At 69.8% G+C, this 56,106-nt stretch carries 49 protein-coding genes and 2 pseudogenes (1 of these 51 only partly in view); 26 read left to right on the top strand and 25 right to left on the bottom strand.

Going from position 1 to position 56,106, the window contains the following annotated elements:
• The 4 genes in view from LPC10_RS20145 to radA are tightly spaced (at most 58 nt apart) and all read left to right on the top strand, a layout consistent with a single transcriptional unit that may run on beyond the window.
• On the top strand, positions 1-617 hold the end of the coding sequence (locus tag LPC10_RS20145; RefSeq protein ID WP_231344040.1) for a replicative DNA helicase. It extends 925 nt beyond the left edge of the window; only the last 617 of its 1,542 coding nucleotides appear in the window; its start codon lies off the left edge, out of view; its stop codon occupies positions 615-617.
• A gap of 58 nt (positions 618-675) precedes the next feature.
• On the top strand, positions 676-1,488 hold the full coding sequence (locus LPC10_RS20140; protein WP_231344039.1) for a DUF29 family protein: 813 nt from the start codon (positions 676-678) through the stop codon (positions 1,486-1,488).
• Between the two features lie 2 nt (positions 1,489-1,490).
• The gene (gene alr, locus LPC10_RS20135) at positions 1,491-2,603 is read left to right on the top strand and encodes an alanine racemase (RefSeq protein ID WP_231347097.1); all 1,113 of its coding nucleotides are present in this window, start codon (positions 1,491-1,493) and stop codon (positions 2,601-2,603) included.
• 46 nt (positions 2,604-2,649) lie between these two features.
• On the top strand, positions 2,650-4,080 hold the full coding sequence (gene radA / locus LPC10_RS20130; protein WP_231344038.1) for a DNA repair protein RadA: 1,431 nt from the start codon (positions 2,650-2,652) through the stop codon (positions 4,078-4,080).
• 58 nt (positions 4,081-4,138) lie between these two features.
• Here radA and LPC10_RS20125 read toward each other — a convergent pair whose 3' ends face one another.
• Both LPC10_RS20125 and LPC10_RS20120 read right to left on the bottom strand, forming a co-directional pair.
• Positions 4,139-4,759, bottom strand: a complete 621-nt coding sequence (locus LPC10_RS20125) for an SCO family protein (protein WP_231344037.1) — start codon at positions 4,757-4,759, stop codon at positions 4,139-4,141.
• Entirely contained in the window at positions 4,752-5,870 is a 1,119-nt protein-coding gene (locus tag LPC10_RS20120; protein WP_231344036.1) for an MBL fold metallo-hydrolase, read from the bottom strand. The genes LPC10_RS20125 and LPC10_RS20120 overlap by 8 nt, the downstream gene beginning before the upstream one ends.
• Before the next feature lie 409 nt (positions 5,871-6,279).
• On the opposite strand from LPC10_RS20120, the gene LPC10_RS20115 reads away from it, so the two are divergent.
• From LPC10_RS20115 to LPC10_RS20085, 7 genes and pseudogenes are all read left to right on the top strand, one after another.
• Positions 6,280-6,876 (top strand): CvpA family protein, encoded by a 597-nt coding sequence (locus LPC10_RS20115; RefSeq protein WP_108941682.1) that lies wholly within the window; start codon positions 6,280-6,282, stop codon positions 6,874-6,876.
• A gap of 233 nt (positions 6,877-7,109) precedes the next feature.
• Positions 7,110-8,585, top strand: a complete 1,476-nt coding sequence (gene purF / locus LPC10_RS20110; RefSeq protein WP_231344035.1) for an amidophosphoribosyltransferase — start codon at positions 7,110-7,112, stop codon at positions 8,583-8,585.
• Positions 8,586-8,589: 4 nt separating this feature from the next.
• A complete protein-coding gene (locus tag LPC10_RS20105) occupies positions 8,590-9,333 on the top strand; it encodes an SDR family NAD(P)-dependent oxidoreductase (protein ID WP_231344033.1) in 744 nt (247 codons plus the stop codon).
• Positions 9,334-9,417: 84 nt separating this feature from the next.
• The gene (locus tag LPC10_RS20100) at positions 9,418-9,825 is read left to right on the top strand and encodes a dihydrofolate reductase (protein WP_231344032.1); all 408 of its coding nucleotides are present in this window, start codon (positions 9,418-9,420) and stop codon (positions 9,823-9,825) included.
• Positions 9,826-9,940: 115 nt separating this feature from the next.
• Positions 9,941-10,720 (top strand): bifunctional demethylmenaquinone methyltransferase/2-methoxy-6-polyprenyl-1,4-benzoquinol methylase UbiE, encoded by a 780-nt coding sequence (ubiE, locus tag LPC10_RS20095; RefSeq protein ID WP_231344030.1) that lies wholly within the window; start codon positions 9,941-9,943, stop codon positions 10,718-10,720.
• A gap of 136 nt (positions 10,721-10,856) precedes the next feature.
• Positions 10,857-12,419 carry a 2-polyprenylphenol 6-hydroxylase gene (gene ubiB, locus LPC10_RS20090; protein WP_231344029.1) on the top strand — a complete coding sequence of 521 codons (1,563 nt, stop codon included), beginning with the start codon at positions 10,857-10,859 and terminating at the stop codon, positions 12,417-12,419.
• 42 nt (positions 12,420-12,461) lie between these two features.
• Positions 12,462-12,690: pseudogene (locus LPC10_RS20085) on the top strand (hypothetical protein).
• Between the two features lie 10 nt (positions 12,691-12,700).
• Here LPC10_RS20085 and LPC10_RS20080 read toward each other — a convergent pair.
• A complete protein-coding gene (locus LPC10_RS20080; RefSeq protein ID WP_370644557.1) occupies positions 12,701-13,498 on the bottom strand; it encodes a restriction endonuclease in 798 nt (265 codons plus the stop codon).
• Between the two features lie 9 nt (positions 13,499-13,507).
• Positions 13,508-13,570, bottom strand: a pseudogene (locus LPC10_RS25730) (hypothetical protein); the annotation flags it as partial.
• 473 nt (positions 13,571-14,043) lie between these two features.
• On the opposite strand from LPC10_RS25730, the gene coaBC reads away from it, so the two are divergent.
• The gene (gene coaBC, locus LPC10_RS20075) at positions 14,044-15,324 is read left to right on the top strand and encodes a bifunctional phosphopantothenoylcysteine decarboxylase/phosphopantothenate--cysteine ligase CoaBC (protein ID WP_231344028.1); all 1,281 of its coding nucleotides are present in this window, start codon (positions 14,044-14,046) and stop codon (positions 15,322-15,324) included.
• 174 nt (positions 15,325-15,498) lie between these two features.
• The gene (locus tag LPC10_RS20070; protein WP_231344027.1) at positions 15,499-15,810 is read left to right on the top strand and encodes a hypothetical protein; all 312 of its coding nucleotides are present in this window, start codon (positions 15,499-15,501) and stop codon (positions 15,808-15,810) included.
• Positions 15,811-15,824: 14 nt separating this feature from the next.
• Here LPC10_RS20070 and LPC10_RS20065 read toward each other — a convergent pair whose 3' ends face one another.
• Positions 15,825-16,829, bottom strand: coding sequence for a GNAT family N-acetyltransferase (locus LPC10_RS20065; RefSeq protein WP_231344026.1), 1,005 nt, complete (start codon positions 16,827-16,829; stop codon positions 15,825-15,827).
• Positions 16,830-17,245: 416 nt separating this feature from the next.
• Here LPC10_RS20065 and speB point away from each other — a divergent pair, with 416 nt between their 5' ends.
• Positions 17,246-18,178: an agmatinase gene (gene speB, locus LPC10_RS20060; RefSeq protein ID WP_231347096.1), complete on the top strand. Its 933-nt coding sequence runs from the start codon at positions 17,246-17,248 to the stop codon at positions 18,176-18,178.
• A gap of 126 nt (positions 18,179-18,304) precedes the next feature.
• On the opposite strand, the gene LPC10_RS20055 is transcribed toward speB, so the two are convergent.
• The 3 genes from LPC10_RS20055 to LPC10_RS20045 all read right to left on the bottom strand — a co-directional run bounded on the left by LPC10_RS20055 (position 18,305) and on the right by LPC10_RS20045 (position 24,406).
• On the bottom strand, positions 18,305-19,501 hold the full coding sequence (locus LPC10_RS20055; RefSeq protein ID WP_231344025.1) for an HD-GYP domain-containing protein: 1,197 nt from the start codon (positions 19,499-19,501) through the stop codon (positions 18,305-18,307).
• 521 nt (positions 19,502-20,022) lie between these two features.
• Positions 20,023-23,178: an efflux RND transporter permease subunit gene (locus LPC10_RS20050; RefSeq protein WP_231344024.1), complete on the bottom strand. Its 3,156-nt coding sequence runs from the start codon at positions 23,176-23,178 to the stop codon at positions 20,023-20,025.
• Between the two features lie 10 nt (positions 23,179-23,188).
• Positions 23,189-24,406 carry an efflux RND transporter periplasmic adaptor subunit gene (locus LPC10_RS20045; protein WP_231344023.1) on the bottom strand — a complete coding sequence of 406 codons (1,218 nt, stop codon included), beginning with the start codon at positions 24,404-24,406 and terminating at the stop codon, positions 23,189-23,191.
• Positions 24,407-24,653: 247 nt separating this feature from the next.
• Here LPC10_RS20045 and LPC10_RS20040 point away from each other — a divergent pair, with 247 nt between their 5' ends.
• Positions 24,654-24,836, top strand: a complete 183-nt coding sequence (locus LPC10_RS20040) for a hypothetical protein (protein WP_231344022.1) — start codon at positions 24,654-24,656, stop codon at positions 24,834-24,836.
• Positions 24,837-25,040: 204 nt separating this feature from the next.
• On the opposite strand, the gene LPC10_RS20035 is transcribed toward LPC10_RS20040, so the two are convergent.
• The 3 genes from LPC10_RS20035 to LPC10_RS20025 form a co-directional block, all read right to left on the bottom strand.
• Positions 25,041-26,318, bottom strand: a complete 1,278-nt coding sequence (locus tag LPC10_RS20035; protein ID WP_231344021.1) for a diguanylate cyclase — start codon at positions 26,316-26,318, stop codon at positions 25,041-25,043.
• Between the two features lie 195 nt (positions 26,319-26,513).
• Complete coding sequence (gene hspQ / locus LPC10_RS20030) at positions 26,514-26,852, bottom strand: heat shock protein HspQ (RefSeq protein WP_231344020.1); 339 nt, start codon at positions 26,850-26,852, stop codon at positions 26,514-26,516.
• A 59-nt stretch (positions 26,853-26,911) separates the two neighbouring features.
• Positions 26,912-27,961: a CoA ester lyase gene (locus tag LPC10_RS20025; protein ID WP_231344019.1), complete on the bottom strand. Its 1,050-nt coding sequence runs from the start codon at positions 27,959-27,961 to the stop codon at positions 26,912-26,914.
• A 471-nt stretch (positions 27,962-28,432) separates the two neighbouring features.
• Between LPC10_RS20025 and LPC10_RS20020 the strand changes: the two genes are divergently transcribed.
• The gene (locus LPC10_RS20020) at positions 28,433-29,731 is read left to right on the top strand and encodes a patatin-like phospholipase family protein (protein ID WP_231344018.1); all 1,299 of its coding nucleotides are present in this window, start codon (positions 28,433-28,435) and stop codon (positions 29,729-29,731) included.
• A 90-nt stretch (positions 29,732-29,821) separates the two neighbouring features.
• On the opposite strand, the gene LPC10_RS20015 is transcribed toward LPC10_RS20020, so the two are convergent.
• Both LPC10_RS20015 and LPC10_RS20010 read right to left on the bottom strand, forming a co-directional pair.
• On the bottom strand, positions 29,822-30,355 hold the full coding sequence (locus LPC10_RS20015) for a winged helix-turn-helix domain-containing protein (RefSeq protein WP_231344017.1): 534 nt from the start codon (positions 30,353-30,355) through the stop codon (positions 29,822-29,824).
• A gap of 464 nt (positions 30,356-30,819) precedes the next feature.
• Positions 30,820-31,917 carry a replication protein RepA gene (locus LPC10_RS20010; RefSeq protein ID WP_231344016.1) on the bottom strand — a complete coding sequence of 366 codons (1,098 nt, stop codon included), beginning with the start codon at positions 31,915-31,917 and terminating at the stop codon, positions 30,820-30,822.
• A gap of 761 nt (positions 31,918-32,678) precedes the next feature.
• On the opposite strand from LPC10_RS20010, the gene mazG reads away from it, so the two are divergent.
• On the top strand, positions 32,679-33,521 hold the full coding sequence (mazG, locus tag LPC10_RS20005; protein ID WP_231344015.1) for a nucleoside triphosphate pyrophosphohydrolase: 843 nt from the start codon (positions 32,679-32,681) through the stop codon (positions 33,519-33,521).
• 120 nt (positions 33,522-33,641) lie between these two features.
• Here the strand turns inward: mazG and LPC10_RS20000 are convergent, their stop codons facing one another.
• The 5 genes from LPC10_RS20000 to LPC10_RS19980 form a co-directional block, all read right to left on the bottom strand.
• Entirely contained in the window at positions 33,642-33,809 is a 168-nt protein-coding gene (locus LPC10_RS20000) for a hypothetical protein (protein ID WP_231344014.1), read from the bottom strand.
• A 112-nt stretch (positions 33,810-33,921) separates the two neighbouring features.
• Positions 33,922-34,344 (bottom strand): DoxX family protein, encoded by a 423-nt coding sequence (locus LPC10_RS19995; RefSeq protein WP_231344013.1) that lies wholly within the window; start codon positions 34,342-34,344, stop codon positions 33,922-33,924.
• A 10-nt stretch (positions 34,345-34,354) separates the two neighbouring features.
• On the bottom strand, positions 34,355-34,540 hold the full coding sequence (locus LPC10_RS19990) for a hypothetical protein (RefSeq protein WP_108943043.1): 186 nt from the start codon (positions 34,538-34,540) through the stop codon (positions 34,355-34,357).
• Between the two features lie 69 nt (positions 34,541-34,609).
• On the bottom strand, positions 34,610-35,956 hold the full coding sequence (gene rimO / locus LPC10_RS19985) for a 30S ribosomal protein S12 methylthiotransferase RimO (RefSeq protein ID WP_231344012.1): 1,347 nt from the start codon (positions 35,954-35,956) through the stop codon (positions 34,610-34,612).
• Positions 35,957-36,075: 119 nt separating this feature from the next.
• Positions 36,076-36,249: a type II toxin-antitoxin system mRNA interferase toxin, RelE/StbE family gene (locus LPC10_RS19980; protein WP_231347095.1), complete on the bottom strand. Its 174-nt coding sequence runs from the start codon at positions 36,247-36,249 to the stop codon at positions 36,076-36,078.
• Positions 36,250-36,494: 245 nt separating this feature from the next.
• Between LPC10_RS19980 and pabB the strand changes: the two genes are divergently transcribed.
• Genes pabB through LPC10_RS19965 form a run of 3 tightly spaced genes read left to right on the top strand, consistent with a single transcriptional unit; the run spans position 36,495 to position 39,386 of the window.
• Complete coding sequence (pabB, locus tag LPC10_RS19975; protein WP_231344011.1) at positions 36,495-37,916, top strand: aminodeoxychorismate synthase component I; 1,422 nt, start codon at positions 36,495-36,497, stop codon at positions 37,914-37,916.
• Positions 37,913-38,542, top strand: coding sequence for an aminodeoxychorismate/anthranilate synthase component II (locus LPC10_RS19970; protein WP_231344010.1), 630 nt, complete (start codon positions 37,913-37,915; stop codon positions 38,540-38,542). The genes pabB and LPC10_RS19970 overlap by 4 nt, the downstream gene beginning before the upstream one ends.
• The gene (locus tag LPC10_RS19965; protein WP_231344009.1) at positions 38,529-39,386 is read left to right on the top strand and encodes an aminotransferase class IV; all 858 of its coding nucleotides are present in this window, start codon (positions 38,529-38,531) and stop codon (positions 39,384-39,386) included. Before LPC10_RS19970 ends, LPC10_RS19965 begins: the two co-directional genes overlap by 14 nt.
• 18 nt (positions 39,387-39,404) lie before the next feature.
• Here LPC10_RS19965 and pncA read toward each other — a convergent pair whose 3' ends face one another.
• The 4 genes from pncA to LPC10_RS19945 form a co-directional block, all read right to left on the bottom strand.
• Positions 39,405-40,031 (bottom strand): bifunctional nicotinamidase/pyrazinamidase, encoded by a 627-nt coding sequence (gene pncA / locus LPC10_RS19960; RefSeq protein WP_231344008.1) that lies wholly within the window; start codon positions 40,029-40,031, stop codon positions 39,405-39,407.
• 83 nt (positions 40,032-40,114) lie between these two features.
• Positions 40,115-41,086: a quinone oxidoreductase gene (locus LPC10_RS19955; protein WP_231344007.1), complete on the bottom strand. Its 972-nt coding sequence runs from the start codon at positions 41,084-41,086 to the stop codon at positions 40,115-40,117.
• Positions 41,087-41,265: 179 nt separating this feature from the next.
• The gene (locus LPC10_RS19950; protein WP_108941653.1) at positions 41,266-41,493 is read right to left on the bottom strand and encodes a hypothetical protein; all 228 of its coding nucleotides are present in this window, start codon (positions 41,491-41,493) and stop codon (positions 41,266-41,268) included.
• Complete coding sequence (locus tag LPC10_RS19945) at positions 41,490-41,681, bottom strand: hypothetical protein (RefSeq protein WP_231344006.1); 192 nt, start codon at positions 41,679-41,681, stop codon at positions 41,490-41,492. Before LPC10_RS19945 ends, LPC10_RS19950 begins: the two co-directional genes overlap by 4 nt.
• 257 nt (positions 41,682-41,938) lie before the next feature.
• Between LPC10_RS19945 and LPC10_RS19940 the strand changes: the two genes are divergently transcribed.
• The gene (locus LPC10_RS19940; RefSeq protein WP_231344005.1) at positions 41,939-43,189 is read left to right on the top strand and encodes an FAD-dependent monooxygenase; all 1,251 of its coding nucleotides are present in this window, start codon (positions 41,939-41,941) and stop codon (positions 43,187-43,189) included.
• A 46-nt stretch (positions 43,190-43,235) separates the two neighbouring features.
• On the opposite strand, the gene LPC10_RS19935 is transcribed toward LPC10_RS19940, so the two are convergent.
• Positions 43,236-43,688, bottom strand: coding sequence for a DUF488 family protein (locus LPC10_RS19935; RefSeq protein ID WP_231344004.1), 453 nt, complete (start codon positions 43,686-43,688; stop codon positions 43,236-43,238).
• Positions 43,689-43,886: 198 nt separating this feature from the next.
• Here LPC10_RS19935 and LPC10_RS19930 point away from each other — a divergent pair, with 198 nt between their 5' ends.
• The 4 genes from LPC10_RS19930 (at position 43,887) to LPC10_RS19915 (ending at position 49,279) form a co-directional block, all read left to right on the top strand.
• Positions 43,887-44,738 carry a GH25 family lysozyme gene (locus tag LPC10_RS19930; protein ID WP_133089292.1) on the top strand — a complete coding sequence of 284 codons (852 nt, stop codon included), beginning with the start codon at positions 43,887-43,889 and terminating at the stop codon, positions 44,736-44,738.
• Between the two features lie 278 nt (positions 44,739-45,016).
• Positions 45,017-45,778: a Crp/Fnr family transcriptional regulator gene (locus LPC10_RS19925; RefSeq protein WP_108941648.1), complete on the top strand. Its 762-nt coding sequence runs from the start codon at positions 45,017-45,019 to the stop codon at positions 45,776-45,778.
• A 207-nt stretch (positions 45,779-45,985) separates the two neighbouring features.
• The gene (locus LPC10_RS19920) at positions 45,986-48,769 is read left to right on the top strand and encodes a PAS domain S-box protein (RefSeq protein ID WP_231344003.1); all 2,784 of its coding nucleotides are present in this window, start codon (positions 45,986-45,988) and stop codon (positions 48,767-48,769) included.
• Positions 48,770-48,886: 117 nt separating this feature from the next.
• On the top strand, positions 48,887-49,279 hold the full coding sequence (locus LPC10_RS19915) for a response regulator (RefSeq protein WP_231344002.1): 393 nt from the start codon (positions 48,887-48,889) through the stop codon (positions 49,277-49,279).
• Positions 49,280-49,289: 10 nt separating this feature from the next.
• Here LPC10_RS19915 and LPC10_RS19910 read toward each other — a convergent pair whose 3' ends face one another.
• Positions 49,290-52,436, bottom strand: coding sequence for an efflux RND transporter permease subunit (locus LPC10_RS19910; protein ID WP_231344001.1), 3,147 nt, complete (start codon positions 52,434-52,436; stop codon positions 49,290-49,292).
• Positions 52,437-52,576: 140 nt separating this feature from the next.
• On the opposite strand from LPC10_RS19910, the gene LPC10_RS19905 reads away from it, so the two are divergent.
• Complete coding sequence (locus LPC10_RS19905) at positions 52,577-53,785, top strand: efflux RND transporter periplasmic adaptor subunit (protein WP_231344000.1); 1,209 nt, start codon at positions 52,577-52,579, stop codon at positions 53,783-53,785.
• A 119-nt stretch (positions 53,786-53,904) separates the two neighbouring features.
• On the opposite strand, the gene LPC10_RS19900 is transcribed toward LPC10_RS19905, so the two are convergent.
• Positions 53,905-55,950, bottom strand: a complete 2,046-nt coding sequence (locus LPC10_RS19900; protein WP_231343999.1) for a methyl-accepting chemotaxis protein — start codon at positions 55,948-55,950, stop codon at positions 53,905-53,907.
• Positions 55,951-56,106 lie beyond the last annotated feature (156 nt).

The raw sequence follows: 56,106 nt of genomic DNA, 5'->3' as shown, positions 1-56,106 counted from the left end.
ACATGCAGACGATCCCGTTCTACATCGACCAGACCGGCGGCATCTCGATCGCCCAGCTCGCCGCGCGCGCCCGGCGCCTCAAGCGCCAGAAGGGCCTCGACCTCCTCATCATCGACTACCTTCAGCTCCTCTCCGGCTCCGGCAAGAAGAGCGACAACCGCGTGCAGGAGATGACCGAGATCACCACCGGCATGAAGGCTTTGGCCAAGGAGCTGGCGGTGCCGATCATCGGCCTGTCGCAGCTCTCCCGTCAGGTGGAGAACCGCGACGACAAGCGGCCCCAGCTCTCGGACCTGCGCGAATCCGGCTCGATCGAGCAGGACGCCGACGTGGTGATGTTCGTGTTCCGCGAGGAGTATTACGTCGGCAACAAGAAGCCGCGCGAGGGCACGGAGGAGTTCTTCGCCTGGGAAGCCGAGATGCAGCGCGTCCACGGCAAGGCCGAGGTCATCCTGGGCAAGCAGCGCCACGGCCCGACCGGCACGGTGGAGCTGCAGTTCGACGCCAACATCACCCGGTTCTCGAACCTTGCAAGCGACGATCGGTATGGCGAATTGTCCGGGCCAAATTCCGCGATTGGAGCGCCTCAGAAGAAAATCGGTCACCAACCCGAGTGACCGAATGTGCGGCGGAACGTGATATGATCAGTCAGTTTTGACTGATCAGAGAGGCAACGTGGCTCTCGCACCGCAGGCGCGGCCACCCGCGCCGCCGACGCTGAACGAGGTCTTCGAGGCCGAGCAGCAGCTTGTCGGGCTCATCCTGGCCGAGCCCGCCGTCTACGGCCGGATCGCCGCGATCCTACGCGACGACGACTGGACCGAGCGGCTCCATCGCGGTGTCTTCGAAGTCGCAGGCCGCCTCCTCGAAGAGGGCCGGCCTGTCTCGCCTGGCTCGGTGCTACCGCGGGTCAGCGACGTGGCGCCGGATGGAGGTCCAGCCGATCGCTACCTCATAGCGCTTGTCGCAAAAGCTCCGCCTTCAGCCCTTGCCGAGCCCCTCGCGCGTCTCATGGCCGAGGCCTCTCACGCCCGGGCGGGCCCCGATCACCTCGACCGTGACCTCTATGCCTGGGCCTACGAGCAGGCCCAGGCGCTCCGCCGCGGGCAGTTCGCCGCCCTCGACGCGCTCAATCTGGCCGAGGAGATCGAGGATTTGGGCGGCGAGATCTACAACCGGATGGAGAGTGCGCTGCGGATCACGCTGATGCATCTCCTGAAGTGGGATCATCAGCCGGAGAAGCGGACGCGGAGTTGGCATCTCTCGATCCGCAACGGTCGCCTCGACGCCGAGGAGGTACTGGAACGTCATCCGAGCCTCAAGCGCAGGCTTCCCGGCGCCCTTGCCAAAGCCTACCGCCGGGCCCGCATCGACGCCGCTGGCGAGACCGGGCTCGACGAGGATGTCTTCCCCGCCGACTGCCCCTACACCTTCGAGGCGATCATGAACCGGCCGGTGCCCTGGCCGCCGGAGGGCGGGAAGTTCTGACCATCTTAGGAGACGATCCCACGCCGAGCCGTGCCGACCCCTGCGCCCCGGGCCACGGTGCCCGCCTGACGGTCGATCTCGCGGCCATCGTCGCCAACTGGCGGACCCTCGGCGCTCACGCCCCGCAGGCCGAATGCGGCGCCGTGGTGAAGGCCGACGCCTATGGCTGCGGCCTCGCGGCGGTTGCGCCGGCCCTGTGGCGGGCGGGTTGCCGCACGTTCTTCGTGGCGCACCTCTCCGAGGGGATTGCCGCCCGCGCCGCATTGCCGGACGCCGCGCTCTACGTGCTCAACGGCCTGCCGCCCGGCCATGCGGACGCCTTCCGCGCCCACGGCCTGCGCCCCGTCCTCGGCGACCGTGACGAACTCCTCGAATGGGCCGCCGCCACGGACGGCGCGTCGCCAGCCGCGCTCCACGTCGATACCGGCATGAACCGGCTCGGCCTCCCCGTCGCGGAGGCTCTGGCGCTGGCCGGTGATCCGGTGATCGCGCGGGCCGGCATCGACCTCGTGATGAGCCACCTCGTCAGCGCGGAAGCACCGGACGACGCCCTCAACGCGCGGCAAGCCGCCGATTTCGCCCGCATCCGGGCCGCCTTTCCGGGTCTGCGCGCCTCGCTCGCCAATTCCTCGGGCACCTGTCTCGCGGAGACCGCCCGCCACGACCTGCTGCGGCCGGGCTATTCGCTGTTCGGCGGCAACCCGGAGCCTGGACGGGCGAACCCGATGCGGCCGGTGGTGCGATTGGAGGCGACGATCCTGCAGGTCCGCGACGTCGCGGCCGGCGAGACCTGCGGCTACAACGCCCGCTGGCAGGCCTCCGCCCCGCGGCGGCTGGCCACGCTCTCGCTCGGCTACGCCGATGGCTATCCCCGCTCCGCCAGCAACAGCGGCCACGCGCTGGTCGGCGGCGTGCCCTGCCCGATCGCCGGCCTGATCTCGATGGACCTCATCATCCTCGACGTCACCGATGCACCGGAGGCGCGCCGCGGCGGCACCGCCACGCTGATCGGCGATGAGCTCGACATCGATACAGTGGGCCGCGCTGCGGGCACGATCGGCTACGAGATCCTGACGGGGCTGGGTTCCCGTTATGTTCGCTCTTATGTAGAGTGACCGACGCCGACCCGCCGGCCTCCTTCACAGACGCCCTCCTCCCCGAATGGCCAAGATCCAACAGACCTTCGTCTGCCAATCCTGCGGGGCGGTCTACAACCGCTGGCGCGGGCGCTGCGAGGCCTGCAACGGCTGGAACACGATCCAGAAGGAGGTCGCCTCCGCCGGCCCGCAATCGGGCCCGGCCGCGACCCGGCCCTCGCGGGCGCGGGGCCGCGTCTTCTCCCTCGAAGGGCTGACCGGCGAGGCCAAGGAGGCGCCGCGCACGGCGTCGGGCATCAACGAACTCGACCGGGTGACCGGCGGCGGCTTCGTGCGCGGCTCGGTGATCCTGCTCGGCGGAGACCCCGGCATCGGCAAGTCGACCCTGCTGATGCAGGCCTCCGCCGCCATGGCGAAAACCGGTGAGCGCGTCGCCTACATCTCCGGCGAGGAGGCAGTGGGGCAGGTGCGCCTGCGCGCCGAGCGGCTGGGGCTCGCGAAGTACCCGGTGGAACTCGCCGCGCAGACCAATGTCGAGGACATCGTCGAGACGCTGTCGCAGGGGCACCCGCCAGCGCTGACCATCATCGACTCGATCCAGACCATGTGGACCGAGACGGTGGAATCGGCGCCGGGCACCGTGACCCAGGTGCGCTCCTCCGCCCAGGCGCTGATCCGCTTTGCCAAGACCACGGGCACGGCCGTCATCCTCGTCGGCCACGTCACCAAGGACGGGCAGATCGCGGGGCCGCGCGTGGTCGAGCACATGGTCGATGCGGTGGCCTCCTTCGAGGGCGATCAGGGCCACCATTTCCGCATCCTGCGGGCGGTGAAGAACCGCTTCGGGCCGACCGACGAGATCGGCGTGTTCGAGATGACCGATGCCGGGCTTGCCGAGGTGCCCAACCCCTCCGCCCTGTTCCTGGCCGGCCGCGACCACGCCGCGCCGGGCACGGCGGTCTTCGCCGGGATGGAGGGCACGCGGCCGCTGCTCGTCGAAATCCAGGCGCTGGTCGCCCCCTCCTCGCTCGGCATGCCGCGCCGGGCCGTGGTCGGCTGGGACCCCAACCGCCTGTCGATGGTGCTCGCCGTGCTGGAGGCCCATGGCGGCATCCGCCTCGGGGGCCACGACGTCTACCTCAACGTCGCGGGCGGGCTTCGTATCTCCGAGCCCGCGGCCGATCTCGCGGTCGCCGCCGCCCTCGTCTCCTCGCTCTCGGGGTCGGCTCTGCCCTCCGATTCGGTCTATTTCGGTGAGCTCGGCCTGTCGGGGGCGGTGCGGCCGGTCTCGCAGGCGCCCGCCCGGCTGAAGGAGGCCTTGAAGCTCGGCTTCGGCAAGGCGATCACCCCGCAGGGGCGCGGCGAGACCGGCGACCGGGCGCTGCCGACCGACGCCTTGCGCCACATCGCCGACCTCGTCGCCGGCATCGCCTCGGGCGCGCCGCGGCGCGGCGGAGGCCGCCAGCGGGCCGTGCGCTACGAGAAGGAGATGTAGCACCGCCTGGAGCATCGTCTTTGTCCGAAAGCCGGCGGCCGCCCTTCGGGACGATGTTCTATTCCGGTGCGGGCCGCGCGGCGAGATGCGGCCGCAGGATCGTCAGCATCCGCTCGGCCGAAGTGCCGGGCGGGAAGAAGCCGAGATAGGCCCCCGAGCGATCCATCAGATAGATGAAGGCGGAATGCTCGACGGCCCGGCCGCCCTCGGGGCGCGGGCTCGTCTCGAAGTAGACCTTGTAGGCATCGGCGGCACGGCGGATCGCCGCCTCGCTGCCCGTCAGGCCGACCAGACGCGGATGGAAGTTCGGCAAGTATTCCGCCAGCAGCGCGGCCGTGTCGTGCTCGGGGTCGAGCGTGATGAAGATCGGCTGGACGGCGTCGGCGTCCGAGCCGAGCAGCGTGAGCGCCCGGCCGATCTCCATCAGCTCCGTGGGGCAGACATCCGGGCAGGCGGTGTAGCCGAAGGTGACGAGGAGGAGGCGGCCACGGAAATCGGCCTCCGTGCGGGGCCGACCGGCCTGATCGGTCAGCGCGAACGGGCCGCCGACCGGCTCGCGGTTCCACATCAGGACGTCCATCAGTTCGGCGGCCGAGCGGCGCGGCGGGGTCTCGCCGTGCGCGGCCCCGGCCATGCCGAGCAGGCCGAGCAGCACGGCCGCGAGCGCCCGGTTACGCACTGAAGACGAGCCGGCTGCCGGTCGTCGGAACGATGACGTTCTCCGGCATCTGCGCCTGCGCCTCGAGCGCGAAGTTCAGGCCGCTGCAATGCATTGGGATCACCACATCGGGCTTGAGGGCGCGGATCTCGCCGACGACCTGGGTCAGGTACTCCTTCGGCGCGGGGCCGAGATGGAAGCCGCCGACGATGGCGTGCACCTTCTCCACGCCGGAAACCTCCTGTGCCTGCCGCACCGAGTTGACGATGCCGACATGGCCGCAGGACGAGATCACCACGAGGCCCTTGCCCCACACGTTGAAGCAGGTGGCGTGCTCGTGGACGTGCTCATCGGGGATGATCTTCCCCTGCAGTTCGGCGGGCGAATAGTGGCTGGCGTCGCAGCCGAGTCCGTCCTTGATGCCGCGCTCGACGAAGGTGTTGGGCAGGATGCGCTCGATGGAGGAGCGCTTGATCTGCCCCGTGGTGAAGGCGTGGCCGGCGACCACCGTCGGCGTCTCGCACAGCACGGTCGAGATCCGCTGCGCCGTCAGTTCGCGCCGGTCGAGCTGGCCGAAATCGGTGAATTGCCCGGTCGTACCGACCGGGCTCAGGCGGTGACAGAAATTGTCCTCGCCGCCGGCATAGAGCTTCAGGTCGGGCGCGAGCGCGGACCTGTACTTGTCGAGGAAGCCGGTCAGGCCGCCGTAATGGTCGTGATGGCCGTGGCTGACGATCAGCGCATCGACTTTGGTCGGATCGACCTTGAGGATCTCGATATTGTTGAGGAGTGCCTCGGGGCTGTAGCCGAAATCGAGCAGGATCGTGCGAGCCTCCTCCGCCCGCCAGGATTCCGCGAAGAGGGACAAGCCCCACTGATTGTGCAGCACCCGGCGGTAATCGGCGCCGCGGCCGTTGCCCGGCGGCTGGTGCAGCACGCCCTGGACGGTCGCGGGCTTCAGGAACTGGTCGTGGGCCGAGTCGATCAGGACGCGCAGGGATAGCTTGTCGACCGTCGGCACCGCGATCGGTGCGGCGCTGGCGATCTCGATACAGGAAAAACCGGCGGCGGCGCTGGCCGCGAAGACCGCGGATCCCCGCAGGAAGCCGCGCCTGTCGATCGTACCCGCCATCCCCTTCAACCCTCGTTCGTATTTTAAATACTTCGATTATACCCAAAACTGCTCAGAAGAAGTTTTCCATTTTCAACGAATTCGTGAAACATCTTATGCACCAAAGCGGCATCGTCGGCAAAGCTTGCTTTCGCGGCCCGATCCCTGCGAGGCTCGGATCCGAGCCGCAGGGCTGATCCCGAAGGTCAGGCTCCGGCGCCCTGCCCGCGCGGGCCTCACCGGATCGGCTCGGGCGGATGGCTCGCGCCGGGGTGTTCGGGAGCACCCGTACGAACGCGCACGCCCCGAAGGTGACGGCCGAGGTTCGCCGGGGTATATGGTTAAAGACCAGAGCGGATGCGCGGCCCGGGGGAGCCGTCGTCGTCCGGGCAAGGCTGCCCCGTCCCGCCCCAGCGAACCATATCCTGCGATGCCGTTTTCCGTCCTCGACCTCGTGGTGCTCGGCATCGTGCTCGTCTCGGCGCTGCTCGCCGCCGTGCGCGGCGTGACGCGCGAGGTGCTCGCGATCATTGCCTGGGTGGCCGCCGCCGCCGTGGCGTGGTCGCTGCACCCGTTGCTCCTGCCCACCGTCAAGCAGCACATCTCCAGCGACACCGTGGCGCTGGTGGCCTCCATCGCCGCCATCTTCCTCGCCACCCTGATCGTGGTCTCGCTGGTGACGGTGAAGATCTCCGACCTCGTGCTCGATTCGCGCATCGGCGCCGTCGACCGCTCGCTCGGCTTCCTGTTCGGGGCCGGCCGCGGCTTCCTGATCTGCGTGATCGGCTGGGTATTCCTGGCCTGGCTGGTCCAGGGCAAGGTTCCGGATTGGGCGGCCCAGGCCAAGAGCCGGTCGCTTCTGGAAAGCTCGGGCGAGGCGCTGGTGGCGCAACTGCCCGATAATCCGGAGGGCTTCCTCAAGCAGTTCCGCAAGCCGAAGGGTGACGGACCGGCCGAGGAGCCGCCGCCGGAGACCGACCTCCCCGCCCAGCGCCGCAGCGATGCGGGCCCGGCGCCGAAGCGCTGAATCGCGGCGCAAATCCGAAATCTGCGTTGCACCGGCAACGCAGCCGGATTGCGCACGATATGCTGGAATCGGTCTTGGTTGCGACGCGATCCGAGCCTAGGTAACGGTTTCACGACGGTCCCAGCGTCATCCCTCGCGGCAGAGGCTGCGGGCGGAGGCGCCTTCGGCCGTTTCCCGCCGTGCCGGACGTGAGGCGTGCGGTTCGCTCCGCGCCTCCAGGATTCGAGATCGACATGTCAGCTGTCAGCGCGAGCGCCGACGTCCGGGATCTGGACATCGACGGGGACACGCTTCGCGAGGAATGCGGCGTCTTCGGCATCTACGGGCACGACGACGCCTCGGCGATCGTGGCGCTCGGCCTGCACGCCCTGCAGCATCGCGGCCAGGAGGCGGCGGGCATCGTCTCCTACGACGAGGGCGTGTTCCACTCCGAGCGCCGTCAGGGCCTCGTCGGCGACAACTTCTCCGACCGCGGCACGATCGAGCGGCTCGCCGGCCGCTCGGCCATCGGCCACGTGCGCTACTCGACCACCGGCGGCACCATCCTGCGCAACGTCCAGCCGCTGTTTGCCGAACTCGCCAGCGGCGGACTGGCGGTGGCGCATAACGGCAACCTGACCAACGCGCTCTCGATCCGCCGCGACCTCGTGCGCGACGGTGCCATCACGCAATCGACCTCGGACACCGAGGTGATCCTGCACTTGGCGGCCCGCTCGCGCAAACCGCGGATCGTCGAGCGCTTCATCGACGCGCTGCAGCAGATCCAGGGCGCCTACGCCATCGTCGCGCTCACCAACAAGAAGCTCATCGGCGCCCGCGATCCGCTCGGCATCCGCCCGCTGGTGCTCGGCGAACTCGACGGCCGCTACATCCTCGCCTCCGAATCCTGCGCGCTCGACATCATCGGCGCCCGCTTCATCCGCGACGTCGAGAACGGCGAGGTGGTGGTGATCTCGGAAGAGGGCGTCGAGTCGATTCGCTTCGCGGAGGCGCGGCCGATGCGCCCCTGCATCTTCGAGTACATCTACTTCGCCCGCCCCGATTCGGTGGTGAACGGCAAGAGCGTCTACGGCGTGCGCAAGGCCATCGGCCAGGAACTCGCCCGCGAGGCCGCGCCCGAGGCCGACGTGGTGATCCCGGTGCCGGATTCCGGCGTGCCGGCGGCGCTCGGCTTCGCTCAGGAAGCCGGCCTGCCCTTCGAGATGGGCATCATCCGCAACCACTATGTCGGGCGCACCTTCATCCAGCCGACCCAGACCGTGCGCGAACTGGGCGTCCGGATGAAGCACTCGGCCAACCGCGCCGCGGTCGAGGGCAAGCGCATCGTGCTCGTGGACGACAGCCTCGTGCGCGGCACCACCTCGGTGAAGATCGTGCGGATGATGCGCGACGCCGGCGCCCGCGAGGTGCATTTCCGCATCGCCTCGCCGCCGATCACCTATCCCGATTTCTACGGCATCGACACGCCCGAGCGCGAGAAGCTGCTCGCCGCCACCCACGACCTCGAGGGAATGCGCCAATATATCGGCGCGGATTCGCTCGCCTTCCTGTCGATCCCCGGCCTCTACCGGGCGATGGGCGAGACCGAGCGGAATGCCGCCTGCCCTCAATACACCGACCATTGCTTCACCGGCGACTACCCGACCGGCCTGACCGATCTGGCGATTGCCGGGCCGAAGCGCTTCGCGATGCTGGCCGAGGCGGACTGAGCCGATGGCCGAGAAGATCCTCGACGGCCGCGTCGCCGTCGTCACCGGCGCCTCGCGCGGCATCGGCCGCGCCGCCGCGCTGGCGCTGGGGCAAGCCGGCGCCCACGTCGTCGCAGTGGCCCGCACGCAGGGCGGGCTGGAAGAGCTCGACGACGCGATCCGGCAGGCGGGCGGCCACGCGACGCTGGTGCCCCTCGACCTCACCGATTTCGATGCGATCGACCGCCTGGGTGCGGCGCTCCACGAGCGCTGGGGCCGGCTCGACGCCGTGGTCGGCAATGCCGGCATCCTCGGCAACCTGATGCCGGTCAGCCACGTCACGCCGAAGGTCTGGGATCAGGTGATGGCGATCAACGTCACCGCCAACTGGCGCCTCATCCGCTCGTTCGATCCGCTGCTGCAGCGCTCGGATGCGGGCCGCGCGGTCTTCGTTTCCTCGGGCGCGGCGGCGAAGTGCCGGGCCTATTGGGGGCCCTACTCCGTGTCGAAGGCGGCGCTGGAGGCGATGGTGCGCACCTACGCTGCCGAAAACGAGCGCACGGGGGTGCGCGCCATGCTGCTCAATCCGGGCCCCTTGCGCACCCGCATGCGCGCGGCGGCGATGCCGGGCGAGGATCCGGCCACACTCAAGACCCCGGAGGAACTGGCCCCGCATTTCGTTCGCCTCGCCTCGCCCGCATGGAACGAGACGGGCAAACTCTACGATTTCCCGAGCGACCGGGTTCTGGATTTCCAGTCTCCCCGGTAAGGGGGTCCGGGGCCAAGGCCCCGGCGGGTGACGGCGGAGCCTGTCTTCTTAGGCCCGTCCTCTTCGGCTTGTAGGGTTTCAGCCATGATCGACGTCCGCTGCATCTGCGCCATCGGCCAGCGGGGCCAACTCGGCCTCAACGGGCACCTCCCCTGGGAGGGCAACACCGATCCGCTCTTCGTCGAGGACGTGACGCGCTTCTTCGCGTTGACCATGGGCCACGTGCTGATCGCCGGGCCGAAGACCGTGGCCTCGGTGCCGGAATTCGCGTTCAAGGACCGCACCATCGACGTGATCCGCTCGCATGAGGATCCGGAAGCGGTGCTGGCCCGCTATCCCGGCCGGCGCATCTTCGTCGGCGGCGGCATCGCGGTCTGGAACGTCTACGCGCGGTACATCCAGCACTGGGACGTCACGCGGCTCCCCTACGACGGCGAGGCCGACCGCTGGTTCGACCCGGCTTGGCTCGTCGGCGGTCCGCTGCGCGGCTGAGGTCTTCCTCGCACTCTGCATCCCCCCTGCCGCATGGCGGTTCGATCCGGCATTCGCTAAGGAGGCTCGGCCGAAGCCGTGGACGGCTGCGGGGCGAGCGCAGGGTGGGAAGCGGATGAGCGGAACGGACGCGAGGGCCGGCGACACGGACGCCACCGCCGATTTCGGCTACGAGCGCGTGCGCCTCTCCGAGAAGCAGGCCCGGGTCGACGACGTGTTCCGCTCGGTGGCGCGCCGCTACGACCTGATGAACGACCTGATGTCGGGCGGCCTGCACCGGGCCTGGAAGTCGCACCTGATCTCGATGCTGCGCCCGTCGCGCACGCGGCCCTACCACCACCTCGACGTCGCCGGCGGCACCGGCGACATCGCCTTCCGCACACTCGCGGCGGGCGGCCCCGAGACCCACGTCACCGTGCTCGACATCAACGAGGCGATGCTGCGGGTCGGCGCCGAGCGCGCGGGGCACACCTACGACGGCCGCATCGACTTCGTGACCGGCAATGCCGAGACGCTGCCGCTGCCGGCGGGTCACTTCGACAGCTACACCATCGCCTTCGGCATCCGGAACGTGCCGCGCATCGACGTGGCGCTCCGGGAAGCGCATCGGGTGCTCAAGCCCGGCGGGCGCTTCCTGTGCCTGGAATTCTCCCGCGTCGACCTCCCGGTGCTGGAGAAGATCTACGACGCCTACTCCTTCCACGTGATCCCGCGCATCGGCGAGCGGGTGGCGGGCGACCGCGACTCCTACCAGTACCTCGTCGAGTCGATCCGCAAGTTCCCCTCTCCCGACGCCTTCGCCCGGATGATCGAGGCGGCGGGCTTTGCGCATGTCAGCCACCGCCGGCTCTCGGGCGGCATCGTCGCGATCCATTCCGGCTGGAAGATTTCTTGATTCTTTTCCGATCTCAGGCGCTGGCACCCGTCCCCGCTTGTGTCTCGGCAGGATCGGGCCTCGCGGCGCGGGACGCTCTTCGCGTCGGACACTCGGCGCGCCCCCTCTTCGAGCGATCAGCTTGCAGGTTTCGCGGATGCTAGGCGCCGTCTTCCACCTCGCGCGCGGCGCCCATGTCGGCTTCGTGCTCGCCCGCGAGGGCGGGCTCGCCCTGATCGACCCGGCGCAATTGCCGCCGCATCTGCGGCTCGCGCTGAAACTCGGCCGATCCCTGGAGCGGCGCGGCGTCGCCGAGGCGCCGGGTGCCAGCCCGCTGGAGCGCGCGCTGACCCGGCTCGGCCCCTCCTACGTCAAGTTCGGCCAGTTCCTGGCAACCCGACCCGACATCGTCGGCATGGCCGCCGCCCGCGACCTCGAGCGGCTTCAGGATCGGGTGCCGCCCTTCCCGCAGGGCGTGGCGATGCGGGTGGTCGAGACGGAACTCGGCAAGCCGGTCTCGGCCCTGTTCACCGCCTTCAGCGAGCCGGTCGCCGCGGCCTCGATCGCCCAGGTCCACAAGGCGACCGTGCTCGATGCCGACGGCACGCAGCGCACCCTGGCGGTCAAGGTGATGCGGCCGGGCGTGCGCGAGCGCTTCGCCAAGGACCTGCAGGCGATGCGGTTCATGGCCCGCATCGTCAACGCGCTGCTGCCCGATGCCGAGCGGCTGCGCCCGCGCGAAGTCGTCGAGATCCTGGCCCGCTCCGTCACCATGGAGATGGATTTCCGGCTCGAAGCGGCGGCGATGTCGGAACTCGCCCAGAACACCAAGGGCGACGCCGATTTCCGCACGCCACGCCCCGAATGGGCGCTGACGGGACGCGACGTGCTGACCTCCGAGTGGATCGACGGCGTGCGCCTCAACGACCGCGCCGGCATCGTCGCGGCGGGCCACGACCCCAAGGCGCTCGGCCGGGTGGTGATCCAGTCCTTCCTGAGGCAGGCGATCCGCGACGGCTTCTTCCACGCCGACATGCACCCCGGAAACCTGTTCGTCGATCCGCAGGGGCGGCTCGTCGCTGTCGATTTCGGCATCATGGGCCGGCTGGGACACGCCGAGCGACGCTTCCTCGCCGAGATCCTGCTCGGCTTCATCACCCGCGACTACCGCCGCGTCGCCCAGGTGCATTTCGAGGCCGGCTACGTGCCGCGCCACCACTCGGTGGACGATTTCGCGCAGGCGATCCGGGCGATCGGCGAGCCGATCCACCAGCGCCGGGCCGACGAGATTTCCATGGCCAAGGTGCTCACGCTGCTGTTCGACGTGACCGCCCTGTTCGACATGAGCACCCGCACCGAGCTGGTGATGCTGCAAAAAACCATGGTGGTGGTGGAGGGCGTCGCCCGCTCGCTCGATCCGCAGCTCGACATGTGGACCGGCGCCGAGCCGGTGGTGCGCGCGTGGATCACCCGCCATCTCGGCCCCGTCGGCCGGCTGGAGGGCGGGGCGCGGGCCGCGATGACGCTCGCCGAGGTCGTCTCCGACATCCCCGACATCGCGCAACGCATCCGCCGGATCATGATCCGCCTCGACGAAGAGGGGACGCGCGACACCAAGGCGATCGAGCGGCTGGTCAAGCTGGAGCGCCGCCACGCGCTCCTGACCACCCTAGCCCTGTGGGGGATCGCGGTGGGGGCGCTGGTGCTGGCGTTTCGGTGAGGAACCTTCTCACCGGACGCGTTTCCCTTACACTCTCACACCATCACCGACCTGCTCGACAAGGCGATTACCGCCGCCCGGAAGCTGCCGCCCGAAGTGCAGGACGGCATCGCGCGCCTAAGTGCTGAGCTATGCGGGCGAGGAACAAGCCGTCTACCGCTTCACCCCGGAGGAAGAGGCGGAACAAGATGAGGCCAATGCCGCCGAAGCACGCGGCGATTTCGCGACCGACGACGAAGTGCGCGCGATCTGGGCCAAGTACGGGCTTTGACACCACCGTATCAAGCAGCAGGCACAGCCTCGGAATTGCCTGCCTCAGCCTTGCGTGCCCCGCCTTCGGCATAGAACCGGGCCGTCGCACGCAGCCGATCTGTCAGATCGTAGATATGATCCAAACTGTCGATACGGATCCGCTCTTCCTTATCGCCATCGAAAAGACCGATATATTTGACCGATCGATTGAAGTGTAGCCGCGCAAGAGGCTTGCGATTGTTGTTGTCAATCAGAATGCCGCAGTAGCTTCTCTGATCGCGCATGATGACGCGGTCAGCTTTTATGACCTCTCGCACGATAGCGCGAACGATCATGAAGCCCTCGCGCTCTTCATCGGTCGTGACGATCTCAGCATCTTCCACAGCCGGCGGTGCTTCAGCGATATCGAGGGCAACCGTATCAGCGAGCGCATTCGACAAGCGGGATTGAACCGAATCCCGAATAATTTCGCGGAAGGCGGCTTTTACAAGCGGCGTGAGCTGCTCCCTCACCTGCGCTGTGAAGCGGCCGGATTGGACGGGTGCGACGACCATCCGAACGAACTCTTCGGACGGGGAATCCAGCAGGCTCATAATCTCTTTTTTGATAAGAGACGTATACTTAAGTCTATGCGCCGATTGAAGGATAGCATCTTCGTTGAAGCTGCTCCTCGCAAATTTTGTCAGCTCAGCAACAGTTTGCGCATGGATGTCCGACATTTCGAAGGTGAGAAAAGGACGATCATCGAGCTTATTAGGCGCCTCCAAATCTGTATGAAAATGAAATGTCCGACCATTTGTCAAAATCGCAAACTTGGCGGATGTCACTGAAAAATATCTATAAAGCTGAGCCAAATGTACTTTTTCTAATTTCGCTGTGATTGGCTTGCACTCGATCAGTATTCGGATCTCTCCATCAAATTTGATTGCATAATCAACCTTCTCGCCCTTCTTTCCGACGGCATCGGCTGTGAATTCTGGAATTACTTCATTTGGATTAAAAACATCTTAATCGAGTGCAGCTAGAAAAGGCAAGACGACGGATGTTTTCACTGCTTCTTCAGTAGCCATTGCACTGGAATGGGACTTGATTCGCTCGGCAAGCGTCCGCAGCTTTTCCTCAACGCTCACACCACTCTCCCTACCCTGATTCGTTTTTGGATGGTCGCACTACAGCAACCTCAAGTCGATATTACTACTCGCTTAAAAGCCCCGTATCTGAAGGTAATTTTCGTTGCTGGCGTTACAGCCAGGGAATTTTGCAGCCGCTGTTGTAGGCCGACGAAAGGAGTGCATCGGAGCCATGATCGCTGGCTGAAGGAACCTACCTTCCCGCCCTTGACGCGCGTCTCACAAATCCCCGTTCTGCGCCCATGTCCGCTTCATCCGAAAAATCCCTCGCCGGCCGCCGCATCCTCCTGATCGTCGGCGGCGGGATCGCCGCCTACAAGGCGCTCGACCTGATCCGGCGCCTGCGCGAGCGCGGGGCGCAGGTGCGCCCGCTGCTCACCGACTCGGCCCAGGAATTCGTCACCCCGCTGGCGGCGGCCGCGCTCGCCGGGGAGCGGGCGCATACCGATCTGTTCGACCGGGAGAGCGAGGCCGATATCGGCCACATCAAGCTGGCGCGGGATGCGGATGCGATCGTGGTGGCGCCGGCCACCGCCAACCTGATGGCGCGGATGGCGACCGGCCACGCGCCGGACCTCGCCTCGACCGTGCTGCTCGCCACCACCCTGCCGATCCTGATCGCCCCGGCGATGAACGTGCGGATGTGGCTGCACGGGGCCACCCAGCGCAACCTCGCGACGCTGAAGGCCGACGGCGTCGCGGTGGTCGGTCCCAACGAGGGGGCGATGGCCGAGGCCGAGTTCGGCCCCGGCCGGTTGGCCGAGCCGCACGAGATCGCCGACGCCCTCGAAGCCCTGCTGGCGCAGCGCGCCGAGCCCCCCGGCCTCGGCTTCCTGGCCGGGCGCGAGCCGTCCAAAAAACCGCTGGCCGGGCGGCACGTGCTCGTCACCTCGGGGCCGACCCACGAGCCGATCGATCCGGTGCGCTACCTCGCCAACCGCTCCTCGGGCCGCCAGGGCCACGCGGTCGCCGCCGCCGCCGCCCAAGCCGGCGCGCGGGTCACGTTGGTCTCGGGGCCGGTGGCGATCCCCGATCCGGCCGGCGTCACCGTGGTGCGGGTGGAGAGCGCCCGCGAGATGCTCGCCGCGGTCGAGGCGGCGCTGCCGGCCGATCTGGCGATCTTCGCCGCCGCGGTCGGCGACTGGCGCCCGGCCGAGACGCGGGCGGGCAAGATCAAGAAGGACGGCACGACGCCCGCGCCGCTGCAACTGGTCGAGAATCCGGACATCCTCGCCACCATCGCCGGCCGTGCCGAGGGGCGCCCGCCTCTGGTCATCGGCTTCGCCGCCGAGACCGACGCCGTCCTCGACAACGCGCGGACAAAAATCGCGCGCAAGGGCTGCGACTGGATCGTGGCCAACGACGTCTCGGCGGAGGGCGGGGTGATGGGCGGCACCGAGAACACGGTGCATCTCGTGGGGCGCGAGGGGGGCGTCGAGACCTGGCCGAAGCTCGGCAAGGAGGAAGTCGGACGGCGGCTGGTGGCGCGGTTCGCGAAATTGCTGGCAGCCCAGTCGCGCTGAGCCTCACCCGCGGGCGATCAGGCAAGAATGTGCAGGCAACAACGCGCCGATCCCTCGGGGCGCGAAAATGTTCCTCTGCGAGAGACCTTTAAGTTTTCTTCTGCTCAGCTTGCTCTCTTCGGTCCAGTGCCCAGATCGTTGCTCCACGCCACTCACAGCGACAGGAGCGAGATCATGGCCAAGGCCGACCGGCACAGCATGGGCCCCGGCGCGCAGGGCAAGGGCGACGGCAGCGGCGCGATGACCGATCTGCCCGAGGGCATCCTCGGCGAGAACGAGGTGCTGAGCAATCGCGACAAGTCCCGGCACTCCGACGAACGCGGCCTCGACAGCCGCCACGTCCAGACCGAGCAATACCACGACCATGTCGGCGCCCGCCAAAGCGGCGGCCGTGCGGGGGAGGAGGCCAATTCCAGCGGCCCCGCCGGTCCGATGACGAACACCTCGGGCGATACGAGCAGCCTGCGCTCGAAGCAGCGGGGCTGATACGGGCTCCGCGTTCAGACCGAGCGCAGGAACAGGGCGGTCGCGGCGGCGCGGCGGACGACGGTGTTGCGCGCGTAGATCCAGGTCGGGCCGCCCTGAACCACGTTGCGGCTCAGGGCCCGCTTGAAGTCGAAGACGCCGCGGTTGTCGGCCGGATCGACGCCGCCGAAATCGAAGCGGCTGGCGCCCTCCTCACGGGCGCGCTCGATGATCCGCCACACGGCGAAGCTGGCCGCGCCGGTCGCCCGCGCCCGCTCGTTCGAGGCGGTGAAGAAGTCGGTCCAGCGGTCCCGCGCGGTGTGGACGATGCGCACCAGGATCGGCTCCCCGCCCTCGCGGATTTCGAGGAAGAGCAGGTGCGGATCGGACGCCGCGAGGTCGCGATAGGCGCTCGTGTCGAGGTCGTTCGAGAAGCCCTTGCGCTGCTGCAGGGCGGCATACATCCGCACGAAGGTGTCGAAGGCCCGCAGGCGCTCGTCCGGATCCGTCAGGAAGACGGCGGTGAGATCGGGCAGGCCCTCCGCCTTCTTGACCTCCCGGCGCCAGCGCCGGTCGGACGTGGCCAGCAGCGCGGCCGTGCCGGGCGTCAGGTCGATCTCGATCGTGTGATCCTTGGCCGTGACGACGGGCACGAAGCGGTGCGACAGGAGGGCGGTGACCCCTTCCGGATCCTGGGGCCGGTAGCTCTTCACCGCGAGCAGATCCGTCGGGCGCAGGGCGAGATGGTCGAGGAAGGCGGCAAGCACCGCCTCCGCCCGCGACTGACCGCGCGGGGTGAGAACCGGCCCACCCTGAACGAGGATCCGGCGGAGCGGCCCGCTGCGGCGCTCCTGATACTGGATGTAGGCGAGATCCTCACCGTTGTCGCACAGGGCCACCCGCCGGACGCTCCAGCCGAGCCGGCCCTTGTAGGTGCCCCAGCTCCGCGAGGCGTAGATGTTGGCGGCGGGCTGCTGCCAGAGAGCCTCGTCCCAATCCGCGGCCTCCGAACGGTCGATGACCGCGACCTGAGCTGCCATGAACCGTCATCCTCTCTCCGCTCGTCCGGTGCACCCGCCCGCTGCGCCGGTCGTCCGATCCGCCGCACGACCGATCGACCGAGTCGGCGCACCGCGTAAACTTGGCCGTAGCACGAGCCTGGATCGCCAACGCCCTTGAAAGCAGATGTATCCGCGCTCCGGACGACCTCTGCGTAGTCTGCGTCGGCCTGAGCCGGCCATTGGGATCTGGCACCGGGATCGACGGCACGGGCGGGGAGAGGCTTGCGGGCGAGCGCTCCGGACGGCTTGATGCGGCCGCGAGGACGCGGCGGGGGAAGTTCGTCATGGTGGATCGGTGTGCGGACGAGCGGGCGAAGACGCGGGCCAGGACACCGGCCAAGACACCGGCCAAGACGCGGGCGGAGCGCCTGGCACGGTTCCAGCCGGCCTCCGGGATGGTGACGCCGCGCTTCTCCGGTCTCGCGAGCTTCATGCGGCTTCCGGTGCTCGATCCGGCCGAGGCGGCGGATCAGGTCGAGATCGGTCTGATCGGCATCCCCTTCGACGGCGCCACCACGGGCCGGCCCGGCGCGCGGCTCGGGCCGCGGGCGGTGCGCGAGGCCTCCACCGGCACGCGGGCACTCAACCACGCCACGGGCGTGGCGCCCTATGTCCTGGCGCCCTGCGCCGATCTCGGCGACGTGCCGGTGAACCCCGTGGACACCGCCGAGACCGCCCGGCGGATCGAGGCGTTCTACCGGCCGCTCGCCGAAGCGGGGATCGTGCCGCTCACGGTCGGCGGCGACCACTTCATCACCGGTCCGGTGCTGCGGGCGCTCGGCGCCGCCCGGCCCCTCGGGCTGATCCACATCGACGCCCACAGCGACACCGACGACGCCCAGTATGGCGGGTCGCGGCTGACCCACGGCACGCCGTTCCGGCGCGCCGTCGAGGCGGGCGTGCTCGACCCGCGCCGCTGCATCCAGATCGGCCTGCGCGGCAGCATGGACGCGGCCGACGAGCGCGACTGGGCGCTGGCGCAGGGGATGCGCATCCTCACGATGGAGGAGGTCTGCGCCCGCGGCCTGCCGGAAGTGGCCGCGGAAGCCCGCGCCGTGGCGGGCGAGGGCCCGACCTATCTCAGCTTCGACATCGATGCCCTCGATCCCGCCTTCGCGCCCGGCACCGGCACGCCGGAGATCGGCGGCTTCACCACGCGGGAGGCCCTGCACCTGCTGCGGGGGTTGCGCGGCCTCGATCTCGTCGGGGCGGACGTGGTGGAGGTCGCCCCCTCCCTCGACCCTGCCGGCATCACGGCGCTGGCGGGCGCGGGCATCGCCTTCGAGATCCTGTGCCTGCTGGCGGAGCGGGCCGCGGCGCGCGCCTGATCGACGCGAAGACTTCGGATTTCGAAAAGGCGAGCCTTTTCGCGGGTCCAGGGCGGAGCCCTGGAAGAATGCCGGGGTTCCACCCCGGCGCCCCGCCACAGGGGTCGCCCTTTGGAAACCCTGGGATCAGCCCAATACGGAGGGTCCGCCGGCGGCGCCTCCGGCGCGGGCGATGATCGGGCGATAGACCCGCAGCAGGTCGGGATCGAGCTGGCCGGCCTGGGCGTCCATGATCGCGGCGGCCTCGGCGGCGGAGAGGGGCGGGCGGTAGACCCGGCGCTCGGTCAAGGCCGAATGCACGTCGCAGATCGCCACGAGCCGCACGAGGTCACCGATCTGCGCCCCCCTCAGACCCTCCGGGTAGCCGGACCCGTCGAGGCGCTCGTGATGGTAGCGCACGACGTCGAGGATGTCGGACCCGAAGGCGCTCTCCCCGGCCAGCAGGTCGGCGCCGAGCGCGGCGTGGGTGCGCATCACCGCCATCTCTTCGGCCGTGAGCGGGCCCGGCTTGTTGAGGATGGCCTGGGGGATCAGCGCCTTGCCGACATCGTGCAGGAGCGCGGCCTTGGCCAGGCGCTGCCGGTCGGAGCGGGAGAAGCCGAGTTCGGCGGCGAAAGCGGCGGCGAAGCCCGCCACGCTCAAGGAGTGCTGGTAGACCTGGATGTCGTGGCGCCAGACGAGATCGAGCCAGGCGCGGATGCCGATCTCGGAGACCGTGTCGAGCACGATCTGCGTGCCCTCCTCAGCCTCTGCAGGGGTCGGCGGCCGGCCGGCGGCGGCGTTGTCGAACAGATCGGTGACGAGCGCGGTGGCCCGCGCCACCCGCATCTCGGGCGGCCCGCCGGCCGCCGCGGGCACGCCGCGGGCCGTGGCGCGCCCGCCCCTCGCCTTCCCCTGCGCGACGAGGCGTTGAAGCGTCGGGACGATGCCGGCGGATTGGCGCGGATCGATCACCGTCGGCGCACCGAGCAAGGCCGCGGCCGCCGCGTCCTGGGCCGCGTTGCCGCGGGCGAGATAGAGGCAGGGCAGCCCGCTCTCGCGGATGTTCCTGGCGAGCCAGGTCATCCAGGCACGGCTCCGGTCGTCCGCCCGGTCCGCGGAGAGGTCGGTGGCGAGATCGACGACGAAGGCGATGGGCCGGCCGGCCGGCAAGCCTGCGCCGGGCTCGATCACGCGGCAGGGCAGGACGAGGGCGATGCCGCGGGCCAGACGCTCCGCCCGCTCGCGGCGATCCGAGACGAGGACGACGACATCCTCGGGGCGTTCGTCCCGGCGACGTTGGCTCGCGTCCTGGCGTCCGTCTCGGTCTCGCGGTTCCCGCATCGGTCATCCATCGGCCGCAAGGCCCGTGGTGGACGCGAAGCGGTAGCTTGGCCCGGATACATCAAAAGTGTTTCGAAAAGCTTCGCACTCTCCCGGCCATGCAACCCCAGCGTATTCGCACAATTCATAGCCTCGCCGCCGACGTCGGTATAGCCTCCATGAAACTTCACCGCGCCTCGCTTCGGACGCGAGGCCTAAAGCGATACTCTAGGCCCCTGTTTCGGCAGTTTATCTCAAGACGACCCCGTATTCGTCTCGCTGTTCCATCTCGGAGCGTCATTCCGATTGCCGTCCCGGAACGGCCACCCAGCCGGACCAGCACTGATACAATTCGTTCGATCTGTTTGATCCGGTCTCCGCTCGATCGGAGCGGGGAGCGTACCGCTCAGCCCGCGCGGCCCTTGAGGAGGGCACCCATCGCGCGGGCGCGATGGGATCCCGCCGAAACCTAAATCCGCCATCCCGAAGGAATCGACCGGATTTGGTATGAATTTCCGATTCCGCGCCTCGCACGAACGGGATCACTCGGCGGCGGCCGGCCTCCGGTCGAGCCCGCCAAGGTTGGCCGGCAAGCCCGGACGATAGGGCTCCTCCTCCGCTCCGCCCTGCCCCGCCGCCGGCTCGTCCGCCTCGCCGACGAAGCGGCCGAACAGGCGCACGAACAGCCGCGACAGGTCATCGACCAGCAGGAAGATCGCCGGCACGAACACGAGCGACAGGCCGGTCGAGACGATCAGGCCGCCGATCACCGCCACCGCCATCGGCGCGCGGAACTCGCCGCCGATGCCGAGCGCCATCGCCGAGGGCACCATGCCGGCCGCCATGGCGATGGTGGTCATCACGATGGGTCGCGCCCGCTTGCGGCCGGCATCGACGATGGCGGTGACGCGATCGACGCCGCGGGCCATCTCCTCGATGGCGAAATCGACCAGCATGATCGCGTTCTTGGTCACCACGCCCATCAGCATCAGGATGCCGATGACGACGGGCATCGAGATCGGCATGTGGAAGATCAAGAGCCCGAGGATCGCCCCGCCGATGGAGAGCGGCAGCGAGAACAGGATCGTGAGCGGCTGGAGGAAGTTGCCGAACAGCAGAACGAGGACCCCGAACACCATCATCAGCCCGGCGCCCATGGCGAGCGCGAAGCCCTCGAACACCTCGCCCATGATCTCGGCATCGCCCGTCTGGCGGATGGTGACGCCCTCGGGAAGGTTCGTGGCGGCGGGGAGCGCCATCACCTGCTCGATGATCGAGCCGAGCGCGTCCGAGCCCTGGAGGTCGCCCTCGATGGCGACGCGCACGGTGCGGTCGTAGCGATCGATGGCGGTCGGGCCGCGCCCGAGCGTCAGGTCGGCCACGGTGGCGAGCGGCACCGCCGCGCCGGCCTTCACCGGCACCTTCAGGCTCGCGATCTCAGGCAGTTGCCCGCGCAGGCGCTCGGGCAGCATCACCCGGATCGGAATCTGGCGGTCCTTGGCGTTGAACTTGGCGAGGTTGGCGGCGATATCGCCGATGGTGCCGACCCGCACCGTCTCGGCGATGACGTCGGTCGAGACGCCGAGATCGGCGGCCACGCCCGGTCTGGGGGTGATGCGCAGTTCGGTGCGGTCGAGCGGCGCGGTCGAGATCACGTTGACGAGGTGGGGCACGCCCGCCGCCTCGCGCTGGAGCCGGGCGGCGACGTCGGCCACCACCGTCTTGTCGGGCCCCGACACGATCAGCGCGAATTCCCGCTGCCCGCCCTCCTGCAGCGACCAGAAGCGGATGTCGGGCACCTGCCGCAGGACGCTTGAGATCTTGAGATCGACCTGCTTCTGGGTCAGGGCGCGGTCGCTCTTCGGGGTGAGGTTCACGGTCAGGCTCGCCAGCCGCACCTCCTTCTTGCCGGGCAGTTGGCGCCCGCCATCGACGAAGACGGAGCGGACCTCGGGCATCCGGCGGAGGGTCTCGACGAGGCCGTCGGAGAGGCGCTGGGTGTCGTCGAGCCGGGCGCCGGGGGGCAGCTCGACTACGAACATCGTGCGCGCGGCGTCCTCGGCCGGGATGAAGCCCGCGGGCAGGAGCCGGGTCGAGGCGATCGAGCCGGCAAAGCAGGCCAGCCCTAAGATCAGCGTCAGGTACTTGTGCCGCACCGACCACGCCACGAGGCGGGTGTAGGCGCGCATCATCAAACCCTCGCGCGCGTGGTCCGGGCCGTGGTCGCGCAGGAAGTAGGCGGCAAGCAGCGGCGTGATCAGGCGCGCCACCAGCAGCGACACGAACACCGCCGCCGCGATGGTGAGCCCGAACTGCTTGAAGTACTGGCCGGCGATGCCGGGCATGAAGGAGACGGGGGCGAAGATCGCGATGATGGTCGCGGTGATGGCGATCACCGCGAGGCCGATCTCGTCGGCGGCTTCCAGCGCGGCGCGGTAGGCGGATTTGCCCATCCGCATGTGGCGGACGATGTTCTCGATCTCGACGATGGCGTCGTCGACGAGGATGCCGGTCACCAGCGTGATCGCGAGCAGGCTGACCGCGTTGAGGGAGAAGCCGAGCGCGCTCATCACCCAGAAGGTCGGCAGCACCGAGAGCGGCAGCGCCAGAGCCGCGATCAGCGTGGCGCGCCAATCGCGCAGGAACAGGAACACCACGATCACCGCGAGCGCGGCGCCCTCCAGCAGGCCGATCATCGCCGAGTGGTAATTGCCGATGGTGTTGACGACGCTGGTATCGATCAGGTCGAAGCGCACGCCCGGATTCTCGGCGTGCAGCGTCTCGATGCGCCGGGCGACCGCAACCGCGACCTCGGCGTCGCTCGCTCCCATGGCGCGGGAGATGGCGAAGCCCACCACCGGCTCGCCGTTGAAGCGGGCGAAGGTGCGCGGCTCCTCGGCCGCGTCCATCAGGCTCGCCAACGCGTCGAGGCGCACCTTGCGCCCGCCTGGCACGACGATGGAGGTGGCCCCCAGCGTCTCCAGGCTCGACGCGGCGCCGAGCGTGCGGATCGACTGCTCGCCGCCGGCGAGTTCCCCGCGCCCGCCGGCCATGTCGGCGGAGGTGAGGCGCAATTGCCGGTTCACGTCGGCCGCGGTGATGCCGAGCGCGAGCAGCCGGTCGGGCTTGAGGGTCACGCGGATCTCGCGGGCGACGCCGCCGAGCCGCTCGACGCCGCCCACGCCCTTCACCCCCTGGAGCTGGCGGGCGACCACGTCGTCAACGAACCACGACAGGTCTTCGGGCGTCATGGCCGGCGCCGAGGCGCCGTAGATCATGATCGGCAACCCGGCGATCTCGACGCGGCTGATGATCGGCTCGTCGATGGTGCGCGGCAGGTTGATGCGGATCTTGGAGATCGCGTCCTTCACGTCGTTGACGGCGCGGTCCTGGTTCACCTCCAGGCGGAACTCGATCGTGGTGACCGAGGCGCCCTCCGAGATGGTCGAGAGGATGTGCTTGACCCCCTTCACTCCGGCCACCGAATCCTCGACCCATTTCGTGACCTGAGTCTGCAGTTCGGAAGGAGCGGCGCCCGACTGCGTGATCGTCACCGAGACGATCGGGATGTCGATGTTGGGAAACCGCGTGATCGGCAGGGACCGGAAGCTGACGAGGCCGAGCACCATCAGCACGAGGAACAGCACGAGGGAGGGGATCGGCTTGCGGATCGCCCAGGCCGAGACGTTGAGGCGCATGCGATGATCCTCAGCGAGTCCCGGCCGCGGCTTGGGGCACGGCGGGGAGCACGGGCCGCACCCGGTCGCCGTCGCGCAGGAACGAGCCGGCGCGGGCGACCACGGCCTCCCCCGCGGCGATGCCGGAGCGGATTTCGGTAAATCCTTCCGCCGAGAGGCCGGTCTCGACCCGGCGGGCGGAGACGCGGCCGTCCGCGACGGCGAGCACGCCGGCCGAGCCGTCGGCGGCGTAGAGCACGGCGGCGAGCGGCACCGCCACGCCCTCGCGCCGGGCGACCTCGACACGGCCGCGGGCGAAGGCGCCGATATGCAGGGCCGGGTCGGCGTCCAGGCGGATGCGGACCCGGCCGAGGCGGGTCGCCCGGTCGACCTCGGGATAGACCCGGCGCACGGCGCCGGGCGTCACGCGCCCGTCCTCCCATTCGAGGCGGACCGGGGCCTCGACCTTCAACTGCGGCAGGGCGAATTCGGGCACCTCGCCCTCCAGTTCGATCTCGCCGCGGGCAATCAGGCGGAACAGCGGCTCGCCGACCGCACTCGCGGTGGCGCCGACCCGCGCCGTGCGGCGGCTGACGATGCCGGCCTCCGGAGCCCGGATCTCGGTGCGGGCCCGGCGCAGGCCGATCTCGCGCGCTTGCGCCCGCGCCGCGGCGAGATCCGCCTCGGCGAGCGCCAGCCCGGCGCGTGCCGCGTCGAGCCGGCCGTCGGCGCCCTGCGCCGCCGAGACCCGCTGCTCCAGGGTGACGGCGGTGGCGTTGCCGGTCTTCACCAGCGCCTGCGCCCGCTCCAGGGCCTGGCGCGCCTCGGTCTGGACGGCCTGCGCCTGGACGATCTGGCTGCGGGCCTGGATGATCGCGGCCTCGGCCTTCGCGGTGGTCGCGAGGTTGGCGGCCTCCTGCGTCTCGATCATCTCCAGCGAGAGTTTTGCCAGCACCGCGCCGCGCTCGACCCGGTCGCCCTCCTCGACCAGCAGGGCGACGATGCGCAGGCCCTCGACCTCGGGGGCGACGAGGATCTCGTCGCGAGGCACCAGCGTCCCGGTGACCACCGCCCGCTCGACGATCTCCCGCCGCTCGGCCGGGACCACGCTCACCGCGGGCAGCAGTGCGGCCGGATCGGGTACGGAAGAGGTAGGAGGGGCCTCGGTCGCGCGGACGGAAAACGGGCCGGCGAGACAGACAGCGGCGAGCAGAACCGCGACGGAACGAGGCAGGGAGCGGGTCGACATCGCGAATCGCCTTTAGGGCGCGCCGATGCGCCGCAGCCTAATTCCGTGTCGCAACCGGCGATTTCATGGCGCCCGATCGTCGGCGCGCTGCAACATCATACTGTGTTGCCGTACGGGAACGAAGCTTTCATCCGCCGACCCGTCCGAAGACGGTGCTCGAATCAGTCTTTCCTGCGCTCACTCCTGCAACCGGGCTGGTTTCGCTGGGTTGTCCCGTCGAGAGATTTTCGACGACGGACGGTTCACCATGAGCATCTTCCAGATTCGGCAGAAGACCAGCGGCGCCATCCTCTGGACCGGCAGCGCCGACGACGAGCGCACCGCCCTCGACGCCATGGCCCGCGAGGCCGGCTATCCCGATTCCTCCGCCCTCCCCGATACCCTACAGGCGGGCGGCTTCGAGACGGCCAAGCTCGACCTGATCTCCTGACGCCGGTCGGGACCGGTCCGGTCTCTCCTTCAATCGACTGAGAGTGCCTCACAAAACTCCCGATCACCGGCCGTTCTCGCTCTGTAGACGACTGAGCAATGGGAGTTTTGTGAGAGACACTGAATGATCGACGGGGGCGTCCGCGATGCGGGTGCCCCTTCGTCGTCGGGCCGTGATTGAGCCTTGAAGCGGGTCCCGGCGCCCTCAGGCGCAGCAGCCCTCCCCGGAGGCGAGCGGGGATGGCGCCGTGTCCGCCCGGCGGTGCCCGCAGCCGCGTTCCGGCGCGGGCGGCACCAGGCGCCGGAGGTGCAGCCGGTCGCGGCCCTGGCGCTTCGCCTCGTAGAGCGCCGCGTCGGCCGAGGCCGTCAGGGATTCGAGCGACAGGTCCGGCTTGACCGACCCCGCGGTGAACAGGGCGGCGCCGATGCTCACCGTGGCGCCGGCCGGCAGATCCCGCCCGCCCGCGCGGGCCATGCGGGCGCCGATCGCCGCGCCCAGCGCGCGGACCGCCGCCTCGTCCAGCCCCGGCGCCAGGATCACGAACTCGTCCCCGCCGAGCCGCGCCGGGATCGCCTCCCGTGTCGGGCCGGCTTCGAGCACCTCTGTCAGCACCTCGGCCAGCCCCACGAGGAGGCGGTCGCCGACGGCGTGGCCGAAGCTGTCGTTGACCGTCTTGAAGCGGTCGATGTCGAGCAGTAGCAGCGCCCCCGGCCGATGCCGCGCGGCCATGGCGTCGAGCGCCGCCTGCGCCCGGCTCTCGAAGGCGCGGCGGTTGTAGAGGCCGGTGAGGGCGTCGCGCTCGGCCAAGGCCGTCATCGCCTCCTCACGGCGGCGGCGCACGGCGGCGGCCATCAGCAGGGCGAGCAGCACCTCGACGACGATGCCTTCCACCAGCGAGACCTGGATCAGCACGCCCTTGAAGCCGACGATGCTGACGAAGGCGCCGGGCAGCGGCACCATCAGCGCCTTGGCGGCGTAGAAGGCGCCGTGGACGGCGAAGACGAAGCCGAGGCCGTCCGAAGCCGCGGTCCGCTCCTCGAACGGCGCGCCCGCGCGCGACAGCAGGCCGTGAGCGGCCTTCAGCGCGACCGCGGCGACGAGGGTGGAACCCGTGATCGCGAAGACGGGGGTGGGGTCGATTCCCTCGGGCAGGAGCAGGAGCCCGGCCCAGGGCAGCAGCAGGCCCCACCAGAGGGGCGCGACCCGGCGCCCGGTGAAGCGGGCGACGCCGAACAGGAACAGGAGATGGGCCACCACGAGCAGGCCGTTGGCGAACCAGACCCCGACGAGGAAGGAAGTGGCGCGCAGCAGCGACAGCGAACTGCCGAGGACGATGACGGCGAAGCCGGCGCTCCAGAACAGCAGCACCCGGTTGCGCAGGGTCCGCCACTCGAACGCGAGAAAGCCCGCGGCGGCGGCGGCCGCCACGAGGCTCATGAACAGCATGGTGACCACGTCCATCGCGATCAGGACCTCATGCAACGCGAGCGCATCGGGCTGGAGACCGGATCCGGCACGATGCGCTCGTCTCTTGTTCTTGCACCATCTTTCTCCGAAAGGCGGCGGCCACCTTTCGGGACGATGCTCTTACGTTGCTGCACCTGATAGCGGTCGCGGTTGAACAAAGCGTTCCGCGCCGGGACCGTTACGCTTCCGGCCCGACGGGCGGAACGACGGTCAGTTCGCGTGGCCGATCCGCATACGGTAGGCGCCGTCGGCGCTGCGCTCGAACACCTCGGGGATGCCGGCATGGCGCAGGGCCTCGCCGGAGGTGTCGGGCACGAGGTTCTGCTCGGAGACGTAGGCGACGTACTCGCTGTCCGCGTTCTCGGCGAGCAGGTGGTAGAACGGCTGGTCCTTGCGCGGCCGGACCTCCTCGGGAATGGCGAGCCACCATTCCTCGGTGTTGGCGAATTCCGGGTCCACGTCGAACACGACGCCGCGGAACGGGTAGATCCGGTGCCGGACCACCGCCCCGAGGCCGAATTTCGCGGTTCTCATGCTGGTCTGGGTCATGACCGATAGATAGGCCTCGCGCCCCTTCCGTTCCAACGCGAGGCCACCATCCGCGACGATCAGGGCAGATTGTAGACCTTGGCGAGATCCGGATCCTTCTCGGCCACGAGGCGGGCGAGGTCGACGATGACCTTGGCCTGCTTCCAGGTGGCGTCGTCCTGCATCTTGCCGTCGATCATCACCGCGCCGGTGCCGTCGGGCATCGCTTCGACGATGCGAGCGGCGAAGTTCACCTCGGCCGGATCGGGGGCGAACACGGTCTTGGCGAGCGCCACCTGGCTCGGATGCAGGGTCCAGGCGCCGGCGCAGCCCATCAGGAAGGCGTTGCGGAACTGCACCTCGCAGGCCGCCGAATCGGAGAAGTCGCCGAACGGGCCGTAGAACGCCTTGATGCCGTTGGCCATGCAGGCGTCGACCATCCGGGCGATGGTGTAGTGCCACAGATCCTGCTGGGCGGAGGCGCGGGCTTCCTCGCCCTTCGGATCGCTGAGGACGCGGTAATCCGGGTGGCCGCCGCCGACGCGGGTGGTCTTCATGCCGCGCGACGCCGCGAGGTCGGCCGGCCCCAGGCTCATGCCGTGCATGCGAGGGCTCGCGCAGGCGATGGCGTCCACATTGGCCACGCCCTCGGCCGTTTCGAGGATGGCGTGGACGAGGATCGGCTTCTTGACGCCGTGGCGGGCTTCGAGCTGGGCCAGCAACTGGTCGATGTAGTGGATGTCCCAGGGGCCTTCGACTTTGGGCACCATCACCACGTCGAGCTTATCGCCGACTTCCGCCACGAGGGTGAAGAGGTCGTCGAGGATCCAGGGCGAGTTCAGGGCATTGATGCGGGTCCACAGGCCGGTGCCGGAGGCCGCGAAATCGGTGGCCTTGGCCATCGCGACGAAGCCGTTGCGCGCCGCCTCCTTCTGGTCGGCGGGGACCGCGTCCTCCAGGTTGCCGAGCACCACATCGACCGTCTTGGCGAGTTCGGGCACGCGGGCGCGGACCTTCTCGTTGTGGGGCGGCACGAAGTGGATCATCCGCTCGAGCTTGATCGGCAGGTCGCGGAACGGCTCGGGCGCACCGGCGGCGAGCGGCTGGAAGAAGCGGCGCGGCAGTTTCATCGGCTCTCGGTCTCCGGCTTCGCATCGGGCTTGGCGTAGGCCCTCCGCCTCTGTCCTTGGCGTTAGAGCACGGCGCCCCCCGGCGTAAAGCCGACCTTGGTCCTCCCCCCTCACCTGTCCGCGCGCTTCGCCCACTGCGGCGGTTTGTGCGCCCGCGCACGGGGCGTCACGGTTCGAGGCGGCGCATCCGCCGACGGGTGATCCGAAAGCGAAGATTGCGCCGTGATCCGAATCGGAAGAGAATTTCCGACAGTTCAGGCGTTTTCATCAAGACGTTTATCGTCTTCGCGCCCGCGGCCCGGCGGCCAAGACAGTCTTGGGACCCGCGGCAGCGTGACCGCGGAACGCGGGAGACGGCAAAGCTTGTCCGGCGAAGCATTCGGCGCCGGGCCGGCCGGACGGAACGGACCGCCACGACCCGTGTTTTCCGGCCGAGGCGGGCTGTCGAACACCGTCGGGAGACGTGCGTCGATGCCGAAACAGTTCCATCAACCGACCCTGCCGCTCCGCCCGTGGCGGATCGGCCGGCCCCTGACCGGCGTCCTCGTCGCGCTGGCCCTGTCGCAGGGGGCGCTGGCCGCCCCGGCCGCGAAGAAATCGACCGACGAGCGGCCGGACTACACAGCCGCCCAAGCCGCGACCGCACGTCCCGAGGGCCTGCCGGCCTCGGTCAGGATCGCGGGGGACGACGTGCGCGCGTTCCAGTCCCTGATCGACGGGGCGGCGCGCGCTGCCGATCCCTGGCTCGTCCTCTCCGGGGGCGGGGAGAACGGCGCGTTTGCCGCCGGCCTGCTGTCCGGCTGGTCGGAGCGCGGCGACCGCCCCGAATTCGGCGTCGTCACCGGCGTCTCGACCGGCGCGCTGATCGCGCCCTTCGCCTTCGCGGCACCGACCCTCGGCCAGAAGGCCGACGCGGCGCTGCGCGAGAACTACACCGAGATCTCGGCCGCCGACGTGTTCGAGTTCGGCGGAACGCCCGATTCCCTGACCGACACGTGGCCGCTGAAAGAACGGATCGGGCGCGCGGTGACGCCGGCCCTGCTCAAGGCGGTGGCGGCCGAGCACGGCAAGGGCCGCCGCCTGCTGATCGCCACGACGCAGGTCGACAGCGAGCGGCCGGTGCTGTGGGACATGGGCGCGATTGCCCAGCGCAACGCCGAGACCGGCGACCCGCGGGCCCTGAGCCTGTTCCGCGCGATCGTGCTCGCCTCAACGGCGGTGCCCGGCGTCTTCCCGCCGGTGGCGATCCCCGCCGAGGCGAAGGATGGGGCCAAGGACGGCACCAAGACCAAGACGTTTGCGGAGCTGCACGACGACGGCGGGGCGATGGCCCCGTTCTACCTCGCGCCGGCCGCCGCCCTGGACGGGGAGGCGCGGCTGCGCCTGCCGACGCACCGGGTCTACCTGGTCGTCAACAACCGGCTCGAACCGGAATTCCAGATGGCCTCGCGCACCACCCTCTCGGTGCTCGGCCGCACCATGTCGGCGGCGATCAAGGCGCAGACCCGCGCGGCGCTCGCGCTCTCGAAGGGCTTTGCCGAGCGCACCGGCCTGGATCTCCGGATCGCCCTGATCGACGGGCGCTTCGCCAAGACCTCGGAGAAGCCGTTCGACCAGCCTTACATGAAGGCGCTGTTCGCCCACGGCGAGGCCCTGGCCCGCGACGGCAGCGCCTTCGCCCAGGCCCATCCGCCGGCCACGGCTCTCGGACTGGACCTGGACCGGCGGGAGGCCGCGGAATCGACCGGCTCCGTCACGGCCTCGCGCTGAGGACGCCCCCCACGAGAGAAGCGACGCGAAGAGGCGGCTCCCGAAGGAGCCGCCTCTTCGCGTTTCAGGGCCGCGGCGGACGAGAGAACCCTATCCTTCCTCCGCATCGGCCGGGGCGTAGACGGCCTCGCCCAACCGCTTGAGCGGGCCGCCGGGGCCGGAGCGCTTCCAGAGCCGGGTGTTGAGCGCCGCCACCGGATCCTGCCCCGGCAGGGAAAAGCCCTGCTCGGTGATCCGCGCCAGGATCTCGCTGGCATGCAGCGGACGACCCGCCTCCTCCAGGACGGCGAGGGCCGCCTCGATCACCGCCCGGCCGTAGCGGCGGGCGAGCACCGTCTCCGACAGGCCGGCCTCTCCCTTGTCCGGCGCGCTGAAAGCCGGCGCAGGCGGTTTCGCGCGCTCGGCCGCAGGCGGAGGAGCAGAGGCCGGTGCCTGAACCGGCTGCGGAGCGGGTTGCGGAACTGGGGCGGGCGCGTCCCCTCGCTCGTCCGGCGCGGGCGGGCCGCCGAGCCGGCGGCCGAGTTCGAGGTAGAGCAGGAGATCGGCGATCTGCCGCTCGATCGCGTCACGCTGCCGACGCAGCGCCTCCAGCCGCGCCAAAGCCTCAGCTTCCGACAGGACCATCCCGGCGTTCCCGCTCGCTCATTCCCAACAAGGGAAAACATTGGGAATAGAGCATGACATGGCCAGAACAGGAATGCGAGTTCTTTCTATTCCGTGCGGCTTCTTCCCTGGCGAGCCGGCGCGATGAAGCCGGCTTGCGCGGTTTTGGGAAAGCCCCCCGCGTCTGATGCCGAGGTGCCGAGCGGGCGCTTGGCGTCGACGCATCCCGGAACGGCTGATCCCACGGTCCTGCTGCGCCGACAGAAGCGTCGCGGCGTGCTTCGAGGCTGCGCCCCCAGCATCTCGGTCTGAGAAGCCTTCAGCGTGCCGGAACAGGCAGGCCGAACCGTCTCCGAGACGGAATGAACCGGTCTCTCGTCCCTAGGCCGGAAGTCTTGAGCCCCCTCATACGGGATATTCCGTGCAACTACGGGAGGCTGAGGAGAGAATAAGGAATATTCCAATCAGAAACTGCCAGCCCGTCCTCAGGCGCGGGCCGCTGTTGCCGTCGCGCGCGCGGAGCGGGCGGCCTTGGGCGGCACCAGGAGGCTGCCGGGATCGGCCGGGTGGAGCAGCATGCCGCCCTCGTCGAGGTCGATCCGCAGCCGCGGGAACACCTCCAGCAGGCCGGCGAGATCCGCCTTGAAGGCTTGGCGGAAGCTGCGCAGGCTGGCGTTCTCGGCGCCGAACTGGCGGTGCAGGTTGTCCCAGGTCAGCCGCAGGGGGCGCTGCAGGGCGCGCAGGCGATAGCCGGTCCAGAACAGCAGGTCGAGCTTGCGCGCCGAGCCGGAGAAGGCGCGCGCGGCGCGGATATCGACCGGCAGGGCGTGGCGGATCAGGCTGTCGTAGAAGTCCTGGTGGAACGAGACGGTGCGCTGCCAGACCAGGCCGTCCTCGCCCCGCCGCCAGAGTTCGAGCTGGCGGAAGGGGGGCACGTTGAGGGTCGAGGCCTGCCCCTCCCCGTCCCACAGGCCGAGCTGCATCGAGCAGGCGGCGAGCCGGTTGAGCTGTTCCTTGAAGGCGCCGATGGTGCCGCGCTCGCCGCCGGTGACGGCGAACCCCATCGCCTTCATGAAGCCGGAGAGGCTGTCGGCGACCTCAATGGTCGGGCTTCTCTGGCGCACCGCCTCGGTGCAGAGATGCAGGAGCACCAGCCGGGCCTTCGGGCCGTAGGGCAGGCCCTGCAGCTCCATCTCGCCGGTGACCGGGTTCTTGAGGCGCCCGGCCGAGAGGCTCAGCGAGTTGCGGCCGTATTCCCGCACGAAGTCGCGGGCGTCGCCGGGATCGCGGTAGGGCAGGCCGCACAGCGCCAGCACCGAGTGCAGGTGCTGGAGGTTTTCCGGGCCGGTGGGCTCGCTCTCGATCACCTCGCGCACGGCGTCGCGGCGGCGGCGGTCGCGGCCCATGGCCTCGCGGGCCTCGGCCTGCGCCCCCTCTTGCGCCCGGGCGGCGTCGCGCTCGCGCTGGCGGTACAGCAGGTGCTCGACGATCGGCGCGAACAGGAACCCGCCCCGCGCCGCCTCCAGCTCCGCCAGCAGATCCGGGTCGCGGATCGCGGCGATCTTGGCCTCAAGCCCCGACATGGCGCGCCCTCAAACCCTCCCGCTGCGTGTCACGTCGTGTTCGCCTTCCTCGCCTCCGGCTCCGGACGGAATCGTCGGAAGCACCCTCAGGGCCGCAACCGATCTGTCACGATTCGGCTCCGCGGAGTCCCGTGCCCTTTCGGAGTTTTCCCGGGAATCCACGCTTAGGGGCCAGAGTCCTGCACAGGCCCGTTGGCCCCGGCCGGCGGCGGTCCCGATTCCGGCCACGCAGAGTTCCATACGCAAGCCGGCCGCCCCGAATCCGCCCGCGCAGAGTTCGATACGCCCCCTGCCCGGCCCCTGGCCCCGGACTTGTCCCCGCTCTTCCCCGGCCAAACCGGTTTTGCACGCCGAATCCGGTACGGGCCCGCGCAGAATCCGATGCGGATGGCCTCGCCGAACGCGCAGAATCCGATGCAAGGCTCCGCAGAGTTCGATGCGGTCTCGCGCAGAGTTGGATGCGCAAAAGCCTCTTAAGCCACGGCTAGATCGAGGCTTTTTCGAACGCCCTATAACCTGCTGAACTGACTCCCTGAGAATCCTTAACAGATAGCTTTCCTAGGGAGGGTCGAGCTGCGTTCGCCAAACCGAACGATGGCTTTTTCGCTTCTTTTCAAAAGGAATAAAGGGAATTCTACACAGGCTATACCCTCCCCTGCCCACTCAGCGAGAGCGAACCGGCGCTGTGCCGTCGCCGCGAACGGTCTATGAGCGGTGGCTTGCCCGAAGGCGGGCTTGCGATGCGGGACGGGGCTCAGACGATGAACGAAGCGCCGATCGACAGGCTGCTGGCGCTGATGGCGCGCTTGCGCGATCCGGAACGGGGCTGCGCCTGGGACGTGGCGCAAAGCTACGAGACCATCGTCCCCTACACGATCGAGGAGGCCTACGAGGTCGCCGACGCGGTGGAACGCGGCGACCGGGGGGATCTGCGCGACGAACTCGGCGACCTGCTGCTCCAAGTCGTGTTCCAGGCGCGGATCGCCGAGGAGGAGGGCGCCTTCCGCTTCGACGACGTGGCCGAGGCGATCTGCGCCAAGCTGATCCGGCGTCACTCGCACGTCTTCGACGCGTCCGGGGCCTTCCTGCCGCCCGAGCGGCGCCTGACCGACCCGGCGGCGATCCAAGCGGCCTGGGAGACGATCAAGGCGCGGGAGCGCGCGGAGAAGGCGGCGGGTGGCCAGGAGGCTGGCAAAGCGGAGGCGGCAGGACCGCTCTCCGGCGTCTCCCGCGCCCTCCCCGCCCTCGCCCGGGCCGATCGGATCTCGAAACGCGCCGCCGGCGTCGGCTTCGACTGGCCGGACGCGGCCCAGGTCCTGGCCAAGGTGCGCGAGGAGACCGACGAGGTCGAGGAGAGCTTGGAGGAGGGCGATCCGGAGGCGGTGTTCGAGGAGATCGGCGACCTGTTGTTCTCGGTCGCCAACCTCGCCCGTCACGCCGGCGTCGATCCGGAGGAGGCTCTGCGCCGCGGCACCCTCAAGTTCGAGCGCCGCTTCACCGCCATGGCCGCCCGGCTCGCCGCCGAGGGGCAGGCCCTGGAAGACACCCCCCTCCCCGCGATGGAAGCGGCCTGGCAGGCGGTGAAGCGCGCCGAGAAGACGTGAGGCTCAACGTTCGAGGATCCCAAAGAGATCATCCCTTTGGCGGGGAGCCGGGGCAGAGCCCCGGCATTCTTCCAGGGCTCTGCCCTGGACCCGCGAAAGGACTTGTCCTTTCGAAACCTCTTACTTCGCGGTCCGCGGGTTGTCCTTGCGCGGCGGTTTGGGCGCCGGTGCCTTCGGCTTCAGGCGCTCCACGACCTGCTCCAGGGCGCGCTCGACCGCCGCCTGCTCCGGCGGCGCGGCACCGTCCTGCGGGCGATTCGTCGGGTTCGAGTCGCGGCTCTTCGGCATGGGCGCGAGCCTAGACAGGGTTACGGGGTGAAGACCACCGGTTGAGCCCATCCCGATACGCTGCCGACGCCGTTTTCCTCAGCGAAAAGCCTTGTGTCCTGTCGGGTTAATCTTAACGAGATACTCCGGTCTCGCCGGTCTTTCGTGCCGTGAAGGGCCAATCGACGGCGTGGACGGCGTAGAGCGCCCACCACACCAGCACCGGCTGAAGCGCCAGCCGAGGGCCGTGATACCACCACGTGTCGGGGATCGGCGGCACGGCGATGCCCTCCACCGCCTGCTTGATGTTGGCCGGGAACACGCAGACCGCGTAGAGCGCCAGCATGATGCCGGCCAAGCGCCGCAGGCGCGGCACGAACAGCGCCCCCGCGCCGGCGATCTCGCACAGCCCTGTGCCGATCACCACGAGGCGCGGCTGCGGCACCCAGTCCGGCATGATCGGCAGAAAGCGGTCTGTCGCCGCGAGGTGCACGACGCCGATGAAGCCGTAGAGGCCGGTCAGGCCGAGGCGCAACCAGAGGCGGTCGTCGCGCATCGCCGGTCCGTCAGGCGGACCGGTCGTCCCCGGAATCCGTCTTGCTCTCGCCCGACTTCGTATTGCCGCGCGCCGCTTCCTCGGCCTCGGTGCCAGCGCGCTCCATCGGGCCCTGTTGCGATTTCAACTGGCCCGTCGCCGGGTCCTTGGGCGAAACCGCGGCCCCGCTGCTCTGGTCGCGCTGCTCCTCGGCCATCCGTTCCTCGTCCGCTTCGGGTTTCGGTGACGGGGCAACGTTTCCGCGCGGGCGGTGGTTCGCCCTGCCCTATACCGCGATGCCGTGCAGGTCGTAGGCGTCGGCCCGCTCGATCTTCACGGTGACGATGTCGCCGGGCCGCACCGGGCGGCGCGAGGCGACGTGGACGCTGCCGTCGATCTCCGGCGCGTCGGCCTTGGAGCGGCCCCGCGCCACGCTCGGGCCGGCCTCGTCGATGATCACTTGGAGACGCTTGCCCACCTTCGCCCGCTGCAGGCGCAGCGAGACGTGGCTCTGCGCCTCCATGAAGCGGCGCTTGCGCTCAGCCTTCACCTCCGGCGGCACCAGCAGGCCGAGGTCGTTGGCGGGTGCGCCCTTCACCGGCTCGTACTCGAAGCAGCCGACGCGCTCGAGCTTGGCTTCGCGGATCCATTCGAGCAGTTCCTCGAACTCGGCCTCGGTCTCGCCGGGGAAGCCGACGATGAAGGTCGAGCGGATGGCGAGATCCGGGCAGATCTCGCGCCAGCGCCGGATGCGGTCGAGCTGCTTCTCCTGGTTGCCGGGCCGGCGCATCCGCTTGAGCACCGAGGGGCTCGCGTGCTGGAGCGGCATGTCGAGATAGGGAAGGATCTTGCCCTCGGCCATCAGCGGGATGACCTCGTCGACATGCGGGTAGGGGTAGACGTAGTGCAGCCGCACCCAGGCCCCGAGCTCGCCGAGTTCGGAAGCCAGGTCGTAGAAGCGGGCCCGCACCTCCCGGTCGCGCCACGGGCTCGTGGCGTAGCGGGTGTCGATGCCGTAGGCGGAGGTGTCCTGCGAGACGACCAGCAGCTCCTTCACCCCGGCTTTGACCAGCTTCTCGGCCTCGCGCAGCACGTCCCCCGCCGGGCGGCTGACGAGATCGCCGCGGAGCGACGGGATGATGCAGAAGGTGCAGCGGTTGTTGCAGCCCTCGGAGATCTTCAGATAGGCGTAGTGGCGCGGGGTGAGCTTGACCCCCTGCGGCGGGATCAGGTCGAGGAACGGGTCGTGGGCGGGCGGCACCGCCTCGTGCACGGCGGCGACCACCGACTCGTAGGCCTGCGGGCCGGTGACGGCGAGCAGGTTCGGATACTTTTCGCGAATCTCGTCGGGCTGCGCGCCCATGCAGCCGGTCACGATCACCCGGCCGTTCTCGGCCATGGCGTCGCCGATCGCCTGGAGCGATTCCGCCTTGGCCGAATCGAGGAAGCCGCAGGTGTTGACGATGACCACGTCCGCCCCGTCGTGGCGGCGCGACAGCTCGTAGCCCTCGGCGCGCAGATGGGTGAGGATGCGCTCGGAATCGACGAGCGCCTTGGGGCAGCCCAGCGACACGAAGGAGATCCGCGGCGCGGCGGCGCCCTTGGTGTCCGAGGGGGAGGCGGTTGCGGTCATGACGGCTCGTTGGGGGCGGCGCTTCCGGATCGGAAGCCCGCGCGTCCTGCATCGATGGCGATGGATGCGCCGATATAACGGCATTGGGGCGCGGTTGCGAGCGTGGCCGGTGGGGATTGTCAGAAGCCCAGTTCGGCATGCGAGCCGAGGCGCACCCGTTGGAGCGTGCCAGCCCCGTCGAGACGATAGATCAGCACCAGGTCGGGCTTAACTTGGCAGTCGCGATGGTCGGCCCATTTGCCGGTCAGAGCATGATCGCGCAGACGCGCGGCGAGAGGGCGATCCGCGGCCAGCTGTTCGAGTCCGGGCTTCTCGGCCGGCTCGGAGCGTTCGGCATCGACCTGCCGCTCGACATCTCTTCCGGAGCGGATACGTAGAACGCTTCCAGAGCGAGAGATACCTGTTTCATCAGCGATTTGAGCGCGAATCCTGAGGAATCGGTTGAACAAAACTGCGGCCGTTGCGCATACCTCTCCCGCGAGCCCGGAAGGTGGGGGCGATTGACGGACGGCCGCCCTACGCCCTTGGGTAAGTCCAAATGAGCGCCGCACGAGGCAAGACGGCCGAACCCATGGTCTGGACCCGCGAGATCCCCTTCATCGACCCGGTCGCGGCCGCGGCGCGGCTCGCCCGGCTGCCCGGGCTCGCCTTCCTCGACAGCGCCATGCGGCACGACACGCTGGGCCGCGTCTCGGTGCTGGCCGCCGACCCGTTCGGGCGCTTCCGCTATCGCGACGGCCGCGCCACGCTCGACGGGCGCGCGGTGCCCGGACGGTCGCTAGAGGCGCTGCGGGCCTGCCTCGCACCCTACCGTCTGGCGCCGCAGGCCGAGCTGCCGGCCTTTCCGGGGGCGGCGATCGGGTACTTCGCCTACGATCTCGGGGCGAGCCTGGAGCGGGTCGATCCTCCGGCGCGCCGCGCGGGGCTGACCGACGATATCGCCTTCAACCTCTACGACACGCTGCTCGCCGTCGATCACGGGCGGAGAACCTGCCTGCTGATCGCCACCGGCTTCCCGGAGACCGACCCCGCCGCGCGCGCGCGGCGGGCCGGAGAGCGGCTCGATGCCTTCGCCGCCCGGCTCGCGGAACCGTCGGAAACGCTGCCGAAATGGGCCGGCGCCCAGCTTGCGTGGCGCTCGAACTTCTCTCGGCAAAGCTATGAAGATGCTGTCGAAAAAGTCCGACACTATATCCGCGCCGGCGACATCTATCAGGCCAACATCGCCCAGCGCTTCTCCGCTGACCTGCCGCCCGGCTTCGACGCCTTCGCCTTCTACCGGCGGCTTCGCGAGACCAATCCGGCGACCTTCGGGGCCTATCTCGACCTCGATGGCCTGACGGTGGCCTCCTCCTCGCCCGAACGCTTCCTCAAGTTGGACGGGCGGGCGGTTGAGACCCGGCCGATTAAGGGCACGGTGGCCCGCGATTCCGATCCCGCCCGCGACGCCGAGATCGCTGCCGCCCTCCAGGCCAATCCGAAGGAGCGGGCCGAGAACATCATGATCGTCGATCTGCTCCGCAACGACCTGTCGCGGGTGTGCGAGCCCGGCAGCGTGCGGGTGCCGACTCTGTGCGGGGTGGAATCCTATGCCGGCATCCACCATCTCGTGTCGGTGGTGACGGGCACGCTCCGCGAAGACGCGGACGCCCTCGACCTCATCGAGAAAACCTTTCCCGGCGGTTCGATCACCGGCGCGCCGAAGCTCAGGGCCATGGACATCATCACCGAGATCGAAGGAGACGCGCGCGAGCTCTATTGCGGGGCGATCGGCGCGCTCGGCTTCGACGGATCGCTCGACACCTCGATCGCGATCCGCACCGTTGTCATGGCGCGGGGGCAGGCCGTGCTCCAGGCCGGCGGCGGCGTGACGCTGCTCTCCGAGCCCGGCCCCGAATACGAGGAAACGCTGACCAAGGCGGCCCGCGTCTTCGCGGCGTTCGAGGAGGAGGCGCCATGATCCTCGTCGTCGACAACTACGATTCCTTCGTCTTCAACGTGGTGCGCTACTTCGAGGAGCTGGGCGAGACCGTCGAGGTCGTGCGCAACGACGCGCTCGATGTCGCCGGCATCCGTGCCCGCAACCCCGAGGCGGTGGTGATCTCGCCCGGCCCCTGCACCCCGGCAGAGGCCGGCGTCAGCCTGCCGGCGATCCGCGAACTCTCCGGCGCGGTGCCGATTCTCGGCGTCTGCCTCGGGCATCAGGCGATCGGCGCGGCCTTCGGCGGCCGGGTCGAGCGGGCGGGGCGCCCGCTGCACGGCCACGCCACCCCGATCCGCCACGGGGGCGAGCGGCTGTTCGAGGGGCTGCCGCAGCCGATGCAGGTCGGCCGCTACCATTCGCTGATCGTGGCGCCGACGCCGGAGATGGAGCGCCACCTCACCGTCGATGCCGCCTCGGGGGAGGGCGAGGTGATGGCGCTGTCGCACCGGACCCATCCGACCTGGGGCATCCAGTTCCACCCGGAATCGGTACTGACCGAGAACGGCCACGCGTTGTTCGCCAACTTCCTGAAGGGCGCCCGCGCGTGGCGGGCGGCGGGCGCGCCGGAGCGGACGGACAGGCTCGCCGATGCTGTGGTCTGACGGACGGCTGGTCGAGGGCGGCACCCTGCCCTTCGCCATGGCCGACCGCGGCCTGCTGCTCGGCGACGGCGTGTTCGACACCGCCCTCGCGGTTCAGGGCCGGGTCGCGTTCGAGGCCGCCCATGTCGACCGTCTCACCGCCGCCGCGGCGGCGCTCGGCTTCTCCGCCGAGCGGGAGCGGATCTGCGAGGCGATGCGGGCGCTCGCCGGCACCGCGCCGCTCGCGGCGATCCGCACCACGCTGACCCGCGGCCCCGGCCCGCGCGGACTCGCCCCGCCGCCCGAGCCGGCGCCGTTCCTGTTCGGCAGCGCCGCGCCCGCCCGCGCCGCCCTTTTCTTCGCGCCCCTGCGGCTGGCGCTCACACGAACCGCCCGCAACGACACCTCGCCGACCGCGCGCCTCAAGACGCTCGGCTATCTCGACGCGGTGCTCGCCGCCCGCGACGCGCAGGCGCAGGGCTTCGACGAGGCCCTGTTCCTCAACACCCGTGGCCGCGTAGCCTGCGCCGGCACCGGCAACCTTTTTGCGATTTTGGCGGGGACGCTCGTCACCCCGCCGCTGGAGGAGGGCGTGTTGCCCGGCATCGTCCGGGGCGAGCTTCTCGACCGAATCGCGCCGAGCCTCGGCATCGCGGTCGAGGAGCGCCCTCTCCTGCCCTCCGATCTGGAGGCCGCCGAGGCCCTGTTCGTCACCAACTCGCTGCGCCTGCTCGCGCCCGTGGCGGCGCTCGGTGCGCGGGACTACGACAGTGCCGGGCACTCGGCTGTCCGGCGTCTGTGCGCGGCCCTGCGGGCGGCGGTCGCGACGGAATGCGGGGTCGGGCTGGACGCGCTCGACCCGTGATCCGGTAATCCTGGGATTTCAGGCAAGCGCATCGCTGCCCACGCGACCGACCCCTGCCCGCTCCATCGCCTCCCAGGCCCGCGCCAGCGAGCCGTCGAGATCGATGCCGCGCACGGCATCCTCGACCACGATCACCTCGAACCCGGCGGCGCGGGCATCCAGCGCGCTCCAGAGCACGCAGAAATCGGTGGCGAGTCCGGCGAGGAACAGGCGGGCCAGACCGCGCTCGGTGAGGTAGCCGGTCAGTCCGGTGCGGGTCCGGCGGTCGGCCTCCATGAAGGCCGAGTAGCTGTCGATGCCGGGGTGGTACCCTTTGCGGATCACCAGTTCGGCCCGCTCCGTCCTCAGTTCGGCGGCCAGCGCGGCCCCGCGCGTGCCCTGCACGCAGTGCTCCGGCCAGAGCACCTGCGTGCCGTAATGCAGGTCCGTTGTGTCGAAGGGCGCCTTACCCGGATGGGTCGCGTGGAAGGAGGCGTGGCCGGGCGGGTGCCAGTCCTGGGTGAGGATGACGTGGGGCAGGCGCGCCGCCACCCGGTTGATCGGCGCGATCACCGCATCGCCCTCGGGTACCGCCAGTGCCCCGCCGGGCAGGAAATCGTTCTGCACGTCGATGACGAGCAGAACGTCATGGTCGGTCAGTTTCATCGCCAGGTCCGAGGGTTCCGAGGGACAAGTCCCTCGGCGGGTCCGGGCAGAGCCCGGAATCCTTTGATCCTATGAGCGGTGGATCACGGCGTCATCACCGTCGTGCCGGTGGTCTGCCGCCCGGCGAGGTCGCGGTGGACCTGGCCCGCGTCGGCAAGCTTGGCCCGGGCGTGGATCGGGATCTTCACCGCGCCGCTCGCGACCACCTCGAACAGCTCGGCGGCGTTGGCGTCGAGGCTCTCGCGGGTGGCGATGTGGGTGAACAGCGTGGGCCGCGTGGCGTAGAGCGAGCCCTTGGCGGCGAGGATGCCGATATCGAAGGCGTCGATCGGCCCGGAGGACGAGCCGAAGCTCGCGAAGATGCCGAAGGGCTGCAGGCAATCGAGGGAGGCGGGGAAGGTCGCCTTGCCGACGCCGTCATAGACCACCGGCACGCCCTTGCCGCGGGTGATCTCCTTCACCCGGGCGGCGAAATCCTCGTCGCGGTAGAGGATGATGTGGTCGCAGCCGTGTTCGCGGGCCAGTTCCGCTTTCTCCTGCGAGCCGACGGTGCCGATCACCGTGGCGCCGAGATGCTTGGCCCATTGCGTGGCGATGAGCCCGACGCCGCCCGCGGCGGCGTGGAACAGGATCGTGTCACCGGGCTGCACCCGGTAGGTCCGGCGCAGCAGGTACTGCGCGGTGAGACCCTTCAGCATCATCGCCGCGGCGGTCTCGTCGGAAATCGAATCCGGCACGTGGACGACGCCCTTGGTGTCGACCACCACCTCCTCGGCATAGGTGCCGACGGCACCCGCATAGGCGACGCGCTCACCGAGGCGGAAATCGGTCACGCCCTCGCCGAGCGCATCGACCACGCCCGCGCCCTCCTTGCCGAGGGTGAAAGGGAGCGAGGGCGCCTTGTAGGCACCGGAGCGGAAGTAGATGTCGATGAAGTTGACGCCGATGGCGGTTTGGCGGACGCGGATCTGGCCCGGCCCCGGTTCGGGCGAGGGCACGTCCTCGTAGACCATTGCCTCCGGCCCACCGTAGGCGTGCACCCGGATCGCCTTCATCGCGTTCTCCCGCGTTCTTTCAGTCTCGAATACGGGGCGAGATATCGGTCCGGCGGAGCGAAGCAAGGGGCCTGTGCCGCCGCTTTGCGCTTATGCCCGAAGCGCACCGGCCGGGTGCAGGGACAATGATGCGGAACTTGTCTCGGAACAGCTTCGGAGCGGGGACCGGGCGAGGGCCGCTATCCCTCTCGAACCGCGACCTGCATGCCCATGCCCGACAAGCAGCGCTCGATGCGCTCCGTGAGTTCGGGCGTCAGCTCACGCACGTGGACGTGCAGGGTGCCGGTATCCTCCGGGCGCACGGTGACCCGGTAGCGCAAACCCTCGGCCTCCATCTGGCGCAGCAGGTTGCCGCTCGCCGTCGTCATCGCGGTGATATGCTGCTCGACCAGTTCCGGCTTCATCATCCGCGGCCATCCCGCCCGCCGTTGCGCCCGGATGCGCAGACGCTCTCGCCCTCCTCGCGCGGCCGGACGTTCTGGACCGGCGGGAACAGACGCTCGAGCCCGCGCGCGACGCCTGAGAGGACAGGATCGAAGCCCGATCCGAGCCGTGTCCGGCCGGTCTCCGGCTGCGAGGTGATGAATGGCTTCATGAAACGCCCCCTCAGACGTCAATGATCGTTGCGGCAAAGGAGCGTGCGGCGAGAGCGCGCACTTCCCTCAACATAGGTTGGCAATGCAGCGCGCCGGATTTGGTTCATTTCGATTCGATCCGGTCGCACTCAGCCACCGGCCGCGCGCGGATCCTTCCGCCGCACTTGACCCCGCGGCCGCCGCGCCTCTGTAGGAAGTCGGCCTTCGGTCTTCGCCCGGAGCGTACGTCAATGGGCATCTCAAGGAGTCTTCCGTCGTGACGGTCCCGGTGCTGACCTCCGTGCAGACCTCCCCCGCCCGCCCCTCCCCGGCCGCGCCGCCGCGCTTCGCCGTGGCGGTGGTGGGGGCCGGAGCGGCGGGGCTCGCCGCCGCCCTGGCGCTGGCCCGCGACGGGGTGGAGACCGCCCTCGTCGGGCGTCACGCTCCGGTGGCGGATGGGCGCACCGTGGCCTTGCTCGACGGCTCGGTGCGCTTCCTGACGGCGCTCGGCGCCTGGTCGGAGATCGCGCCGCATGCGAGCCCACTCGCCGAACTCCAGATCGTCGACGACACCGGCAGCCTGTTCCGCCCGCCGCCCGCCCGCTTCTCGGCCGCCGAAATCGGCCTCGACGCCTTCGGCTGGAACGTCGAGAGCGCCCGCCTCGTCGAGACCCTGCGGAGTCAGGCCCGCACCACACCGGGCCTGACCCTGTTTGAGGCGGATTCGGCCGGGATGCGCCTCGCCGACGGCGCGGCCGTGCTGGACCTGGAGGACGGGCGCGCGCTCTCGGCCCAGCTCGTCGTCGGCGCCGATGGCGGCCGCTCACCGCTGCGGGCGGCCTCTGCCTTGCGCACCCGCGAATGGTCCTATCCGCAGGCGGCGCTCACCACGCTGCTGGCCCATGACCGGCCCCACCGCGACATCTCCACCGAGTTCCACACCCGCAACGGGCCCTTCACCCTGGTGCCGCTGCCCGGCGGCCACCGCTCCAGCCTCGTCTGGGTCACGGCGGAACGGGCAGCCCAACGGCTCTCGGGGCTCGACGATGCCGATCTCGCCGCGGCGGTGGAGCATCAGGCCCGCTCGATGCTCGGCGCGATGCGGATCGACGGCCCGCGCGGGCTCGTGCCGATGCGCGGCCTCTCGGTGGAGCGGCCGGTCACTGAGCGCCTCGCCCTGATCGGCGAGGCCGCCCACGTCTTCCCGCCGATCGGGGCGCAGGGGCTCAATCTCGGCCTGCGCGACGCGGCGGCCCTGCGTGACGCGGTGTTCTCCGCCCGCGAGGCGAACCGCGATCCAGGGGCGCCGGCCTCGCTCGCGGGGTTCGGACGGGCGCGGGGCATCGATGCGCGCCTGCGCGGGGCGGCGGTGGACATGCTCAACCGCTCGCTGCTCACCAGCCTGCTGCCGGTCGATGCCCTGCGGGGCCTCGGCCTCGTCGCACTGAGCGCGATCCCGCCCTTGCGGCGCATGGTGATGCGCGAGGGGGTGCAGCCGCGCCTCGGCGCCCCGAGCCTGATGCGCTGAATTTTTTGGGACTTCGACCTGTGGTCTCGGAACGCGCTCGGCAAAATTACAGAAGATCGCCGTAGAGATCGACCGTGTCGAAGCCGCGCGGGGCCAGCCGCTCGGCCAGCACCCGGCGGTGGCAGCGGGCGGGGTCGCGCTCGAAGCAGAGCAAGCAGACGGGGCGCTCGGCGGCCAGTTCCGCCAGGGCGTCGAGGGCCAATCCCCCGTCGGCGGTGTCGAGCACGTCCTCGCAATAGATCCGGCGCATCAGTCCGGCATCGTGGGCGCGGGCCGCCTCGCGGCCGGATTTGGGGGTGCCGAGACCCCGGAAATGCTCGTAGCCGAGCCCGGCCTCCGTGAGGCCCGCCTTCAGGGCGCCCTTCGAGAAGCCGCGCTTGCGCGAGTTGGCCACGGCCCGCACGTCGGCGAGCACGGCCACGTCCGCCGCCTTCAGGGCGGCGTGCAGGCGGTCCGGCGACAGGCCTTCGTATCCGATGGTGAACAGAGTCTTGCGCATCGAAGGGCTCAGGGAAAATTCAGGATCGGCAAGGTTTTAGATGGAGATGGCCCGGTTGCCGGCCAGCATCCGCGGCGCCTATGTGCCTGCGGCGCAACGCCTTCCGGAATTCCGCCGCAATGCCAGCAAAGTTCTGTTAACCGGATCAAGGGCATCGAATACCCATTGAAGTCGCACGCGAGAAGTGGCGGGCCGTCGATGTCGCTGGACACCGAAATTTCCTCGAGGCCCGCATCGGCTCCGCGCGGATGGCTCAAGCGCGGGCTCGCCGCGCTGCTGCTCTCCGGGCTCGCCGCCTGCGCAGCGCAGAACGACTTCTACCCCACCAAGGGCGACGTGAAGCCCCATCCCGGCGTGGCGCGGGCCAAGAGCCACCCGATCCAGGGCATCGACATCTCGAAATGGCAGGGGCCGATCAACTGGGCCTCGGTCAAGGCGGCCGGGACGCAGTTCGCCTTCATCAAGGCCACCGAGGGCGGCGACCACGTCGATGAGCGCTTCCGCGAGAACTGGGAGGGGGCGGGGCGGGCCGGCGTGCCGCGGGGCGCCTACCATTTCGTGTTCTGGTGCCGCTCGGCCGAGGACCAGATGGCGTGGTTCAAGCGCAACGTGCCGAACGATCCGACCGCCCTGCCCCCGGTGCTCGACGTGGAGTGGAACGGCCACTCGGCCAAGTGCCCGAAGAAGCTGCCCAAGGCCCAGGCGCTGGCGATGATCCGCTACATGCTGGACGAGATGGAGGCCTATACCGGCAAGCGGCCGATCATCTACACCGACATCACCTTCCACAAGGACGTGCTGGAAGACGAGCTGCCCGATTATCCCCACTGGGTCCGCTCGACCGCGGCCGAGCCCGAGCAGCGCTACGCCAACCGCAAGTGGATGCTCTGGCAGTTCACCTCGACCGGACGCGTGCCCGGCGTGCGCGGCGACGTCGACCGCAACGCCTTCTACGGCAGCCCGACCGAGTGGGCCTCGTTCCTCGCCACCGACTGCGACCCGCGCGAGCACCGGCGCCTGTCGAACCAGGGCCTCTGCACCGGCAAGTAGGCTGCGCCCGCGGCCGGCCGAGTGGACCAGCAAGGTGGCTTCCAAGTCGACCGGAACGGGCGGCCGACGCCGGCCCGTGTCGCACCGTCGGCGCCACAGGTAAGTGAAACCTATGTTATGTTGCCTCTTGGCACACCTGCGTAGAGCCGCAGGGCTCGACTTGGCCATCACCTGAATTTTTGGGGATTCAACGGTGGATATGTCTACTTGTAGACAGACTTCTGCCCAACCGTTGCGTTAGGAGCCCTGCCGGCGACCCTACGGACTTCGAGTTGTACATGCCTTCGGCCACAGAGCGCTGCTTCGAAGGCAATCTGCTCCTGAACTGTCTGAGCCCCGGGGATCGCGGCCTGCTTCTGCCGGACATGGAACGGCTGGAGTATCAGCGCGGCGAGACGCTGTTCGCCGCCGGTCGGGAGGTGGATTTCATCACCTTTCCCCTCGAACAGACCGTCGTCACCCTTCTGATCTCGATGATCGACGGGCGCAGCGCCGAGACGGCCACGATCGGCCGCGAAGGGGCGGTCGGGGGCGTGGTGAGCAACGGCGGATTGCCGGCCTCGACCCATGCGATGATCCAGATCGGCGGCCCGATTCTGCGGATGGAATCGATACGGCTGCAGGAGGCCAAGCGGCGCTCGGAATCGCTGCGCAACCTGTTCACCCGCTACTCCGACTGCCTGCTCGCGCAGGTGCTGCAATCGGTGGCCTGCAACGCCCTCCACCCGATCGAGGAGCGCTGCCTGCGCTGGCTCCTGACGCTTCAGGACCGGCTCGACAGCAATGTTCTGCCGATCACCCAGGAATCGCTGGCCGCGATGCTCGGCGTGCAGCGCACCTATCTCACCCGTATCCTGCGGATGCTGCAGCAGCAGGGATTGATCGAGGTCGGGCGCGGGCGGATCACCATCGTCAACCGGGCGGCGATCGAGGAGGTCGCCTGCGAGTGCCATGCCTGCGTCAAGCGCCATTACGAGACCGTGCTCGGCGCGGTCTACAGCCCGAGCGGGCGGCTCATCGCGATCGAGCCGCCCGAGTAGGATGCTCTCGGACTCGACCGGACACCTCGAATTTTCCATCGGGCGGCATGACGATCGCGGCCGACGTCTTGTGCCCGAAGCGTCGCCGATGCACCATCGCCGCCGTCCGGTCGGCCGGCCGCCGCAGGCGGCTTCGGAGGAAGGGCGCCGCGATCACCCGGCTTGCCGGGTTCGTCCTCGCTGGGTTCGTCCTTGCCGGGTCCGTCCATGAGCCGACCGCCCGACGATCTCGCGAGCCAAGGTGAGGCCGAGCGGCTGGCCGCGCTGGCCCGCTACGACATCCTCGATACGCCGGCCGAGGACGCGTTCGACGATGCCGTGGCGCTGGCCGCCCAGCTCTGTGCCGCGCCGACCGCCCTCGTCAGCCTGCTGACCGACGACCGGCAATGGTTCAAGGCGCGGCTCGGTTTCGCACCCGTCGAGACCGGGCTCGACCGCTCGATCTGCGTCCACGTGCTGGCCGGGCGCGACGTCCTGGTCATTCCCGACCTCGCCGCCGACCCGCGCACCCGCGCCAACCCGTTGGTCACCCGCGAACCGGGGATGCGCTTCTATGCCGGCGCCCCCCTGGTGACCCCGGAGAGGGTCGCGATCGGCACCCTGTGCGTGCTTGATACCCGGCCGCGGCCTGGGGGGCTGAGCGAGGCGCAGCGGGCGGGCCTCAGGGCGCTCGCCCGCACGGTGATGACGCAGCTCGAGCTGCGCCGGGGCATCGCGGCGCGCAGGATGGAGGCCGCGGCCCTGGCCGACAGCGAACTGCGCCTGCGGCTCGCGATCGAGGCGGCCGGGACCGGCATCTTCGACTACGACCTCGTGACGGGGATCCTCTCCTGGGACGGCCGCACCCGCGCCCTGTTCGGGGTCGGGCCGGATGAGGCCGTGAGCTACGCCGGCACCTTCCTGGCGCGTCTCCACCCCGAGGACCGGGCGCGCACCGACGCCGCCGTGCAGGCGGCCCTCGACCCCGCCGGGCCCGGCCTGTTCGACGCCACCTACCGCACGGTTGTGGGCGATGACGCGGGTGAGGTGATCGCCTGGGTCGCGGCCCGCGGCACCCTCGTCGTCGAACGGGACGGTGCGACCCGCCGGGCGCATCGGCTCGTCGGCACCGTGCGCGACGTGACCGCCGAGCGCACGGCGCAGGCGGCCATCGCCGCGACCGAGGAGCGCTACCGCCTCGTCACCCGCGCGACCAACGACGCGATCTGGGATTGGGACCTCGCCGCCGACCACGTGCTGTGGAACGAGGCCCTGCAGGCCGCCTATGGCTGGGCGCCGGAGGCGGTCGAGCCGACCGGCCGGTGGTGGCTCGACCATGTCCATCCCGAGGACCGCGCCGGCGTCGAGGCGGATATCCACCGCATCATCGCCGGCGAAGGGCACGACTGGCACCACGAATACCGGTTTCGCCGCGCCGACGGCTCCTACGCGGACGTGCTCGACCGCGGCTCGATGGTGCGCGGGCCCGGCGGCACGCCGCTGCGCATGATCGGCGCGATGCTGGACCTGACCGAGCGCAACCGCGTCGCCGCCCAGCTTCGGGCGGTGGTCGAGGGCGCCAATATCGGCATCGTGCAGATCGATCCGCGCACCATGGTCGCGCTGGAGGCCAACCCCAAGCTCTGCGCGATCTGGGCCGCGGAGGAATCCGACATCGTCGGACAATCCATGGTCAAGTGGACGCCGGAGGCGGATGCGGCGGAGCGCGATCACCTGCACCGCCGGCTCGCCGCGGGCGAGATCGTGCGCGAGACCCTGGAGAAGCGCTTCCGCCGTAAGGACGGACGCCTGATCTGGTGCCGGGTCAACATCGTCTCGCAGGTGCGCGGCGAGGCGATCCAGGCCACGGCGATGATCGAGGACATCTCCGCGGAGAAGGCGGCCGAGGCGCGCCAGACGGCGCTGATCGAACTGGGCGACGGATTGCGCGACGCCGCCGGGCCCGCCGAAATCCGCGCAATCGCGGCCGGAATTCTCGGCCGCACCCTCGCCCTCGCGGAGGCGGGCTGTACGGCCATCGAGGCCGCCGCCGACGGCCTCGCGATCGGGCGCGCGGAACCCGCGCCGTTTCCAGCCACCCTCGCGCGGTTGCGCCGCGGCGAGATCCTCACCGTGCCCGACCTTGCCGGCGACCCAAGCCTCGCGCCGGACGCGGCTGGCTTCGCGGCCATCGGCGTCCGCGCCCTACTCGGTGTGCCGCTGATGCGGCGGGGCGACCTCGTCGGCCTCGTCTACGCCCACGCCCCCGAGCCCCGGCCCTGGGAGCCGGGCGAGGTCTATTTCGTCCGCGAGGTGGCCGAGCGCGTCTCCGTGGCGCTCGCCCGCATCCAGGCCGAGGAGCAGCAGCGTTTCCTCAACCGCGAACTGAGCCATCGCCTGAAGAACACCCTGACCATGGCCCAGGCCATCGCCTCGCAGACCCTGCGCAACGTCAGCGACATCGCCGCCGCGAAGGAGGCGCTGGTGGCCCGGCTGGTGGCGCTCGGCAAGGCGCACGACATCCTGCTTTCGGGAGAGGGCGAGGGGGCGGCCCTGGAGGCAGTGATCGCCGGCGCGCTCGCGATCCACGACGACGGCGAGCCGGGCCGCATCCTCCTTGCCGGGCCGGCCCTCGAGGTCGGGCCGAAGGCCGCCCTGTCGCTGGCCCTGATGATCCACGAACTCGCCACCAATGCTGCCAAGTACGGCGCCTTCTCGGTTCCGGGCGGGCGCGTCGGCGTGGACTGGGCCGTCTCGCACGTGCGCTGGCTGGAGGAGAGCCGGGACGGCACGCGGGACGAGGCGCGGGCGGTCGAGCCGGTCGTGACGCTGACCTGGGCCGAGCGCGGCGGGCCGCCGGTCGCCGCCCCGACGCGCCAGGGCTTCGGTTCGCGCCTGATCGAGCGCGGCTTCTCCGGTGCCGTCGGCGGCGAGACCCAGATGATCTACGCGCGAGAGGGTGTGACCTGCCGGATCAGGGCGCCCCTGAAAGGTCTCCTCGAAAAAGAATAGCCCCAAAAGCGACGCCGCGGGGCAACGAACCGGGCCGCTCGCCGCTTGTCGGCAGGATGCCCGAGTACCGGCTTGGGCGCTTGCCTGGGTATTCGCCTGGGACCGTCGGGACGCTTCATGGATCTGCCCGCTCCCCCTGCCCCGCACGGCGATGGGCGGCCGCTGGCTCTCGTCGTGGAGAGCGAGACGGGGCCGCGCATCAAGACGGCGGACCGGCTGGCCGAGGCCGGCTTCGAGGTGCTGGAAGCCTGGAATGCGCAGAGCGCGCTCCTCCAGATCGAGCGCCATGCCGGGCTGCGCCTCGTCATCGTCGATGCCGACCCACCGGGGGCCGAGACCCGCTTCGCACTCATCCGTGAGATCGCCCGGCATCGGCCGGATCTGATCCTCATCGCCCTCTCGGCCGGCCTCTCCCCCGAACCCGGCGCGCTGCCCGAGGGCGCGCGCTTCGCCGCAAAGCCCCTCACGCCGACGCTCGCGCGGGAGGCGTTGGGGCAGCTCTCGGCGTGACCGGCGCTCCTCACGCCGTCGGCACCGCCTTGCCCTCCTCCCCGCTCGTGTCTTTCCCACTCTCCGGCTCACCGCGCAGACGCTCGGCGGCGACGTAGAAGACCGGGGTGACGAACAGGGTCAGGATCGTAGCCACCAGCAGGCCGCCGATCACCACCGTGCCCATGGAGAGCCGGGCATTCGCCCCCGCGCCGCTGGCGATGGCGAGCGGCACCGAACCGAGGATGAAGGCGAACGAGGTCATCAGGATCGGGCGCATGCGCATCCGCGTGGCGTGCCGGGCCGCCTCCAGAGCATCCTCTCCCTTGGCGCGCAGCTCCTCGGCGAAGGAGACGAGCAGGATCGAATTCTTGGCCGCCAGGCCGACGAGGAGGAGCAGGCCGATCTGGCCGAACACGTCGAGCGGCATGCCGCGGAGCGCGAGGAAGCCGACCGCTCCGAAGATGGCGAGCGGCGTGGCGAGCAGGATCACCAGCGGCAGGCGCAAACTCTCGTACTGCCCGGCCAGGAAGCAGAAGATCATGAACACGCCGAGCGCGAAGATCAGCGGCGCGACGTTGCCGGCGATCTTCTCCTGATAGGCGATCTCGGACCATTCGATGGAGGTGTTGCGCGGTAGATCCTCGGCCAATTCCTCGATCGCCGCGATCACCGTGCCGGAACTGGAGCCGGGGGCGACCGTCACCGCCACCTCGATCGCCGGATAGGTGTTGTAGGAGAGGACCGCCGTCGGCCCCGTGGTGAACTTCGCCTGCACCAGCGACCCGAGGCGCACCGGCTCCCCTTGCGCGTTGAGGACGGTGAGCGCCTCCAGATCCTGGAACAGGCGCCGCCCCGACGCGTCGCTCTGGACATAGACCTGGTAGACGAAGCCGAACCGGTTGAAGAGGTTGACGAAGCTCGACCCGACATAGGTGCCGAGCGCCTCGAACAGCCGCGCCAGCGGCACGCCGAGTTGCTCGGCCTTGGCCCGGTCGATGTCGAGGCGCAGTTGCGGCACGCCCCAATCGGTGGTCGGCGTCGCGCTCGACACGCCCGGCAGCGCTCGGATCTTCTCGATGAAGTCGGTCGCCGTCCGCGCCAGCCCGAGGCCGCCATTGCCGGAGCGGTCCTGGATCTCCAGCGTCAGCCCGCCGCGGGAGCCGAGTCCCGGCAGCGGCGAGGGGTTGGCGATGCGCACCTGCCCGTCGGGATCGTGCCGGAAGCGCTCCTCCATGTCGCGGATCAGGTCGTCGACCGTGGTCTTGCGCTCGTCCCACGGCTTCATCACCGGGATGTTGAAGCCGTAGAACGGGGCGACCGTATCGGCGAGGAAGGAGCGCCCGCTGACGCCGATGGTGTGATCGACGTCGTCGCGGGCGCGCAAGGCCTCGCCGAAGCGGGCATTCATCGCCTCCGTGCGCTGCACCGAGGCGCCCAGCGGCATCGCCACTTCCGCGTAGAGGTAGCCTTGGTCCTCGTCCGGCACGAAGCCGGTGGGGCGCTGCATCAGCAGCAGCAGGGTGGCGCCGGCAAACAGCGCGAAGGCGACGAGCGTCAGGACGACGTGGCGGGCGAGCCAGCCGATCGTGCGGGCGACGAAATCGGCGGAGCGCTCCAGGGCGACGTTGAACCAATCCAGCGGCTTGCGCCACCAGCGCGCCTTCTGGTGTTCATGAGGCTTCAGCAGCAGGCCGCACAGGGCCGGCGTCAGGGTCAGAGAGACGACCGCCGAGATCAGCACCGAGATGGCGATGGTGAGCGCGAACTGGTTGTAGAGCTGCCCCGTGAGGCCGGGGATGAAGGCCACCGGCACGAACAGGGCGGCGAGCACCAGCGTCGTCGCGATGACGGGGCCGCCGATCTCGTTGACCGCCTCGCGGGAGGCGGGCTTCGGCTCCATGCCCTCGGCCATCAGCCGCTCGGTGTTCTCGACGACGATGATCGCGTCGTCGACCACGAGCCCGACCGCGAGCACGAGGCCGAGCAGGCTCAGCGTGTTGAAGGAGAAGCCGAGTAGCGCCATCGGCCCGAAGGTGCCGATCAGCGCGATCGGCACGGCGATGGTCGGGATCAGGGTGGCGCGCCAGTTCTGCAGGAACAGGTAGGTGACGACCGTGACGATGAGGATCGCCTCGATCAGGGTCCGCACCACCTCGTAGATCGCCTCCTTCACGAACTCGGTGGAGTCGAGGGCGATGGTGTAGTGCAGGCCCGGCGGAAAGCGCTTGGCGAGATCCGCCATGGTCTCGCGCGTTCCGTTCATCACCTCGACCGCGTTGGCGTCGGGGTTCTGGAAGATGCCGAGCGTGGCGGAGGACTTGCCGTCGAAGTTCGAGGTGACGCCGTACTGCTCCGAGCCGAGCTCCACCCGCGCCACGTCCGAGACGCGCACCACTGAACCGTCGGGTTCGGCCCGCAGGACGATGTTTCCGAACTCCTCCGGCTTCATCAGCCGGCCCTTGGTGACGAGCTGCAACTCGAACGGCGTGGCGCGGCCCATCGGCAGCTTGCCGAGCGAGCCCGTCGTCACCTGCGCGTTCTGCGCCTGGACGGCCTGGAGCACCGTCTCGGTCGACAGGGAGAGCGCCTCCATCTTCGCCGGATCGAGCCAGATGCGCATGGCGTAGCGCATGTTGGAGAAGTTCAGGATGCGGCCCATGCCGGTGACCCGGCGCAGGGGCTTGATGACCTGGGTCTCGGCGTAGTTGGCCAGGAACAATTCGTCGAAGCCGGTGCCCTCATCGGCGTAGAGCACGACGTTGCCGAGCCGCTGGCGCGACGATTTCTGGATCTCCAGCCCCTGCGCCCGCACCGCCTCCGGCAGCTTCGCCTCGGCGCGGCTCGACCGGGTCAGCACCTCCGCCGCGGCGGCGTCGAGGTTCGAGCCGACCTCGAAAGTGGCGTCGATCGAGACGCTGCCATCGGTCGAGGAGGTCGACTGGATGTAGATCAGGTTGGGCGCGCCGTTGATCTCCTGCTCCAGCGGAATCGCGATCGACTCGTAGGCCTGCTGGGCCGAGGCGCCGGGATAGGTCGCCTGGATGTTGATGATGGGCGGGGCGATCTCAGGGTACTGCGCCACCGGCAGCGTCAGCCCGGCGACGAGGCCGATCACCGTGATGATGAGGGAGATCACGCCCGCGAGGATCGGCCGGTCGACGAACGTGGCGAACATTCGAGGGGCCGCCTCCGGAAATTCAACGGGGCCGTGAAGGACCCGCGTGCAACGTCTTGGGACTCCGCGTGTTCCCTCCGGTGCCGCGCCCGGGACAGGCCGGGCGGCCGGCCTCGTCCCGCTCTCGGAGAATGGCTCTCGTGCGCCAAGGCGTCGGCTTCGTCATCACCGGTCTCGTCGTCGGCGCGCTCGGGATCGCCGCGGGCGCGTGGTGGGGGGCGGGGCATCCGATCCCCGGCTTCCTCGCCCATCACTTCAAGGTGGCGAGCCGCGCCGACACCAAGCGCGCCAGGGAGGAGCCGCGGCTGGCGGTGAAGGCGGTGCGCGCCAGCAGTCAGGAGGTGCCGGTCGCCTTCGAGTATACCGGCACCATCGTCTCGCCCCGCGACGCCGCCCTGCAGGCCCGCGTGACCGGCTTCGTGGTCGAGCGCCCGTTCGAGCCCGGCGGCCACGTGAAGAAGGGTCAGGTGCTGTTCCGCATCGACCCGCGCCCGTTCGAGGTCGCCCTCAAGTCGGCGCAGGCCTTGCGCGACCAGGCCAAGGCCACCCTCGACTTCGCCCAGGCCGAGGTGAACCGCACCGAGCAGCTCGCCGACAAGGGCTTCGCCACCGAGCAGCGCGCCCAGCAGAACCAGTCGAACCTCGCCACCGCGAATGCCAAGCTCGAAGAGGCGGAGGCCGCCATGGCCCGCCAGCGGCTGAACCTCGAATACGCGGTGATCCGCGCGCCCTTCGACGGGCGCTCCAGTCTGTCCATGGCCAATATCGGCGACATGGTGATCGAGAACCAGACCAACCTCGTCTCCGTGGTGCAGGTGAACCCGATCGACGTGCAGATGGCGCTCTCCTCCGAGGATGCGGAGGCCGTGCGGGTCGCTCAAGGCGAGGGGCGGGTGAAGGTCCAGCTTCTCGACGTCCAGCGCCAGCCCGTGCGCGAGGCCACGATCTACCGGCTCGACAACCGCTTCGATCCCCGCACCGGCCGCCGCCTGATCCAGGCTTGGCTCGACAACGCGGACGAGCGCTACCTGCCCGGCCGCTTCGTCCGCTCGCGCATCGAAGTCGGCCGGCAGGAGCGTCTCCTAGTGCCGACGGTCGCGCTCTCGGCCCAGCTCGACCAGCAGGTGGTCTGGACCGTGGACGAGGCCGGCACCGTCCACATGACCGCGATCGAGGTCGGCGACGTCTACGGCGACAACACCGCCGTGCTCAAAGGCCTCAAGCCCGGCACGCTGGTGGTGACCGACCATCTCCAGAGCATGCGCCAGAACCTCAAGGTCGAGCCGCGGATCGCCGAGGAGGTCAGCGCCGTGCACGACACGCCCGCGGCGGGCGAAGCGCGGCACTGAGGCCCGGGATTCCAAGGGGATCATCCCTTTGGCGGGGTCTCGGGGCAGCGCCCCGATCGCCCTTCAACCAGGGCTCCGCCCTGGATCCGCGAAAGGGCTCGCCCTTTCGAAACCCCAATTCAGGCCGCCCGGACCTGGGCGAGGAAGCCGCCGACCTCCCTGCGCAGGGCCGTCGCCTGACGGGCGAGATCGCTCGCCGCGTCGAGCACCTGGCCCGAACCGGTGCTGGCATCGTCGGCGGTGCGGGCCACGCCCGCCACGTCGTTCGAGGCGCGGCGCGCACCTCCCGAGGTCTCGACCGTGGTGCGGGCGATCTCGGCGGTGGCCGCGCCCTGCTGCTCGACCGCAGCGGCGATGTCGCCGGAGATCCGCGACAGGTCGCGGATGGTGCGGGCGATGCCGGTGATGCCTGTGACCGAGGCGCCGGTGGCGGCCTCGATCTCCGCCATTCGCCCGGCGATCTCGTCGGTAGCCCGCGCCGTCTGGGCGGCGAGCCCCTTCACCTCCGCCGCGACGACGGCAAAGCCCCGTCCCGCCTCACCGGCGCGGGCCGCCTCGATGGTGGCGTTGAGGGCGAGCAAATTGGTCTGGCCGGCGATCTGCGAGATCAGCCCGACGATCTGGCCGATGCTGCTCGCGGCCGCGGCGAGGCGCTCGACCTCTCCCGCCGTGCGGGCCGCCTCCTCCTCGGCGGCACTCGCCGCCAGCGCCGAGGAGCCGACCTGGGCCGAGATCTCGCGGATCGAGGCCGACAGTTCCTCGGTCGCCGCGGCGATGCCGTCGGAGGAGCGCGCCGCCTGGGCCGAGGCCTGCGCGGCGGACGCGCTGAGCGCAGAGGTCTCGCCCGCCGCCGTGGTCATCGCTTGGGCGGCGCCCTCCAGTTGCTGTGCGGCCGCCGAGACCGCCTCGACGATGCCGCCGACCCGCGCCTCGAACCCGTCGGCCACCGCCATCATCGCCGCCTGGCGGCGAGCGGCCTCCTCCTCGGCGCCGCGCTCCTGGGCGGCGCGGATGCGGGCCCGCTCGGCCACGCTGTCGCGGAAGGCGAGGGCCGCGGCGGCGATGCTGCGCAGCTCGCCCGGCCCGTTCACGGGGATCTCCACCTCGGTCTCACCTTGCCCGATCGCGGTGAGCGCCCGCGCCATGCGGCTCAGGGGACGGGCGATCGCCGAACCGAGGCCGAAGGCCAGCCCCACCGAGAGCAGCAGGGTGGCGAGCGCCGTCCCGGCCCAGAGCAGAACCGTGTGCTCGGCCCGCGCCCGCGCCGCCCCCGCCTCCCGCGCCAGGGCGGCGGTCAGGCGATCCTCGATCCCCTTCAACTCGTCGATGCGCTGGGTGGCGAGCCGGAACCAGCCCTTGGCGTCGGTGAAGGCGGGTGTCTGGCCGGGCGCCGTGTCGAGGGCGAGGGTGCGGAGCCGGGCGACCTCGCGGGCGGCCTCCGAAGCGTTCGCCGCATCGAGCGCGGCGATCTCCTCCGCGGCGCCCGCGGCGCGGAACAGCCCCTCGAAGGTCGCCTGATCCGAGGCCAGTCCGGTGAGTCGGCGCAGGCCCGCGAGATCGATCGCGCCCGCGGCGAAGGCGGCGGAGGCCGCCGCCCGCTCCTGGCCGGCGAACTCCTTGAGCGAGAGGAAGGCAGACAGGGCGGAGACGCGGGTGCCGATGGCCGGGTCGGCGGCGATCTGCGCCACCCCGCGCACGACCCCGAGGGCCCCGGCGATGACGCCGCTATAGACCGCGAGGTTGGCCGGCACGCCGACCTCCAGCCGGTCCACCGCGCCGCGATGCCGCTCGATCCCGCCGAGCCGAGCGCGCAGGGCCGCCGCCTTGCGCGCGAAATCCGCATCCGCCCCCGCCCCGGCGGCGTCGAGATCGGCGATCAGGGCGGCGCGCGCCGCATCCGTCAACGTGCGCTGCGCGGCGAGTTCCGGGGCGAACTGGCTCCCCTTCGAACCGAGATAGAGGCTGGAGGCCCCGCGCTCCTTCTGCGCCTCGTGGACGAAGGCGCCGATCCGGACCGAGAGGCCGGCCAGCTCCTCCATCCGCGCCATTGCCCGGCCCTGACCCACCCGCTCCGTCACCGCCACCCCCGCCGCGGCACCGAAGGCGAGGCAGGGGATCAGCGCCACGGTGACGATACGGGCGCGCAGGGACGAGGGTAGCTTCATGACGGAACGATCCGAACGGTTTGCGCTGCACCGTGACCGGCGAACGTAAAGTAAGGATTTCGCCCTATCGGCTTTGCTTAATTTTAGTGCATTCGTGCTATGATTTCATCAGTCTGGCCACGCACAAACCGCCTATACGGGCCGAATACGTTTCAG

The organism is Methylorubrum sp. B1-46, from assembly GCF_021117295.1.
Classification (GTDB): Bacteria; Pseudomonadota; Alphaproteobacteria; order Rhizobiales; family Beijerinckiaceae; genus Methylobacterium.
The sequence above is the reverse complement of the archived record's forward strand: the minus strand, read 5'-3'. Positions and strand labels throughout refer to the sequence as shown.

What these genes read in the sequence shown, in the direction of transcription:
- radA (WP_231344038.1), top strand. Translation starts at nt 2,650, where the DNA reads ATGGCCAAGATCCAACAGACCTTCGTCTGCCAATCCTGCGGGGCGGTC.
- LPC10_RS20120 (WP_231344036.1), bottom strand. Translation starts at nt 5,870, where the DNA reads ATGGCGGGTACGATCGACAGGCGCGGCTTCCTGCGGGGATCCGCGGTC.
- LPC10_RS20115 (WP_108941682.1), top strand. Translation starts at nt 6,280, where the DNA reads ATGCCGTTTTCCGTCCTCGACCTCGTGGTGCTCGGCATCGTGCTCGTC.
- purF (WP_231344035.1), top strand. Translation starts at nt 7,110, where the DNA reads ATGTCAGCTGTCAGCGCGAGCGCCGACGTCCGGGATCTGGACATCGAC.
- LPC10_RS20105 (WP_231344033.1), top strand. Translation starts at nt 8,590, where the DNA reads ATGGCCGAGAAGATCCTCGACGGCCGCGTCGCCGTCGTCACCGGCGCC.
- LPC10_RS20100 (WP_231344032.1), top strand. Translation starts at nt 9,418, where the DNA reads ATGATCGACGTCCGCTGCATCTGCGCCATCGGCCAGCGGGGCCAACTC.
- ubiE (WP_231344030.1), top strand. Translation starts at nt 9,941, where the DNA reads ATGAGCGGAACGGACGCGAGGGCCGGCGACACGGACGCCACCGCCGAT.
- ubiB (WP_231344029.1), top strand. Translation starts at nt 10,857, where the DNA reads ATGCTAGGCGCCGTCTTCCACCTCGCGCGCGGCGCCCATGTCGGCTTC.
- coaBC (WP_231344028.1), top strand. Translation starts at nt 14,044, where the DNA reads ATGTCCGCTTCATCCGAAAAATCCCTCGCCGGCCGCCGCATCCTCCTG.
- LPC10_RS20070 (WP_231344027.1), top strand. Translation starts at nt 15,499, where the DNA reads ATGGCCAAGGCCGACCGGCACAGCATGGGCCCCGGCGCGCAGGGCAAG.
- LPC10_RS20065 (WP_231344026.1), bottom strand. Translation starts at nt 16,829, where the DNA reads ATGGCAGCTCAGGTCGCGGTCATCGACCGTTCGGAGGCCGCGGATTGG.
- speB (WP_231347096.1), top strand. Translation starts at nt 17,246, where the DNA reads ATGGTGACGCCGCGCTTCTCCGGTCTCGCGAGCTTCATGCGGCTTCCG.
- LPC10_RS20055 (WP_231344025.1), bottom strand. Translation starts at nt 19,501, where the DNA reads ATGCGGGAACCGCGAGACCGAGACGGACGCCAGGACGCGAGCCAACGT.
- LPC10_RS20050 (WP_231344024.1), bottom strand. Translation starts at nt 23,178, where the DNA reads ATGCGCCTCAACGTCTCGGCCTGGGCGATCCGCAAGCCGATCCCCTCC.
- LPC10_RS20045 (WP_231344023.1), bottom strand. Translation starts at nt 24,406, where the DNA reads ATGTCGACCCGCTCCCTGCCTCGTTCCGTCGCGGTTCTGCTCGCCGCT.
- LPC10_RS20040 (WP_231344022.1), top strand. Translation starts at nt 24,654, where the DNA reads ATGAGCATCTTCCAGATTCGGCAGAAGACCAGCGGCGCCATCCTCTGG.
- hspQ (WP_231344020.1), bottom strand. Translation starts at nt 26,852, where the DNA reads ATGACCCAGACCAGCATGAGAACCGCGAAATTCGGCCTCGGGGCGGTG.
- LPC10_RS20025 (WP_231344019.1), bottom strand. Translation starts at nt 27,961, where the DNA reads ATGAAACTGCCGCGCCGCTTCTTCCAGCCGCTCGCCGCCGGTGCGCCC.
- LPC10_RS20020 (WP_231344018.1), top strand. Translation starts at nt 28,433, where the DNA reads ATGCCGAAACAGTTCCATCAACCGACCCTGCCGCTCCGCCCGTGGCGG.
- LPC10_RS20015 (WP_231344017.1), bottom strand. Translation starts at nt 30,355, where the DNA reads ATGGTCCTGTCGGAAGCTGAGGCTTTGGCGCGGCTGGAGGCGCTGCGT.
- LPC10_RS20010 (WP_231344016.1), bottom strand. Translation starts at nt 31,917, where the DNA reads ATGTCGGGGCTTGAGGCCAAGATCGCCGCGATCCGCGACCCGGATCTG.
- mazG (WP_231344015.1), top strand. Translation starts at nt 32,679, where the DNA reads ATGAACGAAGCGCCGATCGACAGGCTGCTGGCGCTGATGGCGCGCTTG.
- LPC10_RS20000 (WP_231344014.1), bottom strand. Translation starts at nt 33,809, where the DNA reads ATGCCGAAGAGCCGCGACTCGAACCCGACGAATCGCCCGCAGGACGGT.
- LPC10_RS19995 (WP_231344013.1), bottom strand. Translation starts at nt 34,344, where the DNA reads ATGCGCGACGACCGCCTCTGGTTGCGCCTCGGCCTGACCGGCCTCTAC.
- LPC10_RS19990 (WP_108943043.1), bottom strand. Translation starts at nt 34,540, where the DNA reads ATGGCCGAGGAGCAGCGCGACCAGAGCAGCGGGGCCGCGGTTTCGCCC.
- rimO (WP_231344012.1), bottom strand. Translation starts at nt 35,956, where the DNA reads ATGACCGCAACCGCCTCCCCCTCGGACACCAAGGGCGCCGCCGCGCCG.
- pabB (WP_231344011.1), top strand. Translation starts at nt 36,495, where the DNA reads ATGAGCGCCGCACGAGGCAAGACGGCCGAACCCATGGTCTGGACCCGC.
- LPC10_RS19970 (WP_231344010.1), top strand. Translation starts at nt 37,913, where the DNA reads ATGATCCTCGTCGTCGACAACTACGATTCCTTCGTCTTCAACGTGGTG.
- LPC10_RS19965 (WP_231344009.1), top strand. Translation starts at nt 38,529, where the DNA reads ATGCTGTGGTCTGACGGACGGCTGGTCGAGGGCGGCACCCTGCCCTTC.
- pncA (WP_231344008.1), bottom strand. Translation starts at nt 40,031, where the DNA reads ATGAAACTGACCGACCATGACGTTCTGCTCGTCATCGACGTGCAGAAC.
- LPC10_RS19955 (WP_231344007.1), bottom strand. Translation starts at nt 41,086, where the DNA reads ATGAAGGCGATCCGGGTGCACGCCTACGGTGGGCCGGAGGCAATGGTC.
- LPC10_RS19950 (WP_108941653.1), bottom strand. Translation starts at nt 41,493, where the DNA reads ATGATGAAGCCGGAACTGGTCGAGCAGCATATCACCGCGATGACGACG.
- LPC10_RS19945 (WP_231344006.1), bottom strand. Translation starts at nt 41,681, where the DNA reads ATGAAGCCATTCATCACCTCGCAGCCGGAGACCGGCCGGACACGGCTC.
- LPC10_RS19935 (WP_231344004.1), bottom strand. Translation starts at nt 43,688, where the DNA reads ATGCGCAAGACTCTGTTCACCATCGGATACGAAGGCCTGTCGCCGGAC.
- LPC10_RS19930 (WP_133089292.1), top strand. Translation starts at nt 43,887, where the DNA reads ATGTCGCTGGACACCGAAATTTCCTCGAGGCCCGCATCGGCTCCGCGC.
- LPC10_RS19925 (WP_108941648.1), top strand. Translation starts at nt 45,017, where the DNA reads ATGCCTTCGGCCACAGAGCGCTGCTTCGAAGGCAATCTGCTCCTGAAC.
- LPC10_RS19920 (WP_231344003.1), top strand. Translation starts at nt 45,986, where the DNA reads ATGAGCCGACCGCCCGACGATCTCGCGAGCCAAGGTGAGGCCGAGCGG.
- LPC10_RS19915 (WP_231344002.1), top strand. Translation starts at nt 48,887, where the DNA reads ATGGATCTGCCCGCTCCCCCTGCCCCGCACGGCGATGGGCGGCCGCTG.
- LPC10_RS19910 (WP_231344001.1), bottom strand. Translation starts at nt 52,436, where the DNA reads ATGTTCGCCACGTTCGTCGACCGGCCGATCCTCGCGGGCGTGATCTCC.
- LPC10_RS19900 (WP_231343999.1), bottom strand. Translation starts at nt 55,950, where the DNA reads ATGAAGCTACCCTCGTCCCTGCGCGCCCGTATCGTCACCGTGGCGCTG.